30 protein-coding genes and 1 pseudogene (1 of these 31 running past the window's edge) are annotated in these 40,744 nt (G+C 62.5%); 16 read left to right on the top strand and 15 right to left on the bottom strand.

The annotated features are described in order from the left end of the window. Positions 1-103: 103 nt before the first annotated feature. From ACX80L_RS16240 to ACX80L_RS16225, 4 genes are all read left to right on the top strand, one after another. Positions 104-1,045 carry an ABC transporter permease gene (locus ACX80L_RS16240; RefSeq protein WP_459291009.1) on the top strand — a complete coding sequence of 314 codons (942 nt, stop codon included), beginning with the start codon at positions 104-106 and terminating at the stop codon, positions 1,043-1,045. Beyond that, complete coding sequence (locus ACX80L_RS16235; RefSeq protein ID WP_459291007.1) at positions 1,042-2,856, top strand: dipeptide/oligopeptide/nickel ABC transporter permease/ATP-binding protein; 1,815 nt, start codon at positions 1,042-1,044, stop codon at positions 2,854-2,856. The genes ACX80L_RS16240 and ACX80L_RS16235 overlap by 4 nt, the downstream gene beginning before the upstream one ends. Continuing rightward, a complete protein-coding gene (locus tag ACX80L_RS16230; protein ID WP_459291005.1) occupies positions 2,856-3,698 on the top strand; it encodes an ATP-binding cassette domain-containing protein in 843 nt (280 codons plus the stop codon). Before ACX80L_RS16235 ends, ACX80L_RS16230 begins: the two co-directional genes overlap by 1 nt. A gap of 678 nt (positions 3,699-4,376) precedes the next feature. Beyond that, complete coding sequence (locus ACX80L_RS16225) at positions 4,377-5,849, top strand: MFS transporter (RefSeq protein WP_459291003.1); 1,473 nt, start codon at positions 4,377-4,379, stop codon at positions 5,847-5,849. A 29-nt stretch (positions 5,850-5,878) separates the two neighbouring features. On the opposite strand, the pseudogene ACX80L_RS16220 reads toward ACX80L_RS16225, so the two are convergent. The 3 genes and pseudogenes from ACX80L_RS16220 to ACX80L_RS16210 all read right to left on the bottom strand — a co-directional run. Then, positions 5,879-6,639: pseudogene (locus tag ACX80L_RS16220) on the bottom strand (IS3 family transposase); the annotation flags it as partial. Between the two features lie 305 nt (positions 6,640-6,944). Further along, positions 6,945-7,964: a Gfo/Idh/MocA family protein gene (locus ACX80L_RS16215; RefSeq protein WP_459291001.1), complete on the bottom strand. Its 1,020-nt coding sequence runs from the start codon at positions 7,962-7,964 to the stop codon at positions 6,945-6,947. 11 nt (positions 7,965-7,975) lie between these two features. Next, positions 7,976-10,237: a glycoside hydrolase family 3 C-terminal domain-containing protein gene (locus ACX80L_RS16210; RefSeq protein WP_459290999.1), complete on the bottom strand. Its 2,262-nt coding sequence runs from the start codon at positions 10,235-10,237 to the stop codon at positions 7,976-7,978. A 94-nt stretch (positions 10,238-10,331) separates the two neighbouring features. Between ACX80L_RS16210 and ACX80L_RS16205 the strand changes: the two genes are divergently transcribed. The 4 genes from ACX80L_RS16205 (at position 10,332) to ACX80L_RS16190 (ending at position 17,248) form a co-directional block, all read left to right on the top strand. Next, positions 10,332-10,940 carry a TetR/AcrR family transcriptional regulator gene (locus tag ACX80L_RS16205; protein WP_459290997.1) on the top strand — a complete coding sequence of 203 codons (609 nt, stop codon included), beginning with the start codon at positions 10,332-10,334 and terminating at the stop codon, positions 10,938-10,940. Between the two features lie 314 nt (positions 10,941-11,254). Further along, positions 11,255-12,622, top strand: coding sequence for an MFS transporter (locus tag ACX80L_RS16200; RefSeq protein ID WP_459290995.1), 1,368 nt, complete (start codon positions 11,255-11,257; stop codon positions 12,620-12,622). Between the two features lie 59 nt (positions 12,623-12,681). Beyond that, complete coding sequence (locus ACX80L_RS16195) at positions 12,682-14,973, top strand: alpha-L-rhamnosidase (protein ID WP_459290993.1); 2,292 nt, start codon at positions 12,682-12,684, stop codon at positions 14,971-14,973. 268 nt (positions 14,974-15,241) lie between these two features. Further along, positions 15,242-17,248, top strand: a complete 2,007-nt coding sequence (locus tag ACX80L_RS16190; protein WP_459290991.1) for a hypothetical protein — start codon at positions 15,242-15,244, stop codon at positions 17,246-17,248. Between the two features lie 609 nt (positions 17,249-17,857). Here the strand turns inward: ACX80L_RS16190 and ACX80L_RS16185 are convergent. The 3 genes from ACX80L_RS16185 to mhpA all read right to left on the bottom strand — a co-directional run bounded on the left by ACX80L_RS16185 (position 17,858) and on the right by mhpA (position 23,359). Further along, complete coding sequence (locus ACX80L_RS16185; protein WP_459290990.1) at positions 17,858-18,028, bottom strand: hypothetical protein; 171 nt, start codon at positions 18,026-18,028, stop codon at positions 17,858-17,860. A 159-nt stretch (positions 18,029-18,187) separates the two neighbouring features. Beyond that, the gene (locus ACX80L_RS16180; protein ID WP_459290988.1) at positions 18,188-21,601 is read right to left on the bottom strand and encodes a pyruvate carboxylase; all 3,414 of its coding nucleotides are present in this window, start codon (positions 21,599-21,601) and stop codon (positions 18,188-18,190) included. A gap of 147 nt (positions 21,602-21,748) precedes the next feature. After that, a complete protein-coding gene (mhpA, locus tag ACX80L_RS16175; protein WP_459290986.1) occupies positions 21,749-23,359 on the bottom strand; it encodes a bifunctional 3-(3-hydroxy-phenyl)propionate/3-hydroxycinnamic acid hydroxylase MhpA in 1,611 nt (536 codons plus the stop codon). Positions 23,360-23,588: 229 nt separating this feature from the next. Between mhpA and ACX80L_RS16170 the strand changes: the two genes are divergently transcribed. Further along, positions 23,589-24,887: an MFS transporter gene (locus tag ACX80L_RS16170; RefSeq protein WP_459290984.1), complete on the top strand. Its 1,299-nt coding sequence runs from the start codon at positions 23,589-23,591 to the stop codon at positions 24,885-24,887. Then, positions 24,884-25,624 carry a DAPG hydrolase family protein gene (locus tag ACX80L_RS16165; protein ID WP_459290982.1) on the top strand — a complete coding sequence of 247 codons (741 nt, stop codon included), beginning with the start codon at positions 24,884-24,886 and terminating at the stop codon, positions 25,622-25,624. Before ACX80L_RS16170 ends, ACX80L_RS16165 begins: the two co-directional genes overlap by 4 nt. Positions 25,625-25,659: 35 nt before the next feature. Here ACX80L_RS16165 and ACX80L_RS16160 read toward each other — a convergent pair whose 3' ends face one another. The 4 genes from ACX80L_RS16160 to ACX80L_RS16145 are packed head-to-tail and all read right to left on the bottom strand — an operon-like array spanning position 25,660 to position 28,888. After that, positions 25,660-26,424 (bottom strand): IclR family transcriptional regulator, encoded by a 765-nt coding sequence (locus tag ACX80L_RS16160; RefSeq protein ID WP_459290980.1) that lies wholly within the window; start codon positions 26,422-26,424, stop codon positions 25,660-25,662. A 28-nt stretch (positions 26,425-26,452) separates the two neighbouring features. After that, a complete protein-coding gene (locus ACX80L_RS16155; protein WP_459290978.1) occupies positions 26,453-26,854 on the bottom strand; it encodes a nuclear transport factor 2 family protein in 402 nt (133 codons plus the stop codon). Continuing rightward, a complete protein-coding gene (locus ACX80L_RS16150; RefSeq protein WP_459290976.1) occupies positions 26,851-28,110 on the bottom strand; it encodes a DUF3500 domain-containing protein in 1,260 nt (419 codons plus the stop codon). Before ACX80L_RS16150 ends, ACX80L_RS16155 begins: the two co-directional genes overlap by 4 nt. Positions 28,111-28,141: 31 nt before the next feature. Beyond that, complete coding sequence (locus ACX80L_RS16145; RefSeq protein WP_459290973.1) at positions 28,142-28,888, bottom strand: FadR/GntR family transcriptional regulator; 747 nt, start codon at positions 28,886-28,888, stop codon at positions 28,142-28,144. A gap of 78 nt (positions 28,889-28,966) precedes the next feature. Between ACX80L_RS16145 and ACX80L_RS16140 the strand changes: the two genes are divergently transcribed. Genes ACX80L_RS16140 through ACX80L_RS16125 form a run of 4 tightly spaced genes read left to right on the top strand, consistent with a single transcriptional unit; the run spans position 28,967 to position 32,941 of the window. Then, complete coding sequence (locus ACX80L_RS16140) at positions 28,967-29,845, top strand: fumarylacetoacetate hydrolase family protein (RefSeq protein WP_459290971.1); 879 nt, start codon at positions 28,967-28,969, stop codon at positions 29,843-29,845. Then, positions 29,842-30,192 carry a CoA transferase gene (locus tag ACX80L_RS16135; RefSeq protein ID WP_459291021.1) on the top strand — a complete coding sequence of 117 codons (351 nt, stop codon included), beginning with the start codon at positions 29,842-29,844 and terminating at the stop codon, positions 30,190-30,192. Before ACX80L_RS16140 ends, ACX80L_RS16135 begins: the two co-directional genes overlap by 4 nt. After that, positions 30,189-31,418 carry a CaiB/BaiF CoA transferase family protein gene (locus ACX80L_RS16130; protein ID WP_459290970.1) on the top strand — a complete coding sequence of 410 codons (1,230 nt, stop codon included), beginning with the start codon at positions 30,189-30,191 and terminating at the stop codon, positions 31,416-31,418. The genes ACX80L_RS16135 and ACX80L_RS16130 overlap by 4 nt, the downstream gene beginning before the upstream one ends. Further along, positions 31,415-32,941, top strand: a complete 1,527-nt coding sequence (locus ACX80L_RS16125) for a carboxyl transferase domain-containing protein (protein ID WP_459290968.1) — start codon at positions 31,415-31,417, stop codon at positions 32,939-32,941. The genes ACX80L_RS16130 and ACX80L_RS16125 overlap by 4 nt, the downstream gene beginning before the upstream one ends. Before the next feature lie 482 nt (positions 32,942-33,423). Here ACX80L_RS16125 and ACX80L_RS16120 read toward each other — a convergent pair whose 3' ends face one another. Further along, positions 33,424-33,960 carry a MarR family winged helix-turn-helix transcriptional regulator gene (locus ACX80L_RS16120; RefSeq protein WP_459290966.1) on the bottom strand — a complete coding sequence of 179 codons (537 nt, stop codon included), beginning with the start codon at positions 33,958-33,960 and terminating at the stop codon, positions 33,424-33,426. Between the two features lie 101 nt (positions 33,961-34,061). On the opposite strand from ACX80L_RS16120, the gene ACX80L_RS16115 reads away from it, so the two are divergent. Further along, positions 34,062-35,411 (top strand): MFS transporter, encoded by a 1,350-nt coding sequence (locus ACX80L_RS16115; protein WP_459290964.1) that lies wholly within the window; start codon positions 34,062-34,064, stop codon positions 35,409-35,411. A gap of 82 nt (positions 35,412-35,493) precedes the next feature. Continuing rightward, positions 35,494-36,378 carry an HAD-IIB family hydrolase gene (locus tag ACX80L_RS16110; RefSeq protein WP_459290962.1) on the top strand — a complete coding sequence of 295 codons (885 nt, stop codon included), beginning with the start codon at positions 35,494-35,496 and terminating at the stop codon, positions 36,376-36,378. 191 nt (positions 36,379-36,569) lie between these two features. Here the strand turns inward: ACX80L_RS16110 and ACX80L_RS16105 are convergent, their stop codons facing one another. The 4 genes from ACX80L_RS16105 to ACX80L_RS16090 all read right to left on the bottom strand — a co-directional run. Further along, entirely contained in the window at positions 36,570-36,851 is a 282-nt protein-coding gene (locus ACX80L_RS16105) for an HPr family phosphocarrier protein (RefSeq protein ID WP_459290960.1), read from the bottom strand. A 97-nt stretch (positions 36,852-36,948) separates the two neighbouring features. After that, positions 36,949-37,794 carry a PRD domain-containing protein gene (locus ACX80L_RS16100; RefSeq protein ID WP_459290958.1) on the bottom strand — a complete coding sequence of 282 codons (846 nt, stop codon included), beginning with the start codon at positions 37,792-37,794 and terminating at the stop codon, positions 36,949-36,951. 93 nt (positions 37,795-37,887) lie between these two features. Next, a complete protein-coding gene (locus ACX80L_RS16095; RefSeq protein WP_459290956.1) occupies positions 37,888-39,318 on the bottom strand; it encodes a glycoside hydrolase family 1 protein in 1,431 nt (476 codons plus the stop codon). A 72-nt stretch (positions 39,319-39,390) separates the two neighbouring features. Then, a protein-coding gene (locus ACX80L_RS16090) for a beta-glucoside-specific PTS transporter subunit IIABC (protein ID WP_459290954.1) crosses the window boundary here: on the bottom strand, positions 39,391-40,744 show its 3' portion. Its footprint extends 617 nt past the window's final position; 1,354 of the gene's 1,971 nt are visible here — the last part of the coding sequence; its start codon lies off the right edge, out of view; it ends in the stop codon at positions 39,391-39,393.

The raw sequence follows: 40,744 nt of genomic DNA, 5'->3' as shown, positions 1-40,744 counted from the left end.
TCCTCCTCCCCCCTTCCCCCCCCCCCCCCCCCCCCCCCCCCCCCCCCCCCCCCCCCCCCCCCCCCCCCCCCCCCCCCCCCCCGCGCCACACCTTGGAGACCTTATGCTCACCTTCCTCCTTCGACGCATCGGCGAGGGGATCCTTCTGATCTTCATCGTCACGGCCATCACCTTCTTCCTAACGTTCGGCGCTGACATCCCCGTGGCGCTGAACATCCTCGGCCCGAACGCCGCACCCGAACAGATCACCACCCTCGAGGGGCAGCTCGGCATCGACCGGCCCCTCGTTGAGCAGTACTTCAACTGGGTTACCAATGCCTTCCAAGGCGACCTTGGACGCTCCTATTTCACGAGCGAACCGGTCGCGACCGCGCTGGCCAGTCGGCTGCCCGTAACACTATCCGTCGTTCTACTATCCTGCGTCGTGACCATCGTCGCCAGTGTCCTGCTGGGTGTTGCCTCCGCTGCCCGCGGCGGCTGGATCGACTCGCTCCTGCAGGGCATCGCAACCCTTTCCTTCGTCTTCCCGGCGATCATCCTGGGCATCGGCATGGTGTACCTCTTCGCGATCACCCTCAAATGGGTGCCAGCAGTGGGGTTCACGTCGTTCTCCGATTCACCCGGTGCATGGTTTGCATCGGTCATCTTGCCTGCAATCGTCCTCGCCATCGGCGGTATCGCAGCCCTCGCCGCCCAAATACGCGGGTCACTCATCGATGAGCTGAACCGCGAGTACGTGCGAACACTGCGCAGCAGAGGCGTCTCTGAACGGTCCATTTTCTTCAAGCACGCTATGCGAAATGCAGCCAGCCCTGCCCTCACGACATTCTCTTTGCAGTTCATCACCCTCTTCGGCGCCTCCTTGTTCATCGAGAAGATCTTCGCCCTTCCCGGATATGGAACCTACGGCTTTACAGCGACGATTCAGGGTGACCTACCCGCGATGCTTGGCGTCACCCTCTTCGGCGTAGGACTCGTCGTCGTGGTGAACCTTGTCGTCGACGTAATCAATGGTTGGCTCAACCCGAAAGCGAGGGTGTCATGACAGTCCCGGAGCCTGAAACCATCGTTCCCGTCGGCTCAGCCACCGGCAAGCGTCGCGCCGGCGCCTTCCGGCGTCTGCTGACCAAACCTCTGGGCGTGGCTTCCCTCGCGGTCCTCGTGGTTCTGGTGATTTTGGGCCTGCTCGAGCCCCTATTGAGTACCAACGACCCTTCGTTCAGCTCGCTTGAGCACGTCAACGCACCTCCTGGGACCCCGGGATGGCCTCTCGGCGCGGACCAGTACGGCCGGGATATCTGGGCAAGGGTCCTGACCTCGATTCAGGTCTCTCTCATCTCAGCGCTGATCGGCGCCAGCATGGCAATCGTCATCGGATCCGTCTTCGGCCTAATCGCCGGATACATCGGCAACAAAACCGATGCAATCACGTCCTGGGTGTTCAACCTGATGATGACCTTCCCAGTCCTGATCCTCGTCATGGTCCTCTACCCGGTCATGGGCTCCTCATATCAGGGCATGATGGTGATCTTCGGGTTCTTCCTGGCACCGAGCATTTACCGGCTTGTCCGCAACCTCGTCGTATCGGTTCGCAATGAGCTTTACGTCGATGCCGCCAAGGTGTCCGGCCTGTCGAACCGGCGCATCCTGTCGCGACACGTCTTCTATGTCGTGAGGGGACCCATCGTCATCTCCGCGGCATTCATGGCCAGCGCAGCCATCGGCGTGCAGGCCGGTCTTGCATTCCTAGGCTTTGGATCCTCCACGATGCCGAGCTTCGGCTCGATGACGGGAGACGCGTTCACAAACATCTACAGCAAACCACTGCAGATCGTGTGGCCAGCACTGTTCCTAGCCCTGCTCAGCGGCGGACTGGTACTCCTCGGTAACGCATACCGGGACGTACTCGCGGCACCATCTGCCGTCGCCAACAAGAAGGCACGAGCCAAGGCTGCTCTGGGTGAGCCTGCCATCACCAGTCAAGGCGCAGTTCGGACAACGACAAAGGCCACCAACAACCTCCTGTCCATCCAGAATCTGTGGGTCAGGTATCCCCAGCCGGATGGCAGCGTCAAGGCCGTGGTAACAGGCATGGAGCTCGACATCGCCCCTGGTGAAGTCGTCGGTCTCGTGGGTGAATCAGGTTCGGGGAAAACCCAGACGGCGTTCTCCATCCTCGGTCTGCTACCTAAGGACGCGCAGGTCAGCGCCGACATCATGCAGCTGGCCGGCGAATCCCTTCTGGGTCCGGACATCCGGAGCATCCGCAGGATTCGCACCGGAGTGGTGTCCTATATTCCCCAGGAACCGATGGCGAACCTCGATCCGTCGTTCACCATCGGCAGTCAACTCGTCGAACCCCTGTTGAACCGGATGTCCCGGGCCGAGGCGAAGCAAACAGTCCTTGCCCTGCTCGAGCGAGTAGGAATCAGCGACCCGACCCGAACCTACAAGTCCTACCCCTACCAAATTTCAGGAGGCATGGCCCAGCGCGTCCTGATCGCCGGAGCGGTCGCGAGTCGTCCAAAGCTCTTGATTGCCGATGAACCCACCACCGCACTGGACGTCACCATCCAAGCGGAGATCCTGGACCTGCTGCGGGACCTCCAGGCCGAATACGGCATGGCAGTCCTGCTCGTGACCCACAACTTTGGCGTCGTCGCCGACCTATGCGACCGCGTCCTAGTCATGCGAGACGGCGAACTGGTCGAAGAAGGAGAAGTGCGCCAAATCTTCCACCACCCCGCCCATACCTACACGCAGGAACTCATCGGTTCAATCCTCGACGAGGGAACCGTGCGATCAGATCCGGTACGGACAAACGTTGCGACAGCAATCAGGATGGAGCACAAGTGATGGAGGCACCGACGCAGAACTTGCTGACGGTTTCGGACCTCAGGCTGGCCTACCCTGGACGTGGGCTGCGCTCACGATCCCCTGACGTACTCAAAGGTGTGTCCCTGACCATTGCGCCTGGGGAAACTCTCGGGCTCGTCGGTGAATCAGGATCCGGCAAGACAACCCTGGGACGAGCGGTACTGGGACTGGCGAAACCTACCGGCGGCACGATCAAGTTCGCGGGCCGGGACATCACACACCTGAATCAACACCAGCGCCGACCCCTCGCGCGCGACATTCAGGTCGTTTTTCAGGACCCCTACACATCACTGAACCCAACCCTGCAGATCGCGGACATCCTTTCCGAACCACTCATTGCGCAGGGCACGGAGGCCGGCCAGGCACGACGGGCGGTCCTGGAGCTCCTCGACAAAGTCGGCATGCCTGCTAACGCGGCTGAGCGATATCCTCGGGAATTCAGTGGAGGGCAGCGCCAACGAGTCGCGATCGCACGGGCCCTGGCGCTGAAGCCGAAGCTGATCGTCTGCGACGAACCGGTCTCGGCGCTGGATTTGACCACGCAGGCTCGCGTCCTTGATCTCTTCATCGAGCTGCAGCGAGAGACAGGTGTGGCGTATCTCTTCATCACCCACGACCTGGCCGTCGTCCGCCATATCAGTCACCGCGTCGCGGTGATGTACAAGGGTGAGCTAGTCGAGACGGGGCCCGCCGCTGCAGTCACGACGAACCCGAGCAACAGTTACACGAAGAACCTGCTCCTCGCCGCGCCGATAGCCGACCCCGACCGTCAGAGAGAACGACGTGAGGCACGCAACAGGCTGCGTGCCGCTACCGCCTGACACCTCTGACCGCGTAGGGCACTAGAAGCACCAACGCCCCTCACACTCGGTGTGGTTCGATGACGCGAACATTGATCCGCACCGGCACTGGGACCCTGTCCGGGGACGGATGAAGCAGGGTCCTATACGAAGCTCGGCCGCATTGAGTGGATGTGGCCGGGCTTCGGGGAAAGCCTGGCCGCATTGAGTGGATGTGGCCAGGCTTTCCTGTTCCGTCGCACCGAGGATGACCTCGTCGATAATTCGCTGTCAACCTCCTGGCAAATGCCACGGAGCGAGGCGGGGTACAACCAGTGCTCACACTGCACGCTGACGGGACGACCCACATCGTCGTGGCACCGGGTGAGCGCGTCAGCTTCCTAGCGGACGCCGCCACACCGGGGACAGCACGCATCACGGCCTTCGAGTGGGACCTCACTGGACGCGGCCGGTACGAACCCGATGACGTAACAATGGTTCCCGCCGACCATGCCACGAGCCGCCGCTCGGCGGTCTTCACTGAGCCAGGCGAACACTTCGTCGCCGTGCGCGTGACAGCCAGGCAGGACCCAGCACAGAGATCCCCTTTCGCGCGGCTACAAAACGTTGCACGCGCCCGTGTCACAGTTCGTGGCTACGCGTAACAGCGTCAGGAACACTCCTGCAGCATCACTTCTGATCGGCGAATTTTGGAGAGAAATGAGTACGGACATCACCACGTCGACAACTAGCCCGGCGAGGGAAGCGGCGCATCCAAATTTGGTAATTGCTATTCTCGCGTTTGCTGGGATGGGAGCTTCGTTCATGCAGACCATCCTCATCCCGATTCAGGCGAAGCTGCCGGAACTACTGGATGCCACCCGAGAGGACACAGCTTGGGTGATTACGGTGACCCTCCTCGTATCAGCTATCTGCACACCTATCTCAGGCAAGCTCGGCGATATGTATGGAAAGCGTCGCGTAGCCGTCGTGTTGCTGTCGCTTCTCATCGTCGGATCGGTCATAAGCGCGCTGTCACCCACTGTCGTTCCGCTCATCATCGGACGCGGACTGCAGGGAACTGGTATGGGCGTCATCCCTCTCGGTATCTCCATACTTCGCGACATACTGCCCAAAGAAAGACTCGGCTCTGCTATCGCATTGGTGAGCGCAACTCTTGGTGTTGGCGGAGCCCTCGGCCTACCTATCAGCGCACTCGTTACCGAGAATTACGACTGGCATGCTCTGTTCTGGGTAGCGGCCAGCATCGGAACGATTGCACTGATTCTTTTTGCCCTGCTCGTTCCTTCTACCGCCGGTCAACCGCTCGGTCGGTTCGATTTCGGAGGCGCTTTCGGCCTTGCCCTCGGCCTGACCGGTCTCTTGCTTGCTGTCTCTCGCGGTAATGGATGGGGATGGAGTAGTCCTCCGACGCTACTGTCTTTGGCGACCGGAGTCGTCGCACTGCTCGTGTGGGGCTGGTATGAGCTACGACAGAGCAATCCGCTGGTCGATTTGCGCGTGAGCGCCCGCGGCCCTGTCCTGATGACTAATCTTGCCTCGATCGCGATGGGCTTCGCCTTGTTCTCTTCGAGCATCGTCTTTCCTCAACTTCTCGAACTACCCGAAGCGACCGGCGGACTCGGACTTACCCTCATCAGCGCAAGTTTTGTCTTGATGCCCTCCGGCCTTGCGATGCTGGCGATATCTCCCATCGCCGGACGGGCTGAGCGACGGGTCGGACCGAAACCACTTTTGGTCGCTGGCGCAATCATCATCGCCAGCGCCTACCTGGCAGCCGTTCTGGTTGACCTCACTTTGTGGTGGGTGCTGGGCATCAACACGGTCATAGGTGTTGGAATTGGTTTGGGCTACGCGGCGATGCCGACCCTCATCATGCGGGCTGTCCCTGTGAATGAAACGGGCGCTGCGAATGGTCTGAACACGCTCATGCGTGCTCTCGGTACCAGCGTCGCTGCAGCGGTCATCGCCGCTGTCCTCGCGAATTCGGCGCAGAACACAGCAGGAGCGGCCATTCCTACTGAAGCAGGATTTAGTCTTGCACTGATCCTTGGACTGACCACAGCGGCCCTATGCGCGGTTCTCGCAGCCCTCATACCAACACCCAAATCGAAGCAAGGAGAGGTGACCCGCCCTGGGTTTGATGGAGGCTCGCCGATTCCTACCAAATGATCGTGGTTGATTGCGCCAGCATGAATTGCCTACTCGGATTCCGCGGGCGGGGCACCGCCCAGGTAGCTATGGAGGCGTTTGGTGTTGTGCCATCGAACCATCCGACAGTCGCTAGCTTAAGGTCGTCGACCGTCTTTCATGGACCAGGGAGAGCTGGACCTCGAGCGACTTCGGTCTCGTAGTCACTATTCACCGTTCCGGTCGGGGCATTGTCATATGAATCGCCAACAGTTCTGATCGAAGGCGTAGTGCCAGTCTCCGCGAGGGGTCTGCCGTCACGAATCGACCTGGACTGATTGCCGCATCGCTATGGCAGCGCAAATCATCATGGTGTGTACCGCGGCTCCGCTTCGCCATCTCGACCGCGTCGAGGACCATCTCGGTACGCATAGGTCATGCACAGCCAAGCCGACTGTCATACGAGAGTACCTATCGATGATGAAGCAGGCATACGCGACACCAGTTCACATCGGGACTGACGTCAGGCCAGTTACCCACGACCGGTTCGGGCCATCGCAATGAACTTCCGGTCCACTAGCTTCAGGTGTCGGACTGCAGCGGCATCGGGGCCGGTGGTTCTGACGCGATTACTTCGCGTCGCGCCCTCGAGGCCGGCGGCTCCCATCAGGCTGCCCGTTTGGCTCCGTCCGGGATCGATCTCGGTACGACGGGCGGCTTTCCAGAGTTTACGGCCACCGTAAACGCAGTAGTTGTCTTTCCAGAACCGGATCAGTTTTGGGGTGAGGTTCGCATCGCTGACGGCACGAGCACCCGAGGTGCGGTTCTTCGCTTAGTACGTGCTGGAGCCGCCTGCGGCAGCGGGGGTGGACGTGTCTGCCTCATTACAGGGGACCGCGAAGCTTTTATCGCCGCACCCAAGTTCCACTTAGATGTCGCCGTCTACGCTCACCAAGTCACCCCTGCAGGGAGGGTCGAAGTCCCGTTGTGACCGGAGGACTAACCAGAGAACAACTGCCACTTTTTCGGGGTCCCGAACCGGCTTTGCAGAATACCGGCTACGACTCATGTGCAGGGGTTCTAATACTAGGGCTTGTGGCGGAGAAGACATTCAGAGGGGCGCCAGCCCTTTCGTGGCTAAATTTGGCTCTGCCGGAGTTGCCGCCTAATTTCATCCATGATTTCGAAAGCGACGATGGTTTGTTGCGGGAGGTGGAGGTCGCACTTTATGGCGCCCTTTGCGATAACTTCATTAACCGTGTGAATCATCGGTCTAAACCCGTTCCCCTCGGGCGGAAGGTGCACGATGTCGGGATTGTGCAGCGATCCAGAAGCTCCGGAGTGTACTGCGTAGTTTGGGCTTGCCCAAAACGGCCAGGGAACCGAAATCCAGCCTGTCGTGCCATTGATTGAAGCACTGGGGTCGACGAAGTCAACCATCGACGCAGCAATTTGGGCATACTTCCCGTCGTCAAACTCCAGTGTTACGTGTTCCGCGAGGTCCACGCCGTCATCCCGCATGCTACCTCGAACGATGATTTCCCGCGGCGTCCCGAGGAGCATGAGCGCGAGAGTTACTGAGTAAATACCTTGGTCAAGAAGAGTGCTACCGCCCAGTTCAGCCGACCAACGGCTGCCGCGGTCAGTTGGGAAGGGGATGCCGAAGGAGGCTCGCACGCTGCGAACCTCGCCAACCACGCCCGCGTCGAGGTCCTTCATCATGCGGCGGAAACAGTTCCCAAACTTCATCCACATCGCTTCCATAGCAAACAGCCCGAGTTCAGAAGCTGTTTGGAAGATCTCGCGAGCTTCCTCAGCATTCAGCGCTATCGGCTTCTCCACAAGGACGTGCTTGCCTGCTAGCAGCGCGCGGAGTGCTATCTCGCGATGGGTTCCGTGCGGTGTCGCGATGTATACAGCGTCTATGCCTGGATCCTCGAGTAAGTCCTCGATGTTGCCGTGAGAGCGCTCAAAGGCAAAGTCGTGTGCGAACTGGGCGGCTCGGTCGGCGTCCCGAGATGCCACCGCCGCTCGTCGCGATCCCGTCGCAAGGGTGAAGTCAGGAGCAATCGTGCGGCTCACATCACCTGTTCCGATGACTCCCCATCCGACCGGCTTGGCACTGGGTGAGCGTTCAACGGGGCCCGACTGTGACATCCGCATATTACTCATAGGGCACTATTTGCGGCGTCTAGGATCTGGTCAAGCTGTTCAGGCGTCATTTGCCCGCCCATCGTTGTCATCCGGCCGATCGGAATCGAATTCATCATGCGTGCCATGTCGATACCCAGCTCTTCTCCTTCTGGGATGTTCGAACTGCCGAGTCCTTCTGCCATCACAGCACCGAACACCGCCGCCGCTACTGGGTTTTGAAGCACTTCGGCAATCGTGGAATTAGGCGTCAGAGTATGGCGCATGTCATCACCCTTGACCATGATCATCTGCCTGACGCGGAGGTCCCTGCTCGATGCGCCGATAGCGACCTCGTAATCGCCGTTTTCCACGCACCATCCCTCGCCTCTGGTATCCCAGTAGGCAAGATCTGCGCGTCGGATGTGAATGCTGACCTGCTGGGACTCGCCGGGCTGCAGGTACACGGAGGTGAATCCTTTGAGTTCCATAGGGGCTCTTGCGACGGGGGAGTTGGGCACGCCAACATACGCCTGAACGACTTCGCGACCGCCGCGGTCACCTGTGTTGGTGATCGTGACGCGAGCCTTGATGCCCGTGTCATCCGCGACAAGGTCGAGTTCGGAGTAGGCGAAGGAGGTGTAGGAGAGACCGTGACCGAATGGAAAGACAACCGGCATCTTCCGAGCGTCATACCAGCGGTAACCGACGAAAAGTCCTTCCCCGTATCGCACGTGCGAATTCTCGCCAGGAAAATTGAGGAAGGACGGGGTGTCTTCGAGGCGCGTAGGCACTGTTTCTGCAAGCCTGCCGGAGGGATTGACGTCGCCAAACAGGACATCGGCGATAGCACCACCAGCGGCTTGCCCCAGCAGTGCCCCATCGAGAATGGCAGGGGCCTTCGCCGCGACGGGCGCCAATCGCAGCACTCCTCCGTGGGAGAGAATAACGATTGTCCGTGGTTGCACGGCAACAACGGCTTCGAGCAGCTGCAACTGGTCCTGCGGAATCTCGATGTGCTCCCGATCGAACCCTTCCGACTCTTGGCGTGCTCCGAGCCCGAGAAAAAGTACTGCTGTGCCCGCCTCCTCGGCGGTGCGCACAGCGTCCTCGCGAAGGGCAGTAGCGTCACCTAAACCGTCCGTGGTGAACCCCTGGGAGAAGCTCACCACCGCATCCGGGGCACTGGACTTGATCTCTTCCAGCGGCACATCAACGCGGGTGGCGTTCACATGTGAAGATCCGGCTCCCTGGTAGCGGGGCACTCGAGCAAATTCTCCGATGACAGCAATTGATGAGGATCGCTGCAACGGAAGAATGCCTTCGTCATTCTTGAGAAGAACGATGCTGTTGCCGGCGACTTCACGAGCGAGGGCATGGTGTTCTGTCTTGTCGTAGGTAGCGCCGGGCCGGCGGCCGGCACGTGTTTTCGCGTCGAGAGCTGCGATCTGGTTCGCAGCACGGTCCACAGCATGCGCCGATAGCTGGCCTTGTGTGACCGCCGCGGCGACGGCAGCATCTCCAGGGAGGTCGCCGCCTGGCATGGTGAGGTCGACGCCAGCAGAAATCGCGGCCACCCGGTCGCGAACCGCACCCCAATCGCTCATCACCGCGCCCTGGAATCCCCACTCCTGTCGCAGCACGTCGGTCAGGAGCCAGTGGTTCTCCGCGGCGTAGACACCATTGATCTTGTTATAAGAGCACATCACCGTCCAGGGCTGTGCGTCCTGAACAATCCGCTGGAAGGGACGCAGATAAATTTCACGTAGAGGGCGGGGATCGATATCGGAGCTTGAGCGCATCCGGTCGTGTTCGGCGTTGTTGGCTGCGAAGTGCTTTAGCGACGTTCCGACACCTTGGCTTTGCACGCCACTGACCCATGCTGCGCCGAGTGCCCCGGCCAGGAACGGGTCTTCGGAAAGGTACTCGAAGTTCCGCCCGCACCGGGGGTCACGCTTGATGTTGACCCCCGGCCCCAGCAGTACCCCTACGTTCTCGGCCTGGCATTCCTCACCTAGCGCGACACCGATCCTCTGTACGAGTTCGGGATCCCAGGTCTGACTGAGTCCAACAGCGGGTGGGAAGCAGGTTGCCGGCACACTGGCCCCGATACCGAGATGATCTGCATCAGACTCGGCCTGTTTCCGTAGGCCATGAGGCCCGTCAGAGACCTGCACGGAAGAGATCGCACCCACAGCTTTCGTGGACCAAAAGTCGGCTCCACCGCTTAGCGCAGCCTTCTGCTCAAGCGTGAGCTCCTTGGTGCTGGCCGAAGCATGGTGTGAGATATCGAGGCTCATAAGGGTCCCGTCGTCGTTGATCAGTGAAGTGCCAAGCAGCGGCTCAAAAACTGTACGTCATGTAGTTTTTTGCAGCAAGAGCTAGACTCCTTGCATGGCTAGGCAGGGCTCTTACCCAAAAGGCGTGGCGAAGCGTGAAGAGATTCTCGAGAAGGCGTTAGAGGTTGTAGCCCGCGTTGGCTACAGCGGAGCGACTGTCCGTCAGTTGGCAGATGCCGTAGGACTGACCCAAAACGGACTTCTCTACTACTTCGGGAGCAAGGAACAGCTCTTCGTCGAAATCCTGCGCCTTCGTGACCGACTTGATGATCTTGCCTTCGGGCGCGACGATGACTCTTCAAATGACCTTGGTGACAGAGTCGCGAGGTTCATCCGCCACAACTCTGATGTTCCCGGTCTCGTCCAACTCAACGTCGGCCTTGCTGCCGAAGCGACGTCGCCAGATCATCCCGCTCACGAATATTTCAAGGAGCGGTACGCCCTGTCCCGCGCCCGGGGCGCGGACACGATACGCATGCTTCAGGCTTCAGGAAGGATCCCTGGTGCCGTTGACCCTGAGAGTCTGGCCACCATCATGCTCGCTGTTTCCGACGGGCTGCAAAGCCAGTGGCTCTACGAGCCCCGCATCGACATGACTGAACAATTCCTCAACTTCTGGGAGCAGGTGGGTCACGCCGTGATCACGACGGCTGGTCATCCCTAAATAGGCTTCTGGCTAGCTCATCTCTCAAGCGGGTTACCCACTCAGCCCGAGCCTGAGTAAACAACCCAAGCGGGTGTAACCCTCTTGCATCAAAAAACTGCACGACGTACAGTTTTCTCAGCCTTCCGATTCGCCAAGTTCTCAGCTCCTTCTTGGAGCCCGACGACCTGGCGGATTCTCTCTCACCTCGGGACCCATCAACGCCGATTGGAACGACAATGCCGTCAGAGTCTGCTCCTCCCTCTACCCCGATCGGGGAAACCCCTTCTGCGCTTGAAGCCCAGGTCCTTGAACCAGAGGCCCCTGGTACCTCGATGCGTCTGGCCGGCGGCAAACCGCTGCGCCAGTACCTGTTTTGGTTGGGTGCGACTACGGCAGCCATTAGCACGGTGTGGGGTGCCATGGCGGGGATTATGCTGCCGAACCACGTCCAGCTCCTGGAGTTCGGTCAGTACTTCACGGGAGTTGATGCCGGCGTAGACCTCCAGCAACTGAACGCACTGAAGACAGCCGTGGAATCAGGATCAGTGACCGCAACAGCTGATCAAGTGCGTCAACTTGATCTTCTGCGTCAGTTCGAAGCGAGCCGGGCCCAAAACCTGGCCCTGGTCGCCACCGTGGGTGCGATCCTCACCATGCTCGTGCAACCGATTATCGGCGTCCTGTCAGACCGCACACGGTCACGATTCGGCCGTCGTATGCCATGGATCCTTTTCGGCGGCGTGATCGGTGCGTTCCTGCTGATGAGTTTGCGGTTCGCTCCCGCTATCGGCGTCCTCGTTGTGCTCTGGACATTGGCTCAGATGATTTTGAACTCTGCTGCTGCCCCGCTGGCCGCCACGCTCGCGGACCGAGCCATTGAATCCAAGCGCGGTACCGGATCAGCCATCGCCGGCATGGGGAACTTCATTGGAGGCATCGGCGGTGCTGTCATCGCAGGCATAAGCTTCGGCATCATTGGGCTCAATGCCTACTTCATCTTCGGCATCCTAATCATTGGTGGAGTCATCGGTTTCGCTCTCTTCGCGAAGGACCGCTCCTCCACTGAACTGCATGTTCTCCCCCATACCTGGGGTGCGTTCTTCCGGGGTTTCCTCGTTCCACTGCGTGCCGCTGACTTCCGCTGGGTCTGGGTGGCCCGCGTCCTTTTGACCTTCGGCTTCGGTATCTCCAGTGCCCTGAACTTCTTCATGCTCCAGAGCTATATTCAGCCAGGACTTAGCGCCGCAGAAGCAACCGCCTTCGTTCCCGTGCTCAGTCTGGTGGGCTTCCCCGGCACAATCATCGGACTCATAGTTGCCGGCCGGCTCTCCGATACGACTGGGCGCCGTAAGCCGTTCGTCATCGTCGCGTCCCTGTTGATGGCACTGGGATTCATCGTCCCTCTCGTTCTACCGACCGTTGCCGGTCTGATGATCAGCGGAGTGATCGTAGGCATCGCTTTCGGCTCCTACCTCTCTGTCGATCAGGCTCTCTTCATCGATGTGCTTCCCGACAAGGATGCCGCCGGCCGTGATCTCGGTATAGCCGCACTCGGCGGCAACCTGGGACAGGCACTGGCACCCTTCCTAGCTGCACAGGTGGTCGTCATCACCGGCGGGTACGCCGGGATATGGGCGGTTGCAGCGGCCCTCGTCGTCATCGCGGCCCTGGCCATCATTCCGGTCAAAAGCGCCCGCTAGTTCTGGGCCGTTACTCGCCCTCCAGACCTCCTCCTTACCCTCATCCTGAAAGCGACTCCATGACTCTTCCCGTTCCGCCCTCAGGCGCGATGATCAAAGCCCGTGTTCCCATGGAGTGCGCGCCCCTGTTCCGAAGGGCTTTTACCCTTCCCACCGGTCACGGTGCGCTGCGATCGGCAACCCTGTTGATCACCTCGCTGGGCATCTGCGAAGCATGGATTAATGGCAAGCCTGCGTCCCCGGACGTCCTCACCCCGGGATGGAGCAGCTATGAATGGCGGTTGCGATACGCACAGTGGGATGTCACCGACCTGGTCGAGCAGGATTCCGTGCTGGGAATCGCCGTTGGTAACGGCTGGTCCAGGGGCCGACTTGGCTTCAGCGGCAGCCAAGCCATCTACGGTGATACCAGAGGCATCCTTGCGGAACTGCGCCTGACCTTCGCCGACGGGTTCACGCACTCGATCTCCACCGATGAATCATGGGAGTCGGGTCCCAGTGCAATCCTGACCGACGACCTCTACGACGGACAGACCATCGATGGTACTCAGGCAGCTGCGGCCCGAGGCAACCTCATGCCTGGTGACGCATCGATCTGGGCGGGCGTCGATGTCGTCGAAGACTTCGATAGGAACCGACTTGTCCCCTACATCAGTCCACCAGTCCGGCGGCAGGAGCAGCTTCGCCCCACGAGGATCTGGACATCCCCTGCCGGAGCGACTTTGGTGGACTTCGGCCAGAATCTCGTTGGGTGGATCAGGGTCGACGTTCAGGGCGAGCCCGGAGCGATCCTCGAGCTGCGTCATGCCGAAGTGCTCGAACACGACGAGCTGGGTATGCGCCCGTTGCGTAGCGCGAAGGCAACGGATCGCTACATCCTCAGCGGTGAAGCCGATACGTTCGAGCCAACCTTCACGTTCCATGGCTTCAGATATGCAGAGATCACGGGCTGGCCCGGCTCTGCTGACGAGCTCCAGGAATCACTCACCGCTGTCGTGGTTGGGTCCGATCTGGCACGCACTGGGTATTTCGAATGCTCCAATCCGCTCCTGAACCAGCTTCACTCCAACATCGTCTGGAGCATGAAGGGCAACTTCGTCGACGTTCCTACCGACTGCCCGCAGCGTGACGAGCGCCTCGGGTGGACAGGAGATCTAGCTGCCTTTGCACCCACCGGGCTGTACCTCTACGATGCGAAAGATTTCCTACGCGACTGGCTGCAGGACCTTGCTGCCGAACAGACAGCAGCAGGCGGAGCTATCCCAATGGTCGTCCCGGATAACTTCAAGTACGACAAGCTCGCAGCTGAGAATGCCGAAGCCACCGGGATGCCGGACATCACGGTGCTTGCCCTATGGAACGACGCTGCCATCTGGGTTCCCTGGGCTGTGTGGGAAGCAACGGGGGACTCTCAGGTATTGAGCGATCAATTTGCCTCCATGTCCTCCTACGCGCGCCGCATCGGCACCACCATCTCCGAGCGGGGTTTGCTCGATGGAGGACTGCAACTGGGAGATTGGCTGGATCCCACCGCACCTCCCGAGAATCCGATGGCCGGGGCTTCTGACCGCTTTGTCGTTGCCACTGCCTGTGTGTACCGCTCAGCCGCCTTGATGGCTCGTACCGCTGAGGTTTTGGGTAAGACTCTAGAGCAGGAGGAGTTTGAAACACTCGCCCGGAAGATTAAAGACGGGTTCACCCGGGAGTATGTGGCCGGCGCCCGTATCCGCAGTGATGCCCCGGCTGTGTACGCATTGGCAATCGCTTTCGATCTGCTCGATGACGAGGTGCGGACAGCTGCGGGGGAGAGGCTCGCTGAACTGGTGCAGGAATCCGAGTTCCACATCTCCACCGGATTCGCCGGAACCCCTTTCATCGCAGGAGCTCTGTCTGAAACAGGGCACTTGGATGTTGCGTACAAGCTCCTGCTTCAGCAGGGGTGTCCTTCATGGCTGTACCCGGTCACTCTTGGAGCGACGACTATCTGGGAGAGGTGGGATTCCATGCTTCCTGATGGAAGCATCAACCCCGGCGAGATGACCAGTTTCAATCACTATGCCTTCGGTGCAATCGGTGACTGGATGCACAAAGTCGTTGGCGGAATTGCTCCTCTCGAACCCGGGTACCGCACAGTCCTCATCGAGCCACAACCTGGTGGTGACCTTACTTGGGCAAAGGTATCTCTCATGACTCAGCAGGGACTCGTGTCCATACACTGGGAATTGAATGACGACGGTTTGTCTGTGAACGTGAAAATCCCAGCAGGATCTACGGGGATCGTCCGACTTCCGGGCATTCCAGAGACCCAGATCGGCGCAGGTCACCACCACCTGACAGCATTGACCGCATAACGCTCCGAAAGCACTACAGCCCCTCAAACTCGGTGTGGTTCGATGACGCGAACATTGATCCGCACCGGCACTGGGACCCTTGTCCGGGACGGATGAAGCAGGATTCTGCACGAAGCCGGGCCGCATTAAGTGGCTGCAACTGAGCTTCGGGGAAAGCTTGGCTGTATTGAGTGGATATGGCCAGGCTTTCCTGTTCCGTCGCACCGAGGATGACCTCGTCGATAATTCGCTGTGCACTACATCAGCAGGTACTTACCCGGAGGTGCTCGTGATTGACCACGCCACTACATCACCAGAGCTCGGTTTGACACAGCCCTACCTCGATGTGGACGAGCAACGGAACTTCCCTGTCCCTCATCGCTATGTTCATGGTGGGTTCAAGGACGGCGCAACACGGTTCTCCTTCTATATGCCTGCCCAAAGCGACTACCAGAACAGGTTCTTCCAATACATCACCCCAGTACCCCTGAGCGAGACTCTCTCACAGCAGGGCAGGGGGGAAGAGGACAAGATCTCGTTCTCGATCGAGAGTGGGGCCATCCTCGTGGAAAGCAATGCCCGTGGTCCTGCATCTGCCGATCCGACATACGGTGCCTACCGGGCCAACGCTGCTGTTGCGAAGTTCGCTCGGCGATTCGCCGAAGACGCTTACGGCACCCATACCTGCTTCGGGTATGCCTTCGGCGGCAGTGGGGGTGCCTTCCGGACTATCGCCGGGGCTGAGAACACTCACGATGTGTGGGACGGGTTTGTACCGTACGTGGTGGGCTCGCCCATGTCGTTGCCCAACGTCTTCACCGTCCGACTCCATGCCAAGCGGGTCCTGCGGGATTGCCTCGACGATATCGTCGACGCCCTCGAACCTGGTGGAAGTGGGGACCCGTACGCCACGTTGGGCGCCGAGCAGGCCGCGGCGCTTCGGGAAGCCACTAGCATGGGCTTTCCTCTGAGGTCGTGGTTCGCCCACGAGACGATGGGGATGCACGCGTTCGCAGTCATCTACCCCGTGCTTCGGATGATCGACCCGACCTATTTTGACGACTTCTGGACGACAGCGGGTTACCTCGGCGCTGACCCTGAATCGTCGATTCATGAGGATCGGGTTGTCTACTCCACCCGGATCAGTGAACTTTTGAGCCTTGCTGACCTTAGATTACTCGGGATCGATGTTGGGCCGCATCCGGGTGAGTCCACTGGAGGAGCAGACGACGGATGGCTGGGGGATGCCCCATCTCAGGAGGTCTTGCCCGCGGGTGTCCGACTGGGGGACCATCTCACACAGGACCCTTTCGAGTGCGAACTGGTGCTTGGTGGTGAGGCGGCCGGTCAGCGTCTGGTGGTGCTTCGCGTCGTCGAGGACATCGCCATCCTCGGCCCTGTCGAGGCGACGATCGTGCGCGGGCTTCGCGTGGGGGATGAGGTCACCCTCGATAACAGTGGGTTCCTTGCGGCGCAAACGTATCACCGCCACCAGATGCCGGGCCCGGACTTCCCGGTGTGGAATCAATTCCGGGATGAGCGCGGCGAACCCCTGTACCCACAACGGCCAGTCCTGATAGGGCCGATGCTTGCCCTCAGCGCGACCGGGGCGCTGCAGACAGGAACGTGGGCCGGGAAGATGATCATCGTTGAATCGCTCCTCGACAGGGAGGCCTTCCCATGGCAGGCGGACTGGTACCGCCGGCTCGCATGTGAGCACTTCGGGGACGCCACCGAAGATCATCTGCGTGTCTGGATGGTCGATAACGCGCTGCACGGCGACTTCGAAGAACAGGAACACCCTACGCACACGGTCAGCTATCTCGGAGTTCTTCACGAAGCCCTACGGCAGCTTGCCGCATGGGTGGAACAGGACAGGGAGCCGGCTGCCTCGAGCGCCTATGCGGTTTGCGACGGCCAGATCAACCTCCTGGCAAATGCCACGGAGCGAGGCGGGGTACAACCAGTGCTCACACTGCACGCTGACGGGACGACCCACATCGTCGTGGCGCCGGGTGAGCGCGTCAGCTTCCTGGCGGACGCCGCCACACCGGGGACAGCACGCATCACGGCCTTCGAGTGGGACCTCACTGGACGCGGCCGGTACGAACCCGATGACGTAACAATGGTTCCCGCCGACCATGCCACGAGCCGCCGCTCGGCGGTCTTCACTGAGCCAGGCGAACACTTCGTCGCCGTGCGCGTGACAGCCAGGCAGGACCCAGCACAGAGATCCCCTTTCGCGCGGCTACAAAACGTTGCACGCGCCCGTGTCACAGTTCGTGGCTACGCGTAGGTAGCCGTGAGCCGCAAAATAGGAGCTGAAATCTCATAACGTAGAAGTTGTCCCAGCTAGCTTCAAAGTGCCCCTGCCGTGCGACGAAGGCAAAGCCTGGTCCAAGTTCGCACAGGGTGGATGATCCGGTCAGTGAGGGTCCACTCGAGATCGCCATCGTCGACCTCTGTAGTCAGCCCACGTCCAGACAGATCGCCATACGAATCGTGAGGACAAGCACAATGACAGGCACGGTCGTGGTCGCGCGCAACCCGGCCTGTTCCAGATGAAAGAGTTAGCCCAGCCGTCCATCCGTCCAGCCGTGCAGCTGCACAGGCGGCGAGGAGCGGCCTGACGGCGGCCCCAACTTTCCGACTCCGGCGCCGCTCGATTTCAAGCCTCATCCACGGCGCAGAAGTGAACTCACTTCGACCAAGTAGCACCAGCTGACGCGGGATCGCTGACTTTCCGCCACTGCAGAAAAGGGCTCGCCTGACCCTTCGCCCTTGATCGCCGATAACGTACATCTGTTAGGTAGTGAACATTCCTTGGCCGTGTTCCTTCGAAGTCGCCGGAGTCATTCGCACATAGCTGCGTGGCCATTTCACTAGGTGCTGCTTGACTGAGCTGCTAGCGATCCTGTCTGGGCCTCTGTCCTGGTATTGGCGTGATGTCGACGCCTTCGCTGTAGTGGAACGCGCGCCGGCCGCCGCTGACCACGGGCAGCACCCAGATAACTGTGGCGTCCTGGGTGAGGACGTCGATCACCCCTTCGTAGGGCAGCTCCTTCCCCTCCTGCACCGTGACCCGGTCGTGGGTCGCAAACCGGCCCAGTCTCTCCGCCCGATAGGGGCGAACAGAGTGGGCGGGAAGGAATACGCGTAGGGCCTCACTCGCCGCCGGAGGGGTTGTGCCATGATCGTGTGCTGCCCTTTCCCATGGTTCTCAGTCAACTTGCCCTTAGTGGGGGGTGATGACGAGGAGGAGGTCGCCTCCCTGGGCGGATTGGACGCCGGTGTGGGTGGTGCGGGTGATGGTGCCGGTGATGGGGGTGGTAATGTTGGCTTCCATTTTCATGGCTTCGATGGTGGCAACGGTGTCGCCGGCGGTGACGGTATCGCCCTCGGCGCGGCTGACGGTGACGGATCCGGCGAAGGGGGCGGGGATGTGGCCGGGGGTGGTGGGGTCGGCTTTCTCGGCGGTCTTCACGTCACTGGTGGCGCTCTTGTCGCGGACGCTGACGGGTCGCATCTGCCCGTTGAGGGTGCACATGACGGTCCGCATGCCCTTCTCGTCGGGCTCGGACACCGCTTCGAGGGTCGCGATGAGCCGGACGCCCTTGTCGAGTTCGATGACGTGCTCCGTCCCCGGCTGCAGTCCGTAGAGGTAGTCAGCGGTCCCGAGGAGGGACACGTCCCCGTAGGTGTCGCGGGTGGCGCGGAACTCCCGCGCGGGCCCGGTGAAGAGCAGGGTGTTGAGCGCGTTCCGGCGTTCCTTCGGGGTACCGGCGAGTTTCTTCTCGTCGTCGGCGGTGAGCTCGGCGTCGCGCGGCTTGAGTTCCCGTCCCTTGAGGGCCTTCGTGCGGAACGGTTCGGGCCATCCGCCGGGCGGGTTGCCGAGCTCCCCGTTGAGGAATCCGATGACCGAGTCCGGGATGTCGTAGGCCTGCGGGTTCTCCTGGAACTCCGCCGGGTCGGCGTTGGAGCCGACGAGGGCCAGGGCGAGATCACCGACGACCTTCGAGGACGGGGTGACCTTCACGAGGCGGCCGAGGATCCGGTCCGCGGCGGTGTACATGTCCTCGATGGCCTCGAAGCGCTCCCCGAGCCCGAGGGCGATGGCCTGCTGCTTGAGGTTCGAGAGTTGACCTCCGGGGATCTCGTGCCGGTAGACCCTGCCCGTGGGTCCGGGCAGCCCGGACTCGAACGGTGCATACATCCGTCGGACGGCCTCCCAGTAGGGCTCCAGCGCGCACACGTTCGAAAGGTCCAGCCCGGTGTCGCGGGGTGTGTGGGCCAGGGCCGCGACCAGGGCAGAGGCCGAGGGCTGGCTGGTGGTCCCGGCCAGGGGCGCGCTGGCGACGTCGACGGCGTCGACCCCGGCGTCCACCGCCGCGAGGAGGGTGGCGAGCTGTCCGCCGGCGGTGTCGTGGGTGTGCAGGTGAACCGGCAGGTCGAACCGGTCGCGCAGGGCGGTCACGAGCTGCGCGGCGGCGGCCGGTCGGAGCAGGCCCGCCATGTCCTTGATCGCCAGGATGTGCGCTCCGGCGTCCACGATCCGCTGCGCCAGCTCCAGGTAGTAGTCCAAGGTGTAGAGCTGCTCCGCGGGGTCGAGCATGTCCGCCGTGTAGCACAGCGCCACCTCGGCGACCGCGGTGCCGGTGGCCCGCACCGCCCGGATCGCCGGTTCCATCTGCGACACGTCGTTCAGGGCGTCGAAGATCCGGAAGATGTCGATCCCCGACGCGGCAGCCTCGGCCACGAACGCGGTCGTGACCGCTTCCGGGTACGGGGTGTAGCCGACCGTGTTCCGGCCCCGCAGCAGCATCTGCAGGCAGATGTCCGGGATCTCGCGGCGCAGCGCGTCCAGGCGCTCCCACGGATCCTCCCCCAGGAACCGGAGCGCCACATCGTAGGTCGCCCCGCCCCACGCCTCCACCGACAAAAGGCCCGGCGTCAGCGCCGACACCGCCGGCCCGGCCGCGGCCAGGTCCCGGGTCCGCACCCGCGTCGCCAGCAGCGACTGATGCGCGTCCCGGAACGTCGTGTCCGTGACCGCCACCGCGGTCTGCTCCCGCAGCGCCTTCGCGAAGCCCTCGGGCCCGAGCTCCAGCAGCCGCTGCCGGCTCCCCTCGGGGGGCGGGGCCTTCCGCTGGGCTTCCTCGAGCTCCGGGAGCTTGTCCCGGGGATCCAGGTGTGCGGGCCGGGCACCGTTGGGCTGGTTGACGGTGACGTCGGCGAGCCAGGTCAGCAGTTTCGTGCCCCGGTCCGCCGGCACCCGGGCGGTGAGCAGTTCCGGGCGCTCGTCGATGAACGACGTCGCGACATTCCCGGCGATGAAGTCCGGGTCATCCAGCACCGCCTGGAGGAAGGAGATGTTGGTCGAGACCCCGCGGACCCGGAACTCGGCCAGCGCGCGCCGCGCGCGCGTGACGGCCGACGGGTAGTCCCGGCCCCGGCAGGTGAGCTTGACGAGCATCGAGTCGAAGTGCGGGCTGATCTCCGCCCCCGCATACACCGTCCCACCGTCCAGGCGCACCCCGGCACCGCCCGCGGACCGGTAGGCGGAGATCCGTCCGACGTCGGGGCGGAAGCCGTTCGCGGGATCCTCCGTGGTGATCCTCGACTGCAGAGCCGCACCGCGCAGGGTCACGGTGTCCTGGCTGAGCCCGAGATCCGCCAGGGACTCGCCCGCGGCGATGCGCAGCTGCGACTGGACGAGGTCCACGTCGGTCACCTCCTCGGTGACCGTGTGCTCGACCTGGATGCGCGGGTTCATCTCGATGAACACGTGCTGGCCGGCCCGCTCCCCGACCGTGTCGACGAGGAACTCGACCGTGCCCGCGTTCACGTAGCCCAGGGCGGTGGCGAACTTCACCGCGTCCCGGTGCAGGGCCTGCCGGATCCCCTCATCGAGGTTCGGGGCAGGGGCGATCTCGATGACCTTCTGATGCCGGCGCTGCAGCGAGCAGTCCCGCTCGAACAGGTGCATCACATTGCCTGACGCGTCGGCGAGGATCTGCACCTCGATGTGACGGGGCCGCAGGACCGCCTGCTCCAGGAACATCGTCGGATCCCCGAACGCGGACTCGGCCTCGCGCATCGCCGCCTCCAGCGCCTCGGGCAGCGCCTCGCGCGTATCGACCCGGCGCATCCCGCGCCCGCCGCCGCCGGCCACGGCCTTCGCGAACACCGGGAACCCGATCTCGTCCGCCGCGGCGATGAGCTCCGCCACGTCAGCGCTCGGCCGCGACGACGCCAGCACCGGGATGCCCGCGGCCCGCGCGGCATCCAGGGCCTTGACCTTGTTCCCGGCGAGCTCCAGCACATCCGCCGGCGGACCCACGAACGTGATCCCCGCCTCGGCCGCCGCCCGCGCCAGTCCCGGGTTCTCGGACAGGAACCCGTACCCCGGATAGATCGCATCACACCCGGCCTCACGGGCCACCCGGATGATCTCGTCGATATCCAGGTACGCCCGCACCGGGTGACCCTCGGTCCCGATCAGGTACGCCTCGTCCGCCTTCTGCCGGTGGATCGAGTTGCGGTCCTCATGGGGGAACACCGCCACGGTCTTCGCTCCCGCCTCATACCCGGCCCGAAGGGCCCGGATCGCGATCTCACCGCGGTTGGCTACCAGAATCTTCGAAAACATTCGTGTCCTTTGAAAGTGGTGGTGCGAACGTTCACCACCCCTGCTGATGGCTGGCAGGGGTGGTGAACGGGGGAGTGGTTGGAATGACAGCAGTGGGTAGGGCTTAGAGTGCGGCTGCGTACAGTACGGGGTGCATCGTGCTTGTTCTTAGGCGGTGGCGAGGTGTCGGGTATGAAGCCCTGCGAGGAAGCCCAGGGCTAAATCCCTGGTTTGGGCAGCGGAGGCGGTTCCGTATAAGTGGAAATCCGGTCTGATCAGGACTGCGTCGACCGGGGTGGTCCGGGCGCCAAGGGAGTCGAACCATTGGTGGTAGGTTCCGTCGATGTCATCGATGATCTCTACACCGCCGGATACATGGCTGTCCTCTTCAAAGCTGGCTAGGCGGATCCCAAGGAGGCCTAAGCATTTCTGGTCATCCCTTGAAATGACCGCGAGCATGGAACTGCGTCTGGTAAGAAGAACGCCAGGGCCGCCCAGCAGGTCATCCAACAGCACTGCGGTTTGTCTGGGTCCGGTGACGCGCCCCTGGATGGCGAGTTCACCGCCGTGCGGACCGGTGTGGAGACCGTGGCCGAGCCCGGGTCGGGGAGGGGCCGGCGCTTTCCGAGTGGTTGCCCACTCCGCGATCATGCGCTCATCACGTGCCGCTGCATCATTGGGGTCGGTGAGGCAGATGACCTGCCCAAGACTTACTGAGAACTTCACAAAGGCGATGGCATGCTGGGACCGCTCCGGTCCGTAAGTGTCCAGCAGGGAATCGTCGGCGAGGCCGTCGATGACCGCTGACAGTTTCCAGGCCAGATTCATAGCATCGCGGACACCGGCGCCCAGTCCCTGGCCGGCGAACGGGGGCATCAAGTGGGCGGCATCGCCGGCAAGGAGAATCCGTCCCCGGCGCCACTCGGTGGCCCAGCACGCCTGGAAGGTGTACACCGAGTGCCGTTCGAGCTCCGCATTCTCCGAAGTGACGCCGTACGTTGCCAGCAGCTCCCACGCCTTTTCTGTGCGGTTCAGTTCCTCCCTTGTCTCCCCGGGCAGGCGCATGAACTCCCAGCGGCGCCGTCCGGGCCCGCCGGGGACCATCGTGGCCGGACGTGCGGTATCGCACAGCTGATTGGCGACATGGGGAAAATTGAGGCCAGGTCCCGGCTTGACGTCAATGACGAGCCAGTCGTAAAAAAAGCCTTCGTCGTGCCATTCAATCCCGGCGTGCTGGCGCACGGCACTGTTGGCTCCGTCGGCACCGATGAGCCAACCGGACACAGCAGTGACCTGCTCACCGTCACTGGATCTGCTCAGTTGAACGCGGATGTTGTCCTTGTCCTGGGATATCTCCCCAGCTTCCCAGCCCCGGAGAATAGTGACCGTGGGCAGTTCCTCGACCAGGGCATCAAGGCGGTCCTCCAGTGCTGGCTGGTTGAAGAAGTAGGTGTTGTACCAGCCCGATTCCCCGCGCCCACTCCAGTCAACCTCGACAAGCGTCTGCCCCTGACCGTTTCGCCAGACATACATATCGTCATAGGGCTCGGTTGCCTCGGGAATGCTGTCAGGGGAGAGCCCGACGGACTGCAGGATCCGCGCAAAATCCGAGCAGTGTGTCACGGCGCGGGGAAGCGGATATCCGGTTTCCTTGCGGTCGACGACGAGCACCCGGTGCCCGCGGCGTCCGAGTTGGAGCGCGAGCAGCTTCCCTACGGGCCCGAACCCGACGATTGTCACGTCTGCGCTGTGTAGGCCTGATCCGTCGATGGTCTTCATTGACATGCCTTTCGATTTCACACCTCTACATCGAGGCATCACTTAATCCACCGTAAGGAGCCATACGTGATCTGCCTCACATACTGTCCCGGCCTCCGGGACAGTAGTTGGCTGGCAGGATCAGCTGTCCCGAGTCCCGGGACAGCTGTGTTGTCCAGGTCACACTCTGTCCTCACCATGGCAATGGAGAGCCGCTCAAGGAGGTGCGGCCCCAATTGGAGGAGCACGAATGTTTACACCATCTGCTGCCGCTGCCGACACCCCCAAGACGGGGAAGTCGTATTCGGGGATCATCGCGCTGTGCATGCTCATTACCGTGATCGAGGGTTACAACCTGATCGTGTTTGGGCAGGTTGTCCCGCTCATCCTCAGAGATCAGTCCATGGGCATCACGGACCAGGCAATCGGCCTAATCGGTGGCGTCGTCTACATCGGAGCGATCCTGGGCGCGCTGATCGCCCCTCTGCTGGGGGAGCGGTTCGGCCGTAAGGCTGTCCTAGTCGGAGCCATCGCGGTGTTCGCTGCGGCCGCCGCGCTTACCGGACTCTCTCCGGACGGCCTCGTCATGGGCCTGGCCCGCTTCCTGGCCGGCCTCGGCGTTGGAGCGGCACTGACAACGGCGATGACCGTGGCACGTAACAACGCCCCCGCCCGCCGCGGATCCCTGGTCATCACCATCACCATGGCGGGAATTCCGCTCGGCGGCGTCGTTGCGGCCCTGATCGCCGTTCCGGTACTGCCGGCCTTCGGATGGCGCCCGATGTTTTTCATCGGTACAGCCCTTACCGTTGCGATTTTGGTTGCCGTCCTGCTGACGAAGTTTCCGGTCACGACCGAGCCGGAAATTGCCGGCCGTGCCTGGGCAACCCGGCACAAGCTGGCGGCCGTCTTCTCGGGCCGCGGGGCAGTGGTGGCGCTGATCATTGCAGTATGTGCTGTCGCGAACATGATCGCCTGGCAGGGCCTGAACGTGTGGGTCGTCGAAGCAATGATCGGCCTTGGGCTGAACCTGCAGATAGCTCTGCTGTTCAGTTTCGTCCTCACCGGCGCCGCAGTGATCGGTTCTTTCGCCACCGCCTGGATCGCAGACCGCTGGGGAGCGTCCCTCGCGGCCGTCCACACCGGAGCGTGCACCCTTCTGGGATTGGTGGGTATCCTGACACTGCCCTTCTCGGCGCCGCTAGCCGTAACCTGCGTTGCGCTGATCGGCATTGGCGGGCATTCGACGATGAACCTTGTGCACACCGCAACCTCTGATATTTACCCGCTCCCGGCCCGGGCAACCGCCTTGGGGTGGTCGAACGGTACTTCCTTCATCGGCGCCTTCCTCGGCCCGACCTTGGGCGGGGCTGCGATTGCCACCGGCGGATCATCTAGTGTCTTTGGCACCTTCGCGATTGCTGCGGGCGTGTGTCTGGCTGCGGTGGTGGGCTTGTACGTGGCTGACCGGAAAACTACTCACGCTTCGTTTCGTCACCCGCGCGGCCGCCACGGTGAGCCGCTTGTCCCTTCGGAGGTCCCCGCATGACACTGATACAGCACCCCGCAGGTGACCCCCGACCCGTTCTGGAACTGGAGGATCGTGTGTTCGACTTTGACCGGTTGCTGGATCCGGCGCCGATGGCCCTCGAGACCGGTTACCGCCGTCTTGACTCCGGGGTCTTGCACGTCGCCGTCCGGACCGACATGTACGGATGCACCGGTGAGATGTTCAACTGGTGGTTCGGAAGCCGGCCCGGGCCTCGCGAGTACGGCTGGTGGCATCCCATTGATCACGGTGCCAGTTCCTGGGCGGGAGGCACTCCGGGCGAGGCTGTCGGCTCCACCCACATCGTCACCGAGAAACTTACCGGCCTCCCCGACCAGGACCTCCTGATCGAGTTCCATGACCCGACCGAGTTCTTCACGGCGTCCGCTTACGCGGCTGCGCGTGAAGGTGGCACTGTTTCCACGGCGATTACCGGGCATGTGGGTTTTGGCCATGACGCCCCACAGCGGAAGGATGGCTCGGTGCTGGGCGGGCGTCTGCTGCACATCGGACGGGACACCGAATGGGGGCTGGTCATGCGCAGCCACTTCCTGCTCGGCTACGACCTCCCGGAAGCAGGCCTCCCCCCGGAACAGGTCACCGCCGAAGTCGATGAGGCGCTCGGGCCTAACCTCCTCCAGCACGCATATGACGAGTTCACATTCCTCTCACGGATTCTGCCGCCGTTATATGTCGCGGAAAGTCGGGGCAAAATCACCATCCCGCGGCCCTGGTAGGAGACCACAGAACCACGACAAGAAACGGGACGGACTCAACCAAGTCCGTCCCGTTTCTTCAGCTCCAGATATTTCCTCGTCCCCGACAGATCAATGACGGGGTTGAGCTCTTTCAAGCCCTCCAAAGCTGTTGTGCTCTTGGCGGCGAAGCGGTTTGTCGGCATGACAACAGCAATGGCCTGCAGCGCACCGGTGGGACCGATCATTGCTGTGGCGAGGGCGCAGATGCCCAGGTCATGCTCTTCAATGTCCACGGCCACGCCGACTCGTCGAATGAGGTCCACTTCGTCCTGAAGCTCCAACCTGTTGGTGATGGTGGTGTCCGTGAACCGTTCGAGCTCCTGAGGAAGGAGGTTTTCGGCTCGGGACGTCGGAAGCGCCGCCAGCAGGGCCTTGCCAATGCAGCTGGCATGCAAGGAAAAGCTTCTGCCGACCTTGGTGACGCCCTTGAGCCGCTCAGGGGAGGCCACCTGATCGACGATGACGACTTCGCGGCCACTGAAGATTGCCAGCTCAGCGTTCTCATTCGTGGCCCGAGCCAGGGAGACAAGCCGTCCCCGATTGGCACTGAGCAGGTAAAGATGACCGGCCATGCCGAATTTCAGCACGCCCGGACCCAGAGCGTAACCGGGCCGTCCCGGCGTGCGCACCACGTAAAGCTCTTCCTCCAGAGCCTGAATGGTCCGGTGCACGGAAGAACGGGGAAGGCCTGTGCGGGCAGCAAGTTCGGACAGGCCAAGACGCCCCCGGCTTTCGGCGAGGGCGTCCAGGATCAGGCTGACGCTGGAAAGGGTTGTCACGGCTTTATCACCGAAAGATTATTGCCGCCTAGGTTCCGGCCGTCCAGATACGGCTAACGGTCAACTGCCGAAAGGACCAGTCCACACCGTCCACCAGTAGCTCATACTGGCCGAGCGTGTGCACGAACGGGGCATCGCCGCCCAGAAGCCATCGGGTGTAGTGGGCAGTGGCAAGCCACTGCCCTTCCTCCTGAGCGGGGACCACGATCAGGTTGCTCACGTCGTGCCGGTGCGCTTCGGGTCTGCTCCATAATTGCGTGAACAGCTGCCGTGCCCCCTCGGGATCCATGGACCCGGCAGTGGGAAACTGCACGTCACTGCTTCCCAGCAGGTCGACAACGGCGTCGACGTCCTTGCGGTCTGCGATGGCCACGTACATGTGCAGGAGATTAGCGATCTGATGTCTGGCCTCAGCGGCCTGGATGCTCATCGTGCCAGTTCCGAATGTGCAGCCTGCCATTGGCGTACCCAGAACCGGCCGTAATCGTTACCATGTGGGGTCCGTTGCACAGTGTGGACATGGAATTGTTTGGGCGTGCGGTAGTCGAGGAAAACGCCGCAGTGATGGTCCAGTTCGGCGATGACAACGGGGGATTGGATTCGGTAGTAGAAGACATCACCGGGCTCGTGTCCGCCGATCCAGGAGAACCAGGTCTCGTCCAGATGGTCCTGGACCTCACGCATCCGCGCCGCACGGGGGCCTTCCGGCAATGGAAGTACGAATTGTTCGACGATGGAGAGGGCGATTCGCTGCGCCTCGGCTGGCATGTCCGGCACACGGATCCCTTCGAAGGGAATGATCCGGTTGTCTTGAAACGCGCCGGCGAGGTGCCTTTCGTCTCCGGGATGAACCCGGCCCTCAGGCATGGCCGGGTCGACCATTCGCTGGTAGATCGTCGCGGCGGCTTGTTGCTCCGCGGGCAGGGCGGCCATGAGGTCGATGCCGAGTTTGATTCGGTCTCCGAAAGCAGCAACGCCGGCGTGGGGGCCCTCATCGATCTCATTGGGTTCGGCTCCGAAGAAGACCGGACTGAGGGACATGCGTCCTTCCACGACCAGGCAGTTGACTGCGCAGTGGTGCCCGTAAAGCTGCCATCCCCACGGGGCCGTCTGATGCGGGGTTCCGTATAGGGCGAAGTTGTAGCTGAACTCGTTCAGGACGCTTTCGAGTTGCACGACCTGTCCAAGGAAACCGTTGATCAGCATCATGCCGTGTGCGAGTTGATATCCCTCCGGGCTTAGTGATGCTCCCATGAGCGCCAGAGCCCTTTCGCGGACCTCCAGGGGCTGGAACTCGAGCCTGAGCCCGGTATCGAACTGCATGAATTCGGGATTGGCCCAGGTCTGCCACTCCACGGCGTCCACCGGGTACGTAAGCTTCTCCCGGTCCTCGGCGGAAACCGAAGCCAGCAGAGCCTCGGCTGCCTCGACCATTGCGGGAACCGGAGCCTCCTCGCCCGGCAACGCCGGCGCAAAAGGGTAGAGGCCTTCCCGCAGCGCGCCGTCTTCGGTGACTCCACGGAATTCGTTCAGGTAGAGAGGCGTCCAACCCTTGATCAGTTCACCGGTGAAGGTCCCCTCCTTCTGGGCGGTCTGGCGGTAGGCATACGCATCAAGACCCTTCACCTCTTCAATGCGGGGATGGCCTTCTGGAAAGAGGTACTGGCGAAATTCTGCTGTGTTCATGGGCGCACTCCTTCGTGCTCGGACAATCGAGTCAGTGGTTGTGGTTGATGACGGCTTGCCTGACAGTGGCAATGTCACCATTGGCGATCGCTTCCACAAGTTCGGCGTGAACCCGCAGGCGATCGGCTCTGTAGGCCGCCGCCGCGGCCTCGTCCTCATCGAAGCGTGATGAAGCCGACGACAAATGCCCGAGTGTTCCGATATACACGGCGCGAGCCATCGCATTCGGACATATCGCAGCGATCCTCTCGTGCAGCGCCCAGTTCGCCCGCATGAATCCGTTCCAGTCCGCGGAGGACTCCATGTTGGCCACGAGAAGACGCAGCTCGGAGATGTCCTCGTTGGAGCGGCAGCGGGCAGCCCCGACGTCGATCAGTTCTTCGAGGTGCTCCCGCAGTTCAATGGCGTCTATGACGGCGGAGGGCTGCTCGCCGACGGTCAGGAGCGTATGGCGCAGCCGGACGACGGGGCTGGTTTCCGCGACGAAGAGCCCGCCGGCGCGACCTGGCCGAATCTCCAACACCCCCCGCTCCCGCAGGAGCCGGACCGCCGCACTCACCGTTGCACGGGCATAACCGGTTTCTTCCCGCAGCGAGGGCAGGGTGCCCACGAGGGTGCCCGGCTCCAAACTCTGGGCACGGATCCGCTCCTCCAACGCAGCAGCGAGATGATCCGCCCGCGAACGCGGCGCGACCAAATTCAACCCCCCAGCCGGAGCGATGCCCGGAGTCCCGGAAGCCTGTACGGCAGGCTGTACGGCGCCGGAGGTCTGTGTCATGCTTCACATTGAAGCACAAAAGGTGCGAATGTTTTAGCTCTTTTCGACAATGGCTGTCGGAAGGTGAAGGAGAGTCCCATGAAGATCGTTGGTATCCGTCGCAATGCTGGCCCTGTGGAGGTCGCCACGCTTTCCGCGGAGGGGCAGAGTGTCTCTGTGCTGGCCGGGCTTGAGCAGTTCTGGGCCGCCCCGGCCCAGCACCTTGCGTCAGCTACGTCCGTGGAAACCCTGCCGTCGGCCGGTCTCGAGTTCGTCCCGCCGGTCCTGCCTGGCGCCCGGGTGATCTGCATCGGCCTGAACTACCTCAAACACGTAGCCGAAGGCTCCTTCAAGGACCAGGAACTTCCCAAATACCCCACCCTGTTCGCGCGGTGGACGCAGTCCCTCACCGTTGATGGAGCCGCGGTACCTGTTCCGTCGGGGGAGGATGGGCTGGATTGGGAAGGAGAGATCGTCGCCTGGGTGGGTGAAACCCTCGTTGATGCCTCCCCGGAGGAAGCACTTGAGGCCATTGTCGGTTATTCCGTTTTCAACGACCTCACCGCCCGTCGCGCTCAAAAAATCACCTCCCAGTGGATCCTGGGTAAGAACGCTGACCTTTCCGGTCCGGTCGGACCGATGGTTCCCGCCAATGAGGTCGGTGATCTGCGCGACGGCCTCAGGGTCCAAACCCGTGTAAACGGCGAGACCGTGCAGGACGGGAACACCATCGAGATGGTCTACACCGTAGGTGACACACTGGCGCACATCTCCAAGACCTTCACCGTTCGCCCCGGTGACCTGCTCGCCACCGGAACCCCCTCCGGTGTCGGCTACGCACGCACACCCCAGTGGCTCCTGCAGCCTGGCGACGTCGTTGAAGTCGAGGTTGAAAAGATTGGCACGCTGCGCAATTCCATCGTTGGCAGCGAAGCTCGCCACAACGCTGTCCGCAAAGTCCACGATGCACTGCAATAAGCGCCGAACCTCCCCTAACAGAGGTCACCGTCCTTGACGTGAGCCGGACGCTCACAGCCCCGTACTGCAGCGCCCTCCTTGCCGACCTTGGTGCAATCATCATCAAAGTGGAAATCGCCACAGGCGGTGACGTAACCCGTCTATTCCCGCCCTTCAAAGGCCAGCACAGCTTCAACGTCAAATCAATCAGTCGTGAACAGTGCCCTTCGGTCGGCGCCCTACTGAGCTTCTGCAGCTCTGAAGCGTGCGCTGCTCATCTCAAGTGCCGCTTACAAGGAGCACTTACATCACCAACCCATCCGCTGAAGTTGGCGTTGGCAGCCGGACAACCTTTGGAGAGAGCATGACCACCGAGACAAAAGCATCAGCGACAAGTAATAGCGGCGGGGGAGGAGGCCCATTGGCTGGTCGCCTCGTCGTGGATCTCAGCCGGGCCCTCGCCGGCCCCCATGCCGGTATGATGCTCGGCGATCTGGGAGCCCGCGTCATCAAGGTCGAGACGCCGCGGACCGGAGACGACACCCGCGGGTGGGGCCCGCCCTTCGTGGGCCCGGAGGACGACCGCCAGTCCACCTATTTCCTGTCCTGCAACCGGAACAAGGAGTCCATCGCCCTGGACCTCAAGAGCGACGACGGCAGGGTGGTCCTCACGGAACTGCTGCGTCGCGCCGACGTGGTCGTGGAGAACTTCCGGCCGGGGGTCCTGAACCGGCTCGGCTTCTCCACCGACGCGATGCTCGAGCTCAACCCGGGGCTGGTCATCCTCTCGATTACCGGCTTCGGCCATGACGGGCCCGAGGCCAGGCGCAGCGGCTACGACCAGATCGTGCAGGGCGAGGCGGGCCTTATGTCCGTCACCGGCCCGGATCCGGACAACCCGCAGCGCGTCGGCGTCCCGATCGCCGACCTGCTGTCCGGCATGTACGGGGCGTACGGTGTGGTCGCCGCCCTGCTGGAGCGGGAACGAACGGGGCGTGGACAAGTGGTGCGCACGTCTCTGCTCGCCTCGATCATCAGCGTGCACGCCTTCCAGGGCACGCGGACCACGGTCGCGGGCGAGGTCCCGCAGGCGCAGGGCAACCATCACCCCTCGATCGCCCCCTACGGGCTCTTCAGCTGCCGCGGTGGCAAGGTCCAGATCAGCGTGGGCAGCGAGAAGCTGTGGGCCACCTTCACCTCGGCCTTCGGGATACCCGCGGATCGGCTCGAGTTCGCCACGAACGCGGACCGCGTGGGCCACCGGGACCTGCTGATCGGTGTCGTCGAGGACGCGTTCTCGGCCTACGAGGCGGAGCCCCTGCTCGCGAAGCTCAATGAGGCGGGCATCCCCGCGGGCAAGGTCCGGACCCTCGATGAGGTGTACGCGTGGGAGCAGGTCCACTCGCAGGGCCTGTTGCTCACCGTGCAGCACCCGGTCCTCGGGGACATCGCGCTACCAGGCCCGCCGCTGCGCTTCTTCGACGGACAAGATGAGACCACGCTCACCATCCACCTGGCACCGCCCCTGCTCGATGGCGACGGCGACGCGATCCGCGCTTGGCTCGCCGGGCCGGCGGCGGACGTGAAGGCGTGAGCGGCGACACCCGGGCAAGGCACCTCACGGCTCGCCAGCTGATCGGAGCCGTGCTCGACACCGGATCCTTCACCTCCTGGGACGCCCCGGTATCCTTATCCCCTCCGGCGGCCGGCGTCGCCTACCAGGAGGAGTTGCGGCGGGCACGGGAGAAAAGCCGTGAGGACGAGTCCGTCCTCACGGGCGAGGGGCTGATCCACGGCCGCCGGGTCGCCGTGATCGTCTCGGAGTTCACGTTCCTGGCAGGCTCCATCGGCAGCACCGCGGCACACCGCATCACGTCCGCCATCCAACGGGCGACGTCGGAGGGCCTGCCGCTACTTGCCGGCCCCGCCTCGGGCGGGACCAGGATGCAGGAGGGGACCCCCGCGTTCCTGTCGATGGTCGACATCACCGGGGCGGTGCGGGCGCACCGGCAGGCCGGCCTTCCCTACCTCGTGTACCTGCGCCACCCGACCACGGGCGGGGTCATGGCGTCCTGGGGATCTCTGGGCCACGTGACCGTCGCCGAGCCCGGGGCGCTGCTGGGGTTCCTCGGCCCGCGCGTGTACGAGGCGCTGTACGGCACGCCGTTCCCGACCGGCGTCCAGACCGCCGAGAACCTGTTCGACAAGGGGCTCATCGACGCCGTCGTGCCACCCGAGCACCTCGCGGGCATCGTCGACACGGCCCTGACCGTACTCCTCGCGGAGGCGCCCCTGCCACGCGACGCGCCATCGACGGCGTCCGTGCGCTTCGGCGGGCAGTCGGCCTGGAGTTCCATTCTCATCTCGCGGAACCGGCGCCGCCCGGATCTCCGCCGCCTGCTCGCCCACGGAGCGCGGGACGTGCTGCCGCTCAACGGCACGGGCCAGGGAGAGAAGGACCCGGGGCTGCTGCTCGCCCTGGCGCGCTTCGGTGAGCAGCCGTGCATCGTGCTCGGCCACCAGCGGCCACGCCAGCCGGGCGATTCGGTCATGGGGCCGGCATCGCTCCGGGAAGCGCGCCGTGGCATGAAGCTCGCCGAGGAGCTCGGCCTGCCGCTGCTCACGGTCATCGACACCGCCGGAGCGGACCTGTCGAAGGAAGCGGAGGAGGGTGGGCTGGCCGGGGAGATCGCCCGTTCCCTGCACGACCTCATCGGGCTCGCGTCGCCGTCCGTCTCCGTGCTCCTCGGACAGGGTGCGGGCGGCGGGGCCCTCGCGTTGCTGCCGGCCGACAGCACCATCGCCGCCGAGCACGCGTGGCTCTCGCCGTTGCCACCGGAAGGGGCCAGCGCGATCGTGCACCGTACCGTCGAGCGTGCTCCCGAGATGGCGGAGGCGCAGGGCGTGAAGGTCGCGGCACTCGTGGACCGCGGCGTCGTGGACCATGTGGTGGACGAGCGGCCGGACGCAGCCGAGGAGGGCCGCGCCTTCTGCCAACGGATGGCCGCGGCCATCGAGTATGAGCTAGCGCGGGTCCGGGGCCTGCCCACAGAGGACCGGCTCGGCCGGCGCGCAGGGAAGTACCGGGCCAGCGCCCGCTCTGTGACTGCGATTTGAGCGCCTGAAGGGAAGCGTTGCGTGACGCTTCTGACTGTGCCCTGCTGAAAGATCCTCCTACGAGACGCTCATCGCGTGCACGAACGAAGCAGTAACTTAGCCACAAGTGGACGGCTTCGAGCTCCACCCGCCCATATATGGATGACTAATTCTGTGCTGCGGCCACAGCTGGAGGCCTGGGGTCGTCTGAGGCGATGGAGCAGCCAGGTGAGGGCGTCCAGTATCACTCTGACTAACGGAGTGACTGCGAGTGGTTGCCGACTTCCGCGAGTCCTGGCGCCGCAGGGACAGCTTTTGGGTCAATAGCAGTACAACCCCGGTACCGCCCTGGTCCTCTGATGTAGATCGAAGGCCAGTCGACTCCTACAGCACGATCGTTCTGGTGCTAGTGAGCGTCCAAGCAGGGGCGCCGCGCGAGGATTGAGCGTCAGTGGAAAGAGGCAGCCCTTCTGCCGGAATCAGAAGGGGGTCAGTGTGACTCGTTACATCGAGAAGTGAGCAAGCAACTTCCGCAAGATGGAGGCGAGCTGTCGCTGCTCATCATCGCTCAGCGATTCCAGTAGAGACTTCTCGAACATGAAGTGATGGGGGAGCCATTCATCGAGTTCCCGCCGCCCCTCCTCTGTCAGCCTGACCAACGTGGAGCGCCTATCTGTAGTGGATACCTCTCGTTCAACCCACCCCTCTTGTTCCAATCGTTTCAGACGACCCGAGAGGCCGGCTGACGAGACAAGGTTGGCTGCGTTGATCTCACTCGGCGTGAGCGAGTAGGGGTGGCCTGCGCGCCGAAGCGTGCGGAGCACGTCGAAATCCCCGCGATTAGCCAACAGTCGACCTCCACGGCGCTGCAGAGCATTGTTCTGCGCTTCCTCAATGCTGTGACCAAGCCTCTCAATCCGGGCAAGCACGTCTGCAGGACTGACATCAAGAGCAGGCCATGTCCTGGCCCAATCCCTTCGAGCAGCATCCACGGCATCACCCACGGCGTCGTACGCAACATCATCCGCAACATGGTCCACAGCGGCATGGTCAGGCCGTTCACTTTTCTGATCCAAGGCTCTAGTATCACTCAGTTCGTACCGATTATATAATTAGCTCGCGAGCGAGCTAATATGATGCCATGACTACGCCCGCCGCTATACGCCTGCCATCTCCTCCTCATCCCCGAACGCGGGTCCTCACCATCACTGCACTGGGCGCCATGCTGGCGATCATGTTGACGACCGGACTGACAGTGGCGATCCCTGCGATTCGTAATGAGTTCCAAGTAGACGCGACTGTGATTGGGTGGGTTCTGTCCGGTTACACATTAGCTTTCGCCATGTTCTCCCTTACAGGTGGAGCACTGGCCGATAAATTCGGTGCGAACCGGACCTTCGCTACTGGGCTCGGCATCTTCGCTGCCGCCTCAGTGCTAGCAGCCTGCGCTCCAGGCGTTACGATCATCGTCGCCGGAACCTTCATGGCAGGTATCGGCGCCGCCCTGGTGCTGCCCGCATCCTTATCAATTATTCAATTCACTTATCGGGGTGACGAGAAACGACGCCACCGGGCAATCAGCACCTGGGCGGCAGCGAACGCCGTGGGTGCAGCCGTCGGCCCAGTTATCTGCGGACTGTTGGTCACAAGTTTGTCTTGGCGCTTTCTATTCGTGGTCGTTGCAGCCCTGGCCGCAGTTCTTGTTGTCGTAAGCGCCCGCGCAGTGGCCTCCATGCCCCGGCACACTCACCAGCTAGATTTTCCGGGCCAGATTGTCATGGTGCTTCTACTCGGCGTTCTCGCCTACGTTGCACACGAGTCGGCCCGCTTGCCGCTGTGGATGATCGTCGTTGGCAGTGTCGCTGTTCTAGTGCTTGCTGTCCTGTTCGTTTTGGTTGAGCGTCGCCACAGCACACCTATGCTTCCGATGAGCCAGCTACGAGACGTTCCTTTCAGCTCCACGGCATTGGCTACGATCATCGGCACCGGCGCATTCTTTGCAGGCATCTATACCGTCAGTGTTTCCCTGCAGGACGATTTTGGTATGAGCGCCTTTGTCTCGGGTCTTGCCTTACTTCCTCTTGCTGGAGGCAACATCATTGCGGCGCTGCTCGCACCGCGTATGACCTCCTGGATTGGAAACAGGGGCGTGATGATCGTCGGGTCCGTTCTTCTCGTTCTGGCTCTGGTCGCATTCCCTCTTCTCTACTCCAGCTACCTCTCTCTTGTCGGTCCCATGATCACAATCGGTGTCGCCTTCGGTCTGCTTGTACCGAGCACATCAGCTGCAGGACTCGCCCGCGCACAAACAGGGAAAGCCGGTGTTGCCTCAGGCGTCACCGCAGGGGGAAGGGAACTGGGGGCAGCGTTGGCAGCTGCGTCACTTCTTCCCCTCGGCGCTCCCGGCGCACTGTGGGCAGGAGCAGCAGTAGGTCTCGTTGCCCTGATCATCGTCATTGCCGGTGTCCGTAAGGTGGATCAGCCCTCCTGAGTTCTCCTCCAAACCCTGGGGATCGTTTACGAGGATCTCTGATGGCCGTCGGGTCTCCTTCTGCACCGCTAGGATCCGGACCATGACTAAAGAAGGATCAGGGCGTATCCCATCAGGTGCTCGTGCACGAGCGAGTCGTGCCGTGTTCTTGGATGTAGACGGTACCTACGCACACTTTGGGGTCGTACCGGTAGGGCATGTCCTTGCCGTTCGTGAAGCGCGCAAGGCCGGCCATCGAGTTCTGCTGTGTACGGGGCGCCCATTGTCGATGTTGTCCGAGGGCATTCTTGGCGCCGGTTTTGACGGGATCGTGGCCAGTGCTGGTGCCTATGTCGAAGTAGCGGGCGAGGTGCTTGCGGATTGCCGCTTCCCGGCGGATCTCGCTGCTCGCACTGTCGCGGAGCTTGATGCCCAAGACGCTGTTTATATCCTCGAATCACAGGAGCGCCTTTATGCGCCGAAGGCGGCGATCCAGCGTTTGGGAGCGATGATCGAGGCATACTTCCGGCGGGAGCCGGACGGTGAAGCGGTCGGGTCTTCGGTCATCCTTGACGCGCTATCACCCATTACGAACGCGGTAGAAGTGCACTTTGCGAAGATCTCCGTGTTCGATAGCCCTACCCCTATGGACCGTCTGGCTGATCGCATCGGGTGCGACATCGCCGTCATTGAGAACTCAATCACCGGAGAGAGCAGGCATGCCGGTGAGCTCTATCAGCGGGGGATCAACAAAGCCGATGGAGTGGCGGCGGTCGTAGCCCGTCTCGGGATAGACCGCGCGGACACAGTCGCAATTGGTGACGGGGACAATGACCTGGAAATGATCGCTTACGCGGGTGTCGGGATTGCTATCGAAGGGTCTTCCCCCGAGCTCATGGCACTCGCGGATCGTACAGCTGCTCCGCCGCACAGCGAGGGCCTTGTGGCCGCCTTCGCCGATCTCGGGCTCTTCGACGAGGCGGTATGACCTTCTGACAGCCAATCGATATAAGCCCTGCCTCAGGACAGCCGTGGAACAGGTACGAGAAGGGGACGGCCCTTAGCTTCAGCCTGAAGGGTCCGCTGCCGTTGGATGCTGCGAGAGATTGGTGGTTCCACAGCCTCGTATCAGCACGCTTATGTGATCCAGCATAAGGACCACATGATCAGAGAAGGTCCTTATGCGGCGTCGTGATTGGTCTCCAGAATTTGAGCCAGGCGAGTAAGGGCCTCTGCGGCCCCCTCGCCCTCGGCGCGCAGCACCACCGTGTCGCCGTGTTCGGCACCCAAGCTCATGAGCGAAAGTATGGACGCGGCGTCCAGTGCCTTATCGGCGGCATCACTCTCGGCGGCGATGCTGATCTCAAGGTGCTCGTACTCGGCGGCGGCCTCGGCGAAGATAGCGGCCGGGCGGGCGTGCAGGCCGGTTGTCGATGCGATGGTGGCAGTGCGCTCGATCATAGAATTGGTGTCCTTTGTTGCAGGTGCGTTGCAGGTGCGTTGCAGGTGCGTTGCAGGTGCGTTGCAGGTGGTTTCGGGTGAAGTGTTGTTGTTGGTGTCAGCCCAACCGGAGGTCGTCAACCATACGGGCGACGTGCAGGGTCAGATAGGTGCTCTCGTCCTCGGTGAGCGGTTCTCCGAGGCGTAGCTCGAGCACCGCCTGTAGCTTTAGCGCCGTGGCGTAGGCGCCAGGGTACGCCTCCCGGATGGCGGTGCTGAGCTGGGTGGTGCCCTCGTCCAATTGTCGGCCGGTATGGGCACGTACGAAGAAGTAGCGCAGGTGGGTGATGAAACGGGCGGCGTTGATGGTGTTGCGGTCAAAGGGCCGGCCGTAAGCCTGTTCCATGACCTCGAACAGCTGCGTGAAGACCCCGGTCATCTGGTAGGTGAAGGATAGGTCGCCGGTGGCGAATCCGGCGTTCACCAAGTGCAGGGCGATCGGCACCGCCTCCTCCTGGGGCAACGGTTGCTCCAGGCAGGTGTTGACGTGGTCAAGGACCCGTTGGGCGATACGCAACTCGTCGGGGTAGAGATGGGCGACTTCGACCCGCAGCGGATATTCAAGATCAATACCCTGCTGCAGGCGCTTGACGGCAAAACTGATGTGGTCCGCCAAGCCGACGACGGTGGTGGAATTCAGCGGTGGAGCCATGTCTGCGCGTGCTACCTGCAGGGCCTCATCAGCAAGCGATAAGTACTCCGACGGTATTGCCGCGACCAGCGCCCCGAAGTTGTCCGCGTCGCGCCCGTTCTCGGGCACGAACACCTGCACCACCTTGGTGGTGTCCACCTTTTGGCCCGGCTTGGCTTGGAAGCCCAGGCCCCGGCCGGTGAGAATCACCTCTCCGCCGGTGTCCTTCCGGGCGAGGACGACGTTGTTGTTGAAGACACGCAGTATCTCCATATCGCCCTCCCTTTCCTTGATTCTTTTATCGATTTGGTTGGCTTTGGCGGCAGGGACCGTCAGGCTCCCGCCGCCAGGGCCCTGGCAGTGGTGTTACCGCAGCGCTGCGCCGTTGGTGGCGATCACGTCTTGGTACCAGTCAAAGGACTTCTTCCGGTAGCGAGCCAGGGTGCCTGTCCCGTCGTCATTGCGATCGACGTAGACGAAGCCGTAGCGCTTGCTCAGCTGCGCGGTCGAGGCGCTGACCAGGTCGATGCATCCCCATGTGGTATAGCCCAGCAAATTCACCCCATCGGCGATTGCTTCGCGAGCCTGCACCAAATGGTCGTTGAGGTAGGCGATGCGGTAGTCATCCACGACAGTCTTGACCCCGTCGACCTCCACGAGCTTGTCTGCAGCCCCGAGCCCGTTCTCGACGATGAACAGCGGTTTTTGCCACCGCTCCCAGTAGTCGTTCATGACCACCCGCAGACCCTGCGGGTCAATCTGCCACCCCCACTCCGAGGCCTCCAGAGTTGGGTTGGGCACACCGCCCATCAGGTTTCCGGCGCCTTGGGTCTTGGTCGGATCTGCCGTCTCACACGTGCTCATGTAGTAGCTGAAGGACACGAAGTCCACGGTGTGGGTCAGGTCCTCCCGATCCTGGTCGGTGATCGTCAGGTTGATGCCCTGTTGGCGGAAGCGACGCAACAGATACCCGGGATACTCACCCCGGCAGTGGACGTCCCCGAAGGCGTAGGAGTCGTGAGCCGTGTGCATGGCCGCAACTACGTCATTGGGATCCGGGGTCAGCGGGTAGACCGGCATCGCGATGATCATGCACCCCACCTGTGCTTGCGGCATGATCTCCCGGGCCAAGCGTGTCGCCCGGGCCGAGGCCACCAGTTCGTGATGGATCGCCTGGTAGAGGTCCTGCTGGGACAGCTCCTGCTTCGGGGTCGATATCCCTCCGGACATGAAGGGAAAGTGCAGCACCGAGTTGATTTCGTTGAATGTCAGCCAGTACTTCACCCGCTCCCCGTACCGCTCGAACAGGACCCGGCAGTAGCGCTCATAGAAGCCGATCATCTCCCGGGAGGTCCACCCGTTATAAGTACGGGCAAGATGCAACGGGGTCTCGTAGTGGCTGATCGTCACCAGCGGTTGGATTCCGTGGCGTTCGAGCTCGTCCAACACCCGGTCATAGAAGGCCAGGCCCTCCTCGTTCGGGGTCTGCTCATCACCGTTAGGGAAGATGCGGGACCAGGCGATGGAGAAGCGGAAGACCTTGTATCCCATTTCGGCGAACAGGGCGATGTCCTCGGCATAGCGGTGGTAGAAGTCAATGGCTACCTGCTTGAGGTTGTCCTCAGTGGGTCCCTCTGTGGGCTGCGTCTGCAGCCCACGGGGCATGACGTCCTGGATGGACAGACCCTTGCCGCCCTCGTCAAAAGCGCCTTCGATCTGGTTGGCGGCGGTCGCCCCGCCCCACAGGAACCCCTCGGGGAAGCCCTGAGGGGAGGTCCTGTCGCAAGTCGTGGTCATGTGGTGCTCCTTGATGTGTCATTCATGCTTGCTCATTCGAATTTGGTCTTGGTACGTGTCAGATTTGCACAATCAAATTTGCACAGTCACCGCGGGCTGACCGTGGGTCACCGTGCCCTGTGCGACCGGAATGACGTTGGCCAGCTGAGCGGTATTGGTGATGACCACCAGGGTGGTGGGGTCATAGCCGGCCTTGGCCACGACATCCAGGTCGACCACTGCCAGCAAGTCTCCTGCGTTCACGTGGTCGCCGCGGGTAACGGCCGCGCTGAAACCGCGACCGTTCAGCTTGACGGTGTCAATGCCGATGTGGACCAGCACCTCCACCCCGCTGGCGGACTTGATGCCATAGGCATGTCCCGACTTCATCGCGGCTCTCACTGTGCCGGAAATCGGGGCATAAATGTGTCCGTTGGCGGGAACGATACCCACTCCCTTGCCCATGGCCTCTGAGGAGAAGACCTTGTCCGCTACTTCCGTCAGGGCCACAGCTGTCCCGTCCACGGGGGAGAGGATCCCCAAGGTGCCGGCGACCTCGGTCGCGACAGCCGTGCCGGCGGGCCGGGCGGCCATGGCCGAGGTGGCACCGGAGGAGGTGCCGAGGGTGGTGCCGACAGCCGCGGAAGCATCCTGGGCGGTGGGAGCCAGCAGGTCAGTACCACCTGGTTGCACGGCTGCGGCGGGAACCTCAGCCTCCCGCGAGGTGAAGAGGAAGGTCAGGGTGAAGGCGATCACTACTGCAACTCCGGTGCCGGACAGCTGCAACGTGAAACTGCCAACCTGCGTGTACGCGGGCAGCGCCAGTACGGAGGCGAAAACGAAGGCGTTTGCGGCGCTGCCGCCGATGGCGGCGATGGCCCCACCTACTACGCCGCCGGCAATGCCGAAGTAGAAAGGCTTTTTCAGCGGCAAGTTCACACCGTAGATCCCGGGCTCGGTGATTCCAGCCAGGAACCCGGACAGTGCGGCCGGACCGGCGACCTCGCGCCGGGCGGCATTGCGGGTGCGGACGAACACCGCCAGGGTTGCCGCGGCCTGGGCGAGCACCGCAGCTACCAGCGGACCCATCAGCAGGGAGTAGCCCTGAGTGGCAAGGTCATTGGCGAACAGGGGAACGAAACCCCAGTGCAGGCCGAAGATGACGAACACCTGCCAGAACCCGCCCATGATCGCACCGGCCAGCCATGGGGCGACGTCGAAGAGTGCGGTAATTCCGCCTGACACGCCTTGGGCGGCGAGGGTGGTGACCGGTCCCACCGTCATCAGTACCAACGGCACCATGATCAGGATAGTGAGCAAAGGCGTACTGAAGTTCCGCAGCGCGGAGGGGATGACCTTGTTCAGGAACCGTTCCAGGTATCCCTGCAGCCAAACGGCAACGATGATCGGGATCACTGAGCTGGTGTAGTTCATGATCACCACTGGC

The sequence above is a fragment of the Arthrobacter sp. MDT1-48-3 genome, from assembly GCF_054511015.1.
The sequence above is the reverse complement of the archived record's forward strand: the minus strand, read 5'-3'. Positions and strand labels throughout refer to the sequence as shown.

Bases quoted from the DNA above. Each gene is read 5' to 3' on its own strand.
- ACX80L_RS16240 (WP_459291009.1), top strand. From the start codon at position 104: ATGCTCACCTTCCTCCTTCGACGCATCGGCGAGGGGATCCTTCTGATC.
- ACX80L_RS16235 (WP_459291007.1), top strand. From the start codon at position 1,042: ATGACAGTCCCGGAGCCTGAAACCATCGTTCCCGTCGGCTCAGCCACC.
- ACX80L_RS16230 (WP_459291005.1), top strand. From the start codon at position 2,856: ATGGAGGCACCGACGCAGAACTTGCTGACGGTTTCGGACCTCAGGCTG.
- ACX80L_RS16225 (WP_459291003.1), top strand. From the start codon at position 4,377: ATGAGTACGGACATCACCACGTCGACAACTAGCCCGGCGAGGGAAGCG.
- ACX80L_RS16215 (WP_459291001.1), bottom strand. From the start codon at position 7,964: ATGTCACAGTCGGGCCCCGTTGAACGCTCACCCAGTGCCAAGCCGGTC.
- ACX80L_RS16210 (WP_459290999.1), bottom strand. From the start codon at position 10,237: ATGAGCCTCGATATCTCACACCATGCTTCGGCCAGCACCAAGGAGCTC.
- ACX80L_RS16205 (WP_459290997.1), top strand. From the start codon at position 10,332: ATGGCTAGGCAGGGCTCTTACCCAAAAGGCGTGGCGAAGCGTGAAGAG.
- ACX80L_RS16200 (WP_459290995.1), top strand. From the start codon at position 11,255: ATGCGTCTGGCCGGCGGCAAACCGCTGCGCCAGTACCTGTTTTGGTTG.
- ACX80L_RS16195 (WP_459290993.1), top strand. From the start codon at position 12,682: ATGACTCTTCCCGTTCCGCCCTCAGGCGCGATGATCAAAGCCCGTGTT.
- ACX80L_RS16180 (WP_459290988.1), bottom strand. From the start codon at position 21,601: ATGTTTTCGAAGATTCTGGTAGCCAACCGCGGTGAGATCGCGATCCGG.
- mhpA (WP_459290986.1), bottom strand. From the start codon at position 23,359: ATGAAGACCATCGACGGATCAGGCCTACACAGCGCAGACGTGACAATC.
- ACX80L_RS16170 (WP_459290984.1), top strand. From the start codon at position 23,589: ATGTTTACACCATCTGCTGCCGCTGCCGACACCCCCAAGACGGGGAAG.
- ACX80L_RS16165 (WP_459290982.1), top strand. From the start codon at position 24,884: ATGACACTGATACAGCACCCCGCAGGTGACCCCCGACCCGTTCTGGAA.
- ACX80L_RS16155 (WP_459290978.1), bottom strand. From the start codon at position 26,854: ATGAGCATCCAGGCCGCTGAGGCCAGACATCAGATCGCTAATCTCCTG.
- ACX80L_RS16150 (WP_459290976.1), bottom strand. From the start codon at position 28,110: ATGAACACAGCAGAATTTCGCCAGTACCTCTTTCCAGAAGGCCATCCC.
- ACX80L_RS16145 (WP_459290973.1), bottom strand. From the start codon at position 28,888: ATGACACAGACCTCCGGCGCCGTACAGCCTGCCGTACAGGCTTCCGGG.
- ACX80L_RS16140 (WP_459290971.1), top strand. From the start codon at position 28,967: ATGAAGATCGTTGGTATCCGTCGCAATGCTGGCCCTGTGGAGGTCGCC.
- ACX80L_RS16130 (WP_459290970.1), top strand. From the start codon at position 30,189: ATGACCACCGAGACAAAAGCATCAGCGACAAGTAATAGCGGCGGGGGA.
- ACX80L_RS16115 (WP_459290964.1), top strand. From the start codon at position 34,062: ATGACTACGCCCGCCGCTATACGCCTGCCATCTCCTCCTCATCCCCGA.
- ACX80L_RS16110 (WP_459290962.1), top strand. From the start codon at position 35,494: ATGACTAAAGAAGGATCAGGGCGTATCCCATCAGGTGCTCGTGCACGA.
- ACX80L_RS16105 (WP_459290960.1), bottom strand. From the start codon at position 36,851: ATGATCGAGCGCACTGCCACCATCGCATCGACAACCGGCCTGCACGCC.
- ACX80L_RS16100 (WP_459290958.1), bottom strand. From the start codon at position 37,794: ATGGAGATACTGCGTGTCTTCAACAACAACGTCGTCCTCGCCCGGAAG.
- ACX80L_RS16095 (WP_459290956.1), bottom strand. From the start codon at position 39,318: ATGACCACGACTTGCGACAGGACCTCCCCTCAGGGCTTCCCCGAGGGG.